Genomic DNA, 57671 nt, shown 5'->3' on the forward strand with positions numbered 1-57671 from the left:
AGTAGCTCAGTTGGTAGAGCATCCGGCTGTTAACCGGCAGGTCGCAGGTTCGAGTCCTGCCTTCGGAGCCATTTTTTCTATTTTAGGGGACATACTCAAGAGGCTGAAGAGGCGCCCCTGCTAAGGGTGTAGGTCGCGTAAGCGGCGCGAGGGTTCAAATCCCTCTGTCTCCGCCATCGGCCCGTTGGTCAAGTGGTTAAGACACCGCCCTTTCACGGCGGTAACACGGGTTCGAATCCCGTACGGGTCATACATAGGAAAACAGAAAACGCTAAGTACATATTACAATGTACTTAGCGTTTTTTTTGTATAAAAGGAGCTGGGCTTGTGAATGAACGTTTAAGAGTATTTGATCAAGATTATAAGGAAACGGGCATTGAACAACGTGATCTCATTCATGCAAAAGGTTATTGGCATGAAGTGTTTCATTGCTGGATTATTGAAAAAACAAATTCTGAGTGGCGCATTTATTTACAGCTTAGAAGCAAAAATAAAAAGGATTACCCAAATCAATTTGATATTACGGCAGCGGGTCATATACTGGCAACGGAGACGATTGAGGATGGTGTACGCGAATTAGAGGAAGAAGTAGGAATTAAAGTAATGTTTTCGCAATTAACGTCACTTGGAGTTATTCCGTACAGTATAGACAATGAAAAAATTAAGGATTATGAGTTTGCAAATGTATTTGTTTATGAGTTAACAGGAGGAATTGATCAGTTTACACTTCAACGCGAAGAACTCGATGGTATATACTCTGCTAACTTAAAACAATTTAAATTGCTTGCTACACGTAAAATAAAGAAAATCGAAGTATCGGGTTATAAATACGTAAAAGATTTACGTCATTATGAAGTGAAACAGATCGGACTAGAACAAATGTCTGCACTACCTGAAAGCTATTTGCTTGAGTTTATCCCGAGATTAGAAAAGATGTTAAATTGAAGCAGCCTGAAAACTTAGGTTAGCTTCTTTTTTATAGAAATAATTTAGAAAATATCTTTTGCTATTGACCTTCACGTTGCGTCAACCTTTATAGTACTAAATAGGAGGTGGTCACGTGCTAATTAACGAACTAGTCAAGCTATCGGGTGTGAGTGCACGCACACTACGTTATTATGATGAAATAGGTTTGCTGAGACCTTCTGCAGTTGGGGGAAATGGCTACCGGCAATATAGCCAAGAGGATATTGACCGGTTACAGCAAATACTATTTTACCGGGAGCTTGATTTTAAATTAGAGGAAATAAAAAAATTGCTCGATCATCCTGATTATGAAGTAAAAGAAGCACTAAAAAAACAATCCGAGCTTTTAAAAAAGAAAAGACAATTTATCGATGATCTCCTAATAACAATAGAACAAACAATACAAACGATGGAAGGGGAACTTATGATGACAAATGAACAAAAGTTTGACGTGTTTAAAAACAAATTGATTAAAGAAAATGAAAAGAGCTATGGCCACGAAATACGTGATAAATACGGTGAAGCTCAAGTGGAAGCGAGCAATAAAAAATTTAGGGAAATGACAGAAGAGCAATATAATGCGATGCAGCAATTAGAAAATCAACTGTTTGAACGATTAAAAGAAGCGATGGCGTCCGGAGATGTAACGTCAGACGTTGCTATGGAAGCAGCGGAGCTTCATAAACGCTGGCTAAGCTTCTCCTGGGCAAAGTATACCCCAGAAGCACATATAGGCCTAGCGCAAATTTATGTAAGCGATGAACGGTTTACTGCTTACTATGATGAGCGTGTCGATCCCGGTGCTACACAATTTTTGCATGATGTAATCGCTGTATATGCAGCGAACAAATAAGAAAAGATGTTTAGAAATCCTCATATAGGTAATATTTTATTATTAGAAAAAAGGGGGATTTTATATGGATATCAATCAATTACAACAATTGCGCAGCATCTTGGAAGAGGAGCTTGCAACCTTGCAGGAGCATGTTAATGAAGAACCGCCATTAGAGGATACAGAAATAACTGCAGTTGATAATCATCCAGCAGATGCAGCAACCGATTTAACGACAATTGTTACAGAAAAAACATTAAGCGAGTTGAAGGAAGACGAAATCGAAAGAATTCAAACGGCTCTAAACGCAATGGATGAGGGCACATACGGGGAATGTATCGTATGTGGAAAAGAGATTCCTTTTGAGCGTTTAGAAGCGATTCCGACAGCTTTAACATGTATAGATCATGTAGAAGAAGTGACGCAATAGTAAAAGAGGTATGTTGATTATTCAACATACCTCTACTAGTTTTAAATGAAATATGAAATTAATAGACCTACAGCCAACAAGAAACCGAAAATCGTGTTTGTTTGGGCTGTATATTTCATTGCCGGCATTACTTCAAGCGGTTTTTCTTTTGCCCGGAATAATTTAATCGCTTCAATCGGTTTCTTCACGCTTAATAATACAAGCAGTGCCCATGGTGTTAAATGGCCCAGAACTACAAGAACGAAGATCCAAATATACGAAACTATAAAGAAACCAGCAAGTACTGTTACAGCGTTATGTCGGCCAACTAAAATGGCCATCGTTTTACGTCCGCCTTCTGTATCTCCAACAATATCCCGAATATTATTAGAAAGCATAATGGCCCCAACTAAAATCATACTTGGTACAGAAATAATTACAGCATCAGCTGTTACATCTCCTGTTTGAATAAAGAAGGCTATTAGAACAATACCCATACCCATTACGGCCCCTGAAACCAGCTCCCCGAACGGTGAATAAGCAATCGGATACGGTCCTCCGGTATACAAATAGCCGATCAGCATACATACAAGACCGACAGCAACAAGCCACCAGGATGTCATGGCACATATGTAAACACCTAATAGCATCGCAATGCCGTAAAAGCTTAGCGCAATAGCCATAATTGTTTTTGGTGCTACACCATGTCGGACGATTGTGCCCCCAATACCGACTGAATTTTCATTATCCAGGCCTAGTTTATAATCATAATATTCATTGAACATATTAGTTGCTGCCTGTATTAGCATACTCGCAATAAGCATTGCGAAAAATAGTCCGAAATGAATTGTTTCATGATTTATTGAAAGTGCCATAGACGTACCTAATAATACCGGTACAAATGAAGCTGTTAATGTGTGGGGACGTGTTAAATGCCACCAAACTTTAAATCCCTTGTCCGCTTCAACGACTTTTGTCATAAAAAAACGCTCCTAACTAAATACAATTATCTAAACTATTGTAATGCAAATAAAACAAATTGAACAGAGTGAAGAGACAATACATGTAACGTTTGCTCGAAAAATGTTATGATAAGAAGGTATTATTTACTGCGCGAACGCAAAAAAAATGAGCAAATTATATAAAAATTCAGGCACGTATTAAAATAACGCTATACTTGCATCATACTTAGTGAATTTGCAACATGACGGAGGGAATTTTCATGCAACACAAGTGGTACAACGCCACTGAAATAGAAGTAGGCTCAAATTCAAAGCAAATTTTTTATATGGAAACAATCGAAGTAAGCCGATTATCCGCATTGGCATTTTTTGCCGCAGGCGAATCGAAGTATAAAGGGAAACGAAACTACTGGCAAAATCGTGAAAAAACCTTCACTTTGGTTGGTTTAGGACATGCCTATACAATCGAAAACTATGCTTCTGACGCTCGTTTCGATTTAGTGGAACGTGAATGGAAAAAACTGACGAGTCAAATCATACAGGAAGATCAGCATCTGCAGCCAATCCTTTTCGGCGGCTTTACTTTTGATCCGCAAAATGAAGTTTCGCCGGAATGGACAAATTTCCCGCAAAGCTATTTTACTGTCGCAACACATCAGTTAGTTATTCGCAATGACAAAGCTTATGTAACAATTAACTATATTACGGATAAGGAAAACAGCGCGAAAACTTTTGAAGCACTTCGTAAAGAACGTGATGAACTCATTCATGCAGCACAGGTGAAGGAAGTTAAAACTTATCCGAAACCGACGATGACAAGCTATATGGAACCGTATAAGCAGGAATATTTGAATTCCATCACTAAGGTGACAGGACTGATCAAAGCAAACGAAGCGCAAAAGGTTGTCATTGCAAGATCTTTAGCATTGCAATTTGAGGAAACGATTACATCTCCGCAAATTCTGTCACATGTCGTACATGAGCAGCCGGAGAGCTATTTGTTTGGCTTGGAGCATGGTGATTTACTGTTTTACGGCGCTTCACCGGAACGTTTAGTAAAAGTAGACAGCGGGCGTGCCTATTCTTCATGTGTAGCAGGCTCGATTAAGCGCGGTACAACAGCTGAAGCCGACGAGGAATTAGGAAAAACATTGCTGAGCGATCTGAAAAATCTGGGTGAGCATCATTATGTTGTTGAGATGATTACCGATACGTTTAACAAGAATTGTACAAAAGTAAAAGTCCCTCATGGACCGAAGCTATTAAAAATTCGTGATATTCAGCATTTATATACACCTGTTGAAGGACAGTTGAATGAAGATGCAACAATTTTGCAACTCGTAAAACATTTGCATCCAACACCAGCTTTAGGCGGTGTTCCGCGTGAACAGGCAATGGAAATAATCCGGACATATGAGCCGATGAATCGAGGGCTGTATGCGGCACCAATCGGCTGGCTGGATGCCGATGGTAATGGCGAGTTTGCAGTAGCAATTCGTTCGGCAGCATTAGTACAGGATAAAGCGTATTTATATGCAGGCGGAGGCATTGTCGAAGATTCGGAAGCACAATCGGAATATGAAGAGACACTCGTGAAATTCCGTCCAATGCTTCGAGCTTTAGGAGGCCAATTACATGAATGATCGTGAAGTATTATCCAACTATGTTTATACAATTGTGTCAGCGTTAGTAGCATCTGGTGTAGAGCAGGTTGTCGTAAGTCCCGGCTCCCGCTCTACACCGCTTGCCTATGCATTTGCCTCAACGAAGGAAATCGAAATGCATCGCCAAGTCGATGAACGGGCCGCAGCCTTTTATGCGCTTGGCTTAGCTAAATCGACGGCAAAACCAGTCGTACTCGTATGTACATCAGGAACAGCAGCGGCCAATTACTATCCTGCCATTGTCGAAGCAAAATATGCTCGAGTGCCGCTAATCGTTTTAACAGCAGACCGTCCGCATGAATTGCGTGAAGTAGGAGCACCTCAAACGATCAATCAAGTGCGGTTATACGGTGAAAATGTGAAATGGTCGGCAGAATTTCCGATTCCGGATGAGGCACCGCAAACGATTCCATTTATCGAACGCCATACAGTGCGTGCGGTAAATATTGCAACGACAGCACCGTTTGGACCAGTCCATTTAAATATACCGTTCCGTGAACCGTTAATCATTGATTTTGCGGAAAAATTGCCGGTTTCAAGCTATATTAAAAGCTATACAAATGAGCTTCAGCCTTCCAAGCAAGCGGTAACTGAACTGACAGAAATCATTGAACAAACAACGACTGGGATCCTGATCGTAGGAGAATTGCCGTTAGGAACGAACACGGAACATTTATGGGATTTTATTCGTGAAGTGAAATGGCCGGTAATGATTGAAAGCTTATCGAACTTGCGCACAGAAATTCCGGAAGATTGCCAAATATATGCGATTACTACATATGATGCATTGATGAAAAATGAGCGCTTCAAGCGAAATGTCCGACCACAAACGGTCATTCGATTCGGGGCACAGCCTGTTTCTAAATTTTTAATGCAGTTTATCGTACAGGCGAACCCGCAAAGCTATATTGTCATCGATGAAGATCCGATGTATAGAGATTCTACTCATATGTCGACACATTTCATTCATGCCTTACCTGGAGAATGGCTGTCGGATGTGAAATTAGGGCATTCTCAAGCAGAAATGGCATACGTTCAATTTTGGAAAATGGCGGATTTGCTAGCTGCTGATGTCATTGAAAAGTACAGTCAATTTGCCGATGACGAAGGGGCAATGGTACAGGCATTCCTTACAAGTATTGAAGAAAATTCCGACATTTATGTCAGCAGCAGTATGCCGATTCGTGATATTGATACGTTTTTACTTACTCAAAATCGCCCTGTTCAAATTTTCGCAAACCGCGGAGCAAATGGAATTGATGGGGTAACATCTACAGCACTTGGCTTCAGTAATGGTCGCAAAAACCGCAAAACGTATTTATTGATTGGCGATTTAGCATTTTTGCATGATGCTAATGCATTTGTTGCAAGCCGTTATCAGCAATGCGATTTAACGGTAATAGTCATGAATAATGACGGTGGCGGCATTTTCTCTTATTTACCGCAATCGAAGGTTGAGGAGCATTATGAAGATCTTTTTGGTACACCGACTGCATTGACATTCGAACAAATGGCCAAAATGTATGAGCTGGATTACGTAAAAGCAACATCATTGGAGCAATTTACGACTGCATTGGCTGCGGATAAAGAAACATCAATTAAACTAATCGAAGCATTTACAGATCGGGAAGAGAATGTGAAGCAGCACCGTCAGCTATGGGCACGGATTCAAGAGGTGATGGAACAATGGCTCGATTCACTGTAAAAGGGTTGGATGTGCATATTGAACAGTGGAATGAACAGGCAACTCAAACGATTGTATTTCTCCACGGTTTTACTGGGAGCACAAATACTTGGGAAAAGATTGTTTCGCAACTGCCGTCAGACATCCGGTGTATTGCTGTTGATTTAATCGGACACGGTAAAACAGCAGCACCGGGTACTGTTGAATTCTACTCGATGGCATTTCAAGTGGAACTGCTGAATGAACTGTTTCATCAACTACAGCTTGATACTTTCTCGCTGGTAGGGTATTCGATGGGAGGTCGTGTGGCACTGAGCTATGCGGTTCGTTATCCATCTGGAATCAAGCATCTGCTTTTGGAAAGTGCTTCTCCCGGTCTAATGGATGAACAGCAGCGTACTATACGAAAACAGGCGGATGGTACACTCGCGGAAAAGATACTTGAAAATGGGATTGAGTCATTCGTAAACAAGTGGGAAAATATTGCTCTGTTTGCTTCTCAAAAAAGTCTTCCTGCAGAAGTACAGCAGGAAATTCGATCCGAGCGAATACAGCAAAGGGAAATCGGTCTTGCAAACAGTCTGCGCGGTATGGGGACAGGTGTAATGCCGGAACTTTGGGGCAAGCTTGATACATTAACAATGCCTGTGACACTCCTAACCGGACAGCTTGACGGAAAATTCGTTCAATTAAACAATGAAATGCAAGAGCGTATCGAAAAAGCAAATCATCTTATAATTCCAGCAGTTGGCCACGCAATTCATGTGGAAAATCCGACAAAGTTTGCTACAATAGTAAAGGAAACGATTTCATAACCGAATTAGGAGGCAATATATATGACAAAGCAACGTCTATGGACATCTTTACATACTTACGAAGATATTAAGTATGAATACTATAACGGAATCGCAAAAATTACGATTAACCGTCCAGAAGTTCGCAACGCTTTCCGTCCAAAAACAACAGCGGAAATGATCGATGCTTTCACACGTGCCCGTGATGATGAGCGTGTTGGCGTAATTATTTTAACAGGTGAGGGCGAGCATGCATTCTGCTCAGGCGGCGACCAAAAAGTGCGCGGTCATGGCGGCTATGTAGGCGATGATGAAATTCCTCGCTTAAACGTTTTGGATTTACAAACGTTAATCCGTAAAATTCCTAAACCGGTTGTAGCGATGGTAGCAGGTTATGCAATCGGCGGCGGTCACGTACTGCACGTAGTTTGTGACTTAACAATCGCTGCAGAAAATGCACGTTTCGGTCAAACAGGACCTAAAGTGGGTTCGTTCGATGCTGGTTACGGTTCAGGTTACCTAGCACGTATCGTAGGACACAAAAAGGCTCGTGAAATCTGGTACCTATGCCGTCAGTACGATGCGCAGCAAGCACTTGAAATGGGCTTAGTAAACACAGTTGTACCATATGAGCAGTTAGAAGATGAAACAGTAAAATGGTGTGAAGAGATGCTGGAAATGTCTCCAACAGCATTACGTTTCTTAAAAGCTGCAATGAACGCAGACACTGACGGCTTAGCTGGTATCCAACAGCTTGCTGGTGATGCGACACTTCTTTACTACACAACTGATGAAGCAAAAGAAGGCCGCGATGCATTCAAAGAGAAACGTAAACCAGACTTCGGTCAATTCCCACGTTTCCCTTGATTTGTTCGTTATAATATTCAAAAGGGATGTCCGAAAACTTTGGACATCCCTTTTCTTTACGATAGGAGGAAAAATGGATGCAGCCAAACTGGATTAAGCAACGTGCCTATTTGACACCGAATCGGGTTGCACTGAGCTTTCATAACGAGCAATGGACGTTTAAAGAGCTTTATTTAAAGTCTGTCAGCTTAGCATATAAATTAAATACACTTCGGTTAACAAACGGAAAACGGGTAGCTATTTTAGCACCTTCTACACCGCCTTTAATCGAACTGCTTTATGCATGTATGCAGGCACAGTGTGAGATGGTGCTGCTAAATGGAAGACTTGCTAAGCAGGAGCTTGCGTATCAAGTTGAGGATGCAGAAGTAGAAGCGATATTAGTAGCCGATGAAGAGCTTGCCAAACTTCCTGATGATGCCCGGATCATTCCATTTTCCAAACTTTATGAGACAACTGAGTCGGAATATGAGATTGCAGCACAGTGGGAAGAGGACTTTGCACTGACAATCATGTATACATCCGGAACAACAGGGTTTCCGAAGGGCGTTTGCCAGACTGTTTCAAACCATAGTTCCAGCGCAATCAGCTCAGCATTGAACTTAGGCATTTCAGAGAAGGATACATGGCTTTGTACTGTTCCGATTTTTCATATAAGTGGTTTTTCGATTGTCGTCCGTTCATTGCTGTATGGGATGAAAATACGTTTATATGAAAAATTCGATGCCAAAGAGTGTGCTCAGGAAATTATGGAAGGTACCGTTACGAAAATGTCGGTCGTTTCGGTCATTCTTGAAAATATACTTTCCGAAATGGAGCAGGCGGGCCAAAAAGCACATCCGCATTTTACAACCGCTTTGGCAGGTGGCGGTCCAGTACCGGCCGATTATTTAAAGCGTGCGGAAAAACTGGATTTACATGTTGCCCAAACTTACGGGATGACTGAAACGTCTTCACAAACCGCGACATTGGCAAACGAGGATGCCATGACATATATCGGTTCTGCCGGCAAGCCTCTGTTTTTCAATGAAATTAAAATTGATGTAAAAGAAGGGGACTCCATAGGTGAAATTTTAATCCGCGGACCTCATGTAACACCCAAATATATCGGCCGCTTTAAAGACAAACCGACGACCATCAATGGCTGGCTTCATACAGGAGATGTCGGTTATTTAGATGAACAAGGATATCTGTATGTCGTCGATCGCCGCAGCGACTTAATTATTTCAGGTGGCGAAAATATTTATCCTGCTGAAATTGAAAACATTCTCCTCGGACATCCGAACGTAAAAGAGGCGGGCGTTTGTGGAATAGAGCATGACAAATGGGGACAAGTACCTGTAGCCTTTATTGTTGCAAAAAAACAGATAACAGAACAAGAAATCATCGACTTCTGCACACAGCACTTAGCAAATTATAAAGTACCGAAACAAGTTCATTTTGTTAGCCATTTACCTCGAAGCGGCTCAAATAAGCTTTTACGAAGAAAGTTGATGCAGCTGCTGGAAGAGTGAAGAGGAAATAAAAAAGGTCCAAGCATAATGATTGCTTGGACCTTTTGTGTTATTAATTGCTTAAAGCTTGTTTGAGGACTTCCATATTTTTACGCATTAATGTAAAGTAGTCTTCATTGTTTTGGATATCTTCTTTTGTTAAAACACTTAAATTATGCAATGTTAATGTTTCTGCATTTACTTCTTTTTGAATTATTTCCGTTAATTTTGAAGAAACATTCTGCTCGAAGAAAATATATTGGATTTCTTCTTTATTTGCTAAATCAACAATTGCCGTTAACTCCTTTTGTGAAGGTTCACTTTGTGAGTTAAGACCAGCTACAGGAACTTGATTGAAGCCGTAATGTCCCGCAATATAGCCGAATGCTGCATGCGATACAAAGAAAGTTTTCTTCGTCGTAGCTGCAGCCATCGCTTCAAAGTCTGAATGCAATGTTGCAAGTTCTGTTACTAATTGCTCGTAGTTTGAATTGAATATTGCTTCATGTTCCGGTAACGCCGCGACAAGTTCATCTTTAATCGTTAATGCCAACTGCTGTGAAATGACCGGTGATAACCAAACATGGGCATCATGTTCTTCGTGTGCATGCTCTTCTCCATGATCATGTTCATGGTCATCATGTTCCTCATGCTCAGCATGTGTATGTCCTGTTGAAATATGAAGCTGATCTTCCGTTACATTGGCAGCTGTAGGAACTAATTTTACATCTTCATTTGCCAAAGTTTTTTCCGCATTTTCAACAAAACCTTCTAATCCAAGACCGACATAGAAAAATAAATCCGCATCTGCTAACGCCATCATATCTTTTTGAGTCGGTTCAAATGAATGTTCATTTGCACCTGCTGGATAAATTGAAGAGACATCAACAAACTCTCCACCGATTTGTTCTGTGAAATATTGCAATGGATAAACGGTTGTATAAACCGAGAGTGAATCTTCATTTTTCTGCGGCTCACTTGTATCCTTTTTAGTTTCGTCTGCATTACAAGCAGCTAATAATAAAATTAATGTAAACATCGAAATGAATGAGAACCATTTTTTCATTATAAATAAGTCTCCTTAATAGTAATAATTACGATTTGTATTTTTTGAACATTTTCAATCATACAGGATTCAATAAAAAAAAACAATATAAAAAGCCTTCGAAAATTATTTTTTTTTCGAAGGCCATTTTTCAGGTACTGGATCGAATCCACCTGGATGAAGCGGCTGACATTTTAGTATTCGAATAACAGTCATGATCGATCCTTTAATTGCACCATGTTTTTGAATTGCTTCAATTCCATAGTGTGAGCAGGTTGGATGGAACCGGCAAGAAGGTGGCGTCATTGGCGAAATATATTTTTGATAAATCCGGATTAATCCGATAAATAGTTTTCTCATTGCTATTTTTGTTCTCCATTTTTATAAGTCCGAATTGGTTTGTCATCAACGGTTTGTTTTAATGATACGCTGTTTTTCCGAGCAAGTAAAATAATAGAGAATGCGAATATCCCCATAATCGTTACGATAATAATCAATACAATAGGTAAGCTCATCTTTTCCACCTCATTTCCTTCCATTTTACAGGAAAAAGTTGTGGTGAGTGTGAATAATGGTTGAACTAAATGTTTTAAGAAGTGCGAGAACGGATATAATACAAGCAATGATACATTTCTAAAAATAATAGAAATGGTAAGCTGATTTTATATCAGGATTAAAATTTCGCTAAGAAGTTTTAAATATAATTTATGAGGTGAAGGACAATGGCAAAGAAACAATTAAACACACAATTAAATGATTTAGTAGCAACATGGTCGGTAATGTACACAAAGTTACATAACTATCACTGGTATGTAAACGGACCATCATTCTTTACATTACACGTCAAATTTGAAGAGCTTTACAACGAAGTAACATTAAATTTAGATGAAATTGCAGAACGTATTTTAACGAAGGGCGGCAAGCCTGTTGCAACATTAAAGGAACATTTAGAGCTTTCTCTAATTGAAGAGGCTTCAGGAAAAGAAGAAACAGAGGAAATGGTTTCTAAATTAATTGAAGACTTCAAAACGATTATGGAAGCTTTAAATAAGGCAATGGAAACGGCTTCAGAAGAAGGCGATGATCGTACAGAGGATTTACTGAACGCTCAATTCCAAAGCCTAGAGAAACATACATGGATGTTAAATGCTTATTTAGGCAACTAATATCAGATAAACGACTCCAAATGCGGGGTCGTTTTTTCGTTCGTTGGAATACAGAATGGCTGCACGAAATACTTCCAATGTATAAACAAGTTTCTTGCAGACCACCTTAAATATGAGGTGAGAATAATGGAAAAAAATAATGTTTATGTATCCGTTGCCAATTTAACATGCAATTTGCAACCTGGATCATCCTATGAATTTGTATTGAAAATGGAGCCGTTAAAAGCGCGTGTATTTATGAAGCTGTTTAATCAGATGCAGCAGCTGGAGTCCTCAAATGCATTCCGTGCCCATATGCCGTTTATTCCATATCATTTGGACAGATTAAATCATGAGATCGACAACCGTCTGAAAAAAGTCTATGCCTTGATTCATGAATTCGGTGATGAGGAAGCGAAGAAATTTGTCGAGCAACTGCCGTACTTTACTCGCTAATTAGACGATTTGATTGAACGGGAGACATCTGTTCGCTACACTATATAGTAGGAGTTGAGCGAAAAGATGTTTACATTTATCGATGAAAACAATTTAAAAGTAGATTTAAGATTTGATGAAGGACCTTTCGAAGTTGAACCGAAGCATGTATTGGCACTCGTACAATATAAAGGGAAATGGTTATGCACGATTCATCATCGTCGTGGTGTCGAGTTTCCAGGCGGCAAGCAGGAGCCCGGAGAAACATTATACGAAGCGGCTATCCGTGAAGTTTACGAAGAAGCAAATGTGGTCATAGAAGATGTAAAATGGTTTGCCTACTATATTGTGCATGATGAGATTCCTTTTTGCAAAGCCGTCTTTACTGCTAAGGTAAAGGACATTGAACCTTTTACAGGAGACCATGAAACAGAAGGCATGCTATGGCTGACAGAAGAAGAGCTTTGGCAGCAGCCAAAATTAAGTTTCTATATGCGGGATGCAGGAATGAAAAAGATGTTGCAGGAAGTGAAAAATCATGAAAGACAATGGTAAGATTTTTACGATACGCAATTACCCATCACCAAATCCTCATATCCGATTAGATGAAATTACGTATTGGTCACAAGGACTGCGTGTTAAAGGATTATTGGCGCGTCCTAAAGCCCCTGGTACATATGAAGCTCTTTTATATTTGCGTGGGGGACTCCAATCAATCGGCATGGTCAGACCTGCACGTATTGCCCAATTTGCGATGCAAGGCTTCATTGTATTTGCTCCTTATTATCGGGGAAATCGCGGAGGAGAAGGTAAGGATGAATTTGCCGGTGATGACCGTTATGATGCGGTTAACGGCATAGTAGTACTGAAGCAATTTATTCAAGTGGACAAAGTGAATTTATATGGTTTTTCCCGCGGCGGGTTAATGGTATTGTGGACAGCGATTTTACGTGATGATATTAAATCGCTCGTAACTTGGGCAGGTGTATCGGATGCGACAGCAACATATTGGGACCGTATTGATATGCGGCGCGGCTTAAAAAGAATTGTTGGCGGTACTCCAAATAAAGTACCGGAAAACTATGATGACCGTACACCATTATTTGAAATTGAAAAAATTCAAACCCCTGTACTCATTATTCATGGTACAGAAGATCAGCATGTTGATATAGAGCATGCCTATAAACTGGAGCAGTACTTAAAAAAGGAAGGGAAATCTGTTGAGACATGGTACTCATCTGGATTAAAGCATCACTATCCTCCAAACGTAAACCGTGACACTGTGAAAAACTTGTGTGATTGGATGAAACGCCAATAAGATACACATAATAAAAAACAGCATTTTTCTTTTAGAGAAAAATGCTGTTTTTGGTTGATTAAACGTAGCTGACTAGTAAATTATACTAATGGGCCGCCTTTTTGAACGATTGCTTCGTCAACATTCTCAAATTTCTTGAAGTTGTTTTTAAACAGATCAGCCAGCTCAGAAGCCTTTTTGTCATATGCAGCTTTATCTGCCCATGCATCACGAGGATTTAATACGTTAGATGGTACACCTTCAACTGCTACTGGGATGTTTAATCCGAATACAGTATCTTGTGTAGTTTCAACGTTATTTAATTTACCATCGATTGCAGCACGAACCATTGCGCGTGTATAAGAAAGTTTCATACGGCTACCAACACCGTATTCGCCACCAGTCCAACCAGTGTTTACTAAGAATACCTGTGAACCGTGCTCATCAATTTTCTTACCTAATTGCTCTGCATAAACTGTTGCAGCAAGCGGTAGGAATGGAGAACCGAAGCATGTTGAGAATACTGGTTCTGGCTCTGTTACACCACGTTCCGTTCCGGCAAGTTTAGAAGTGAAACCGCTTAGGAAGTGATACATTGCCTGCTCTTTAGTCAATTTAGAGATAGGAGGTAATACACCAAATGCATCGGCTGTTAAGAAGACGATTGTATTTGGATGACCTGCAACTGATGGTAAGACAATATTGTCGATAAAGTCGATTGGATAAGCGACACGTGTGTTTTCTGTTAAAGAACCGTCTGCATAGTCACATTCACGTGATTCAGGGTCTACAGCAACGTTTTCCAATACTGAACCAAAGCGGATCGCATTGTATATTTCCGGCTCATTTTCAGCAGAAAGGTTGATTGTTTTTGCGTAGCAACCACCTTCAATGTTGAATACGCCATTGTCAGACCAGCCATGCTCATCATCACCGATTAATTTACGGTCTTTGTCAGCTGATAACGTTGTTTTTCCTGTACCAGATAAACCGAAGAATAATGCTACATCGCCTTCTTCACCAACGTTAGCAGAGCAGTGCATCGGGAAGATACCTTGTTCAGGTAACAAGTAGTTCATAATACCGAAGATTGACTTCTTCATTTCACCTGCGTACTCAGTTCCGCCGATTAAGATGATTTTCTTTTCGATAGATGTTATAATAAATGTTTCCGATCCAGTACCGTCTACTTCAGGATCTGCTTTGAAGTTTGGCGCAGATACAATTGTAAACTCGGCAGCGTGTTTAGCCAATTCTTCTGCTGTTGGGCGGATGAATAATTGATGACAGAATAGATTATGCCAAGCATATTCGTTAATTACTTTAATAGATAATTGAGACTCTTTGTCTGCACCAGCAAAACCGTTGAATACATATAACTCGTCACGTTCTTTTAAGTAATTTACAACTTTTACATAAAGTTTATCAAATACTTCTGCTGAGATCGGACGGTTTACTTTACCCCAATCGATTTTATTGTCGCAAATTTCTTCTTTTACTATATATTTATCTTTTGGAGAGCGGCCAGTATACTTGCCTGTTTCAGCACGTAATGCACCTTCAACAGTTAGCGTTGCTTCTCCGCGTGATGTCGCTTTTTCAATTAATTGTGGAACAGATAATTGAGTTTTGATGTTTTCCCCGTTTAAAAGTTCTTTCAGCTCGTTAGCAATTTCTACCGAATTCATCTATTAAATACCATCCTTTTTTATAGTATTCCCTTATAGAGGGGAGTTGATTCCTAATTCAAAAATAGTATAACACATTAAGTGAAATAATCTATACTAATTGCAAATTATTTTTTCGTAAATTTTAGCGGATCGAAAAAAGTCAAAATTTGTTGACAGTACTTGATTTTTTGCGTAAGATGTTTAATTGAACGGATACTCTTATCCCGAGCTGGTGGAGGGGCAGGCCCTATGAAACCCGGCAACCTGCGTATATTTTATACGTGTTGGTGCCAACCTGATGCAAGGGCAAAATTTCCCTTGAACGATAAGAGTGAAAGGTAACGAAACGTAATATCCTTTCCTCACGTGTGATGAACACGGCTATGAGAGAAAGGATTTTTTTTATTTTGTTTTGCAATTTCGTACTGAGCGAAAATTATATAGTTACAGCCTTTCAGACCCTCGTGTTAAAGCAAATATAGCTTGACGTTAAAAAGGCGGATACGCAGAAGCGTAATTGCAATATGACGGACATGGGTAATGAGTACCGTATCAATAAAAAACAATTGCCAAAGTGATTTAGGAGGAAATGACATGACAAATCGTCGACTGTTTACATCAGAAAGTGTAACGGAAGGACATCCGGACAAAATTTGTGATCAAATCTCGGATGCCATTTTAGACGCTATTTTAGCTGCAGATCCAAATGCACGTGTAGCTTGTGAAACTACGGTAACAACAGGCTTAGTATTAGTATCTGGTGAAATTACAACTTCTACTTATGTAGATATGAAAGGAATTATCCGCGATACAGTAGCAGAAATCGGCTATACACGCGGTAAGTACGGCTTTGATGCTGAAAATCTTGCAGTACTAGTAGCAGTGGGAGAACAATCACCAGACATTGCACAAGGTGTTGACCAGGCATTGGAAGCACGTGAAGGTTCAATGACTGAAGATGAACTTGAAGCAATCGGTGCAGGCGACCAAGGTTTAATGTTCGGTTATGCATGTAACGAAACACCTGAACTTATGCCGATGCCTATTTCTTTAGCTCACAAATTAGCGCGTCGTTTAACAGAAGTGCGTAAATCAGGGGAATTGGAATATTTACGTCCGGATGGTAAAACACAAGTAACAATCGAATATGATGAAAACAATGTACCGGTTCGTGTGGATACAATCGTTATTTCAACACAGCACGATGAAGAAGCAACATTGGAACAAATCCAAACAGACATTAAAGAACACGTTATTAAACCGGTAGTTCCTGCTCATTTATTGGATGAGGCTACAAAGTACTTCATCAACCCGACAGGCCGCTTCGTAATCGGCGGACCTAAAGGAGATGCAGGTCTTACTGGTCGTAAAATAATTGTTGATACTTACGGCGGTTATGCGCGTCATGGTGGCGGAGCATTCTCTGGTAAGGATGCAACGAAAGTTGACCGCTCTGCAGCATATGCAGCACGCTATGTTGCTAAAAACATTGTAGCAGCTGGCTTAGCTGACCGTGCTGAAGTGCAACTGGCATATGCAATCGGTGTTGCACAACCTGTTTCAATCGCAGTTGATACGTTCGGTACAGGAAAAGTAGCTGAATCACAAATCGTAAATTGGGTTCGTGAACTTTTTGATTTACGTCCTGCAGGCATTATTAAAATGCTTGATTTACGTCGCCCAATCTATAAGCAAACAGCAGCATACGGACATTTCGGTCGCACAGATTTAAATGTGCCATGGGAAAATACGGATAAAGCAGCTGAATTAAAAGCAAAAGCAGGAATTTAATAAATAAAGGAGCATCCAGTTAAATGGATAGCTCCTTTTTTATAATTTCCAGTTAACCATCTAATTAATAGGTAGAGATTTCGACAAACAGTGAAATTACTTCTGAAGCGATTTATAGTATTGTCCCTTCGCTACATATTCGGAAATAATCCGATCCATATCTGCACGATCTTCTGCAGTTACTTCACGTACGACTTTTGCTGGGCGACCCATTGCTAAACAATTAGGAGGTATCACTTTTCCCGGTGGAACAAGACTGCCGGCACCGACAAATGCTCCCTCGCCTATAACGGCCCCGTCCAATATGATGGAACCCATACCAACTAAAGCGCGTTTTTTAATTGTACAGCTATGTAATATAACTTGATGACCAACTGTTACTTCATCTTCAATAATGAGAGGATAAGCGGGACTTTGGTGAAGGCAGCTCAAATCCTGGATGCTGACACGGTCGCCAATTATTGTTTTGTTCACATCGCCTCGGATTACTGTGTTAAACCAAATTGAAGTTTCGGCTCCTATAGTCACATCACCGGTGATTGTGGCATAGTCGGCAATAAATGCGGAAGGGTGGATCGTCGGTATTTTATCCTTGTAAGGGTAAATCATTTTCATTTCCTCATTTCTTCTATAAAATTGTAGATAAATCTATAGATATCGTAACAAAACGTGAAGATTTTTCAATTAACATTTCTTTTAGATTGGAATGTATTATAATTAAACAAACAAATAGTAATATAATGATGCCGAGATTAAAGAAGGCACAATATCGTAATTTTTTGATACTCGTTAAAACTCGGACTTAATTTTAAATGTCACATGTTTATGACATAAAAATAATTTATATGTAAGGAGTTTGGCCATGTGGAAATGGGAAACAGATCAACAACCAAAAGCCGTAGTCGTTATTCTTCATAGCGCATATGAACATCATCGGTGGTACGCATGGTTAATCGAAAAGTTCCGCAGTTCCCACTTTCACGTTGTAATGGGAGATTTGCCGGGACATGGAGAGCAAGGAAAGTATACAAAGTATCATGATGAGGATTTTAAAGAATATTACAAGTATACAAAAGTGTTATTGAAAGTGGCACTGGAATATAATTTACCGCTTTTTATCGTCGGAAATGGGCTAGGGGCTGCGATAGCTACGTATGTGCTCCAGAACAATAAAATAGAATGTGCGGGTGTCGTTTTAACATCCCCTTGGTTTAATTTAAAGCTGGCACCGGGAAAATTGTCGAATGCTTTATCAAGCTTCAGCGCCATTACATCGAATGTTAAGCTTAAACATGAGTTGGAGACTCATCATCTTACCAGGAATACAGATGTGTTAATGGAGTTAAAAGAACAATTACCGCTGACGAGTATGGTGACGGTAAAATGGTATCGTGACTGGCAGCAGATGACGCGTACTATCCGTAATCCTGAATTGAAGTTTCCGGATATCCCGGTTTTATTAATGACGGGTGAAAATGATAAAGTAACAGATATCGGTACATCAAAAAAGTGGATTACCGAGCATACACTTTCCGAGTTTCATTATAAACAATGGAAAGGTTGTCTTCATAGTCTGTATTTTGAATTGGAACGGGAAGATGTCTTTCAGTTTACAATAGACTATATTAATAATGTTTTAAGAGATTTAGGATATATTATTGAGTAAAGATAAACCTAACAAAATCATACTTTGTTAGGTTTATTTTTTTTTCATTAAAAAAATATATCGAAATTTTCGAATATTTGTAATATACTAAATTTCAAATTAATACATTATTTCAACAAGGGGGGTATAGTATGGGTTTTTTGAATGATTTTGTAGGATGGGCTAACAATATTTTATGGGGTCCTGTCATGATTTATGGTATTTTAATCGTTGGTCTGTTTTTCTCCATCCTTACAAAGTTCGCGCAAGTCCGGTTAATTAAAGATATGTTCATACTAATGTTCAAAGGAGAGAAGTCTGACGCTGGTGTATCTTCTTTCCAGGCAATGTCGATTGCTTTGTCGGGTCGTGTCGGTACGGGTAATATCGTCGGTACGGCTTCAGCAATTGCTTTTGGTGGTCCTGGAGCGGTGTTCTGGATGTGGGTTACAGCATTTATCGGCGCATCAACTGCGTACATGGAATCGACGCTTGCGCAGATTTATAAAGAGAAGAAAGATGGGCAATATCGTGGGGGTCCAGCGTTCTACATTGAAAAAACAACAGGGATTCGTGCATTAGGTATAATTTTTGCAATTGCGATGATTGCGTCTGTTGCTTTTTTAATGCCTGGTGTTCAGGCGAATGCCATTGCAGGTGCGGTTGATAATGCTTTCGGTATCGAACCATGGATTACTGGTTTAGTTACAATTCTTTTATTAGCTGTCATTATTTTTGGCGGTGTTAAACGTATTGCGAACACAGCGCAAATTTTAGTCCCGTTCATGGCATTAGCGTATTTATTAGTTGCCGGCATTATTATTATTATGAATATTACAGCAGTGCCTGAAGTGTTAGGATTAATTTTCCGCAGTGCATTTGCGGCGGATGCGGTATTTGGCGGAATGATTGGTAGCGCTATTTTCTGGGGTGTAAAACGCGCAATCTACTCAAATGAAGCAGGTCAGGGTACTGGTGCACATCCAGCAGCTGCTGCAGAAGTATCACATCCGGCAAAGCAAGGTTTAGTGCAAGCAGCATCAATTTATATTGATACATTACTAGTATGTTCTGCGACAGCATTAATGATTTTATTCATGGGTACATACAATGTCCATGAGGGTAGTCAAGATGGAGCTCTAATCGAAGCCAAAATGGATGAGACAATTACGTATTCAGGCTTTACACAAGCAGCTGTTAATGATGCGTTCCCAACTTTAAACAACTTTGGTTCAGGTTTTGTAGCGGTTGCACTTTTCTTCTTTGCCTTTACAACATTAATGGCATATTACTACATTGCTGAAACGAATGTTTCATATATGTTTAATGGCAGTGCAAGACGAATAGGGATATTTTTAATGAAGTTCGTATTACTTGCATCCGCATTTTACGGAACAGTTAAAACATCCGATTTAGCATGGGCATTCGGTGATGTCGGGTTAGGATTAACGGTTTGGATTAACGTAATTCTATTATTATTCATTATGAAGCCAGCCCTCATAGCATTAAAGGATTATGAGCAACAGAAAAAAGAAGGAAAAGACCCGGTATTCGATCCGAAAAAGCTTGGTATTAAAGGCGCGGATTTCTGGGAGACATATAAGAAAGATTAGAAGATTAAAAGGAGCAGCTAATTAAAAAGCTGCTCCTTTTTTCATTGAATAATACTGCTTTAATGCCTCGAACTGTTCAGAAGTAAAGTCTTTTTGTCCGCGAATATATTTTTCGTATAAATTGTAGTAGCAAATTGTTAAATACTCATCATTATGATGCCGGCTGTATGGCGGGTAGTTTTCGGGATTATGAAGGTCGGCAAAATAACGATTCATTTTATCAATCGTACGAATCGTAATGCCACGGGCGCGCATTTCCTCCAGAACAATTTGTGTATAAATATATAAATCCTCTTTCGGATATTCGTAAATATAATTAATTAATACATGTTTGTCTTCCTTTACGAAAATGCTGTTCAACTCACGCCACTGGGCAAGAAGCTGACTTTTCGGAATAAAAGGGATTAACTCGGTATGCCATAAACGCATCATTTCACCTCATTAAAGATATGAAAAAGAGCTAAGAAAACTTAGCCCTCTATCGGAAATTCTTTTACTTTTTCTAATGCAATGATAAACGGGGGATCATTTTTCTGATTCATAAATTCATAGCGCAGAACATGTACATGTTTTTGCGGTAGGTCACTAACATAGCGAATCACTTCGTCGCGCTCATCTTTTCCGCCTTCATGGCCGTGATAAACGACTAAAACAATCATTCCACCGACTTTTAACAGCTTTAATAAACTTTCAATCGCTTGGATCGTAGTGTTCGGCTTTGTTACAATTTCATGGTTGCTGCCTGGCAGATAACCAAGATTAAAAATTGCGGCTGATACAGGTTTGTGAATATAGTTTGCTACATTTTCATGCCCGTCTTTTAAAACGATTGCCCGATGCTCAAGTGCATTATCGAGCAGACGGTGCAATGTTGCATCAACCGCTTCCTTTTGTACGTCAAACGCATACACATAGCCGTCATCTCCAACGAGGTTTGCTAAAAAAAGCGTGTCATGTCCATTTCCTGCTGTTGCATCGACTGCAATATCACCCTCGGAAACTGACATTTCCAATAAAGTTTGGGCATATTGAAGAACACGTTCTAATTTCATTTTGTCACTTCCGCCTTATAAAACTTCCCTTGGTAAGAACCGCGACGTTCCAGCTCCGCATCAATTCCGTTCAGAACTTCCCATTTGTTTACAGACCACATCGGACCGATCATTAAATCGATTGGACCATCACCAGTAATACGATGGACGATCATTTCAGGTGGAATAATTTCAAGCTGATCTGCCACGAGTTGGATATAAGCATCCTTTTCCATAAACTCCAGCATGCCTTTTTCGTATTGCTTCACAAGTGGTGTTCCTTTTAAAAGATGCAGCAGATGGATTTTAATTCCTTGTACATCAAGCTTCGCCACTTCACGGGCTGTTTCCATCATCATATCGTAATCCTCTAAAGGCAATCCGTTAATAATATGTGTCACGACACGAATACCATGCTTGCGCAATTTATTAACACCTTCTACATATGTTGCGTAATCATGTGCGCGGTTAATTAAATTGGCTGTTTTTTCATGAACAGTTTGAAGTCCAAGCTCTACCCATAAATACGTACGTTCATTTAACTCTGCCAAATATTCTACAACATCATCTGGCAAACAGTCAGGGCGCGTTGCAATAGAAAGTCCCATTACTCCTTCACAGGCAAGTGCTGCTTCGAACTTTTCCTTTAATACTTCAAGTGGAGCATGCGTATTTGTATACGCTTGGAAGTAGGCCATAGTTAAGCCGTCTTTCCATTTGTTCTCCATTTTTGCTTTAATCTTTTCGAACTGTACCGGAATCGGATCGACTTTACTGCCCGCAAAATCTCCTGAACCTGCTGCCGAACAGAATGTACAACCGCCAAAAGCGACCGTGCCGTCACGGTTTGGGCAATCAAACCCAGCATCCAAAGCAACCTTGTAAACTTTTTTTCCGAATTCATTTCGTAAATAGCGATTCCATGTATAATAACGTTTCCCGTCTGACGGGAAAGGGAAATTTGTTTCAGTCATTCCTTGTTCACTCCTCTAACGTATTATTCTAACACGGACAGAACATCGTGTCCTAATAGAAATCTTTTTCTTGTACAAATTCCTGTTAAAGAATAAACTAGTAAATTGAGCAAATATTGAAGGAGGAAGTTGATTGCCGAAACAAGTATGGTTTTTAATTATTGGCACATTTGTAAATACGGTCGGAAATTCATTTTTATGGCCTTTAAATAGTATTTATATTCATGATCATTTAGGGAAATCTTTAACTACAGCTGGAATTGTCCTTATGCTAAATTCATTGGCAGGTGTGTTCGGCAATCTAGTAGGTGGTTATTTATTTGATAGATTAGGTGGCTATAAGGCAATTTTAATTGGGGTTGTATTTAATTTAATCTCAATCACTCTGTTGACGATTTGGCATGACTGGCCGCAGTACATTGTGTTTTTAACGATGATGGGCTTCAGTGGAGGAATTGTGTACCCTGCGATTTATGCGATAGCAGGGAGTGCCTGGCCAGAAGGAGGACGACGTGCGTTTAACTCAATCTTTTTGGCAAACAACGTAGGGGTCGCGATTGGCCCGGCATTGGCAGGGATTGTTGCTGATATTAAGTTTGACTATGTATTTAGTGCGAATCTATTTTTCTATGCTATATTTTTTGTGCTTGTCATCACGACATATAAGCGTTTTGATATGAAGGGACTGACAACCAAACCGTTCTCAGGAAATGAGACAAAAAGAAGAAATAGGGGACCGATTGTTGCGCTCAGTATATTAAGTATATCTTTAATCGTCTGCTGGTTAAGCTACTCTCAATGGAGCGCGACTATTTCTTCTTATACACAAGGGTTAGGAATGAGCCTGTCCGAATACAGTTTATTATGGACAATCAACGGCTTCATGATCGTTGCAGTTCAACCGATTATCCGACCGCTTGTCACACGTTGGGAAAACAAAATAAAACATCAGCTGGTGCTTGGTCTCATACTGATGTCGCTATCTTATATTGTCGTTTATTTTGCCCATGACTTTAAGATGTTTGCTGCAGCGATGGTCATTTTGACGTTTGGGGAAGTGTTCTTTACACCGGTCATTCCGATGATTGCCAATAAATTAGCGCCTCATGGACAAGAAGGCTTCTATCAAGGGCTCGTCAATAGTGCATCTACAATTGGACGGATGATTGGGCCTGTGTTTGGCGGTCTTATGGTAGATTTATATGGCATGCAAATTTTGATGCTTATATTATCACTGCTCATTGTCATCGCTATTATTCCATGTCTGGTCTTCGATCGTACGCTAAGAAAAGAACAAACATAAAACAGTTACTTGTACTTTTGTGTTGAATTCGTTAAAATGAATGAAATAATAATATTGACTGTGATGAGGAATAGTAAATGGACGCACTTTATAGAGAGCTGGCGGCAGGTGGAAGCCGGTAAGTGTCAAATTGAACTCGCCTCGGAGTTTGCTTTAGTGAAGTAATAGTAGCTAATGGCCGTGTATTCGCGTTAAGAAATGAAGCTGAGTGCTGCGTCACTAATTTGGGTGGTACCGCGGGAGTAAAAATACCTCTCGTCCCTTCTTATCATAAGATGGGACGGGATTTTTTTATTTTTTAAATATTCTGTCAAATCATTGATGATGCGCCTAAAATACATAAACCACAGCAAGAATATATTTAAAGGAGGAATTATTGTGAGTTTTAATCATCAGCAAATTGAAAAAAAGTGGCAAACGTTTTGGGATGTCAATAAAACATTCAAAACTGAAAATGAAATGGATAAGCCAAAGTTTTATGCATTGGATATGTTCCCGTATCCATCAGGTGCGGGTCTGCACGTAGGACACCCTGAAGGCTATACTGCGACAGATATTTTATCTCGTTTTAAACGTATGCAAGGCTATAATGTTCTTCATCCAATGGGTTGGGATGCATTCGGTTTACCTGCAGAGCAATATGCACTTGATACAGGAAATGACCCGGCTGAATTTACGGCGAAAAACATCGCGACATTTAAACGTCAAATTAACGAGCTAGGTTTCTCTTATGACTGGGATCGTGAAATTAATACAACCGACCCGTCATACTACAAATGGACGCAATGGATTTTCACTAAGTTAGTGGAAATGGATTTAGCGTATGTAGATGAAGTGGCAGTAAACTGGTGTGAAGCATTAGGTACAGTACTTGCAAACGAAGAAGTAATCGACGGAGTTTCTGAGCGTGGCGGTCACCCGGTAGTACGTCGTCCGATGCGACAATGGGTACTGCGTATTACTAAATATGCAGACCGTTTAGTCGATGATTTAGTTGATGTTGACTGGCCTGAATCAATTAAAGAAATGCAGCGTAACTGGATCGGCCGTTCTGAAGGCGCACAAGTGAAATTCACAGTTGCCAACACAGACAAAAACTTCGAAGTATTCACAACACGTCCGGATACATTATTTGGCGCGACATACTGTGTATTAGCTCCAGAGCATAAATTAGTAGCTGAAATTACTACTGCAGAGCAAAAAGAAGCGGTAGAAGCTTACTTGGAAAAAGTATCATTAAAGTCTGATCTGGAACGTACAGACTTAGCAAAAGAAAAAACAGGTGTATTCACAGGCGCTTATGCAGTGAACCCGATTAACGGCAAACAAGTGCCGATCTGGATTGCGGATTATGTATTGGCAACATACGGTACCGGTGCAATCATGGCTGTTCCTGCACACGATGAACGTGACTATGAATTCGCGAAAGAGTTCGATTTAGAAATTATTCCGGTTCTTGAAGGCGGAGACATCGAAAATGAAGCATTCACTGGTGATGGTGCTCACATTAATTCGGACTTCCTAAACGGATTAAATAAAGCGGATGGCATTGCGAAAGCAATTGAATGGTTAGTGGATAATGGTGTAGGCGAAAAGAAAATCACTTACCGTCTACGTGACTGGTTATTCAGCCGTCAACGTTATTGGGGTGAACCAATTCCAGTAATTCACTGGGAAGATGGCACTATGACTACGATTCCTGTAGAAGAGCTGCCATTGGAATTACCGAAAACAACAAACATCCGTCCTTCAGGTACAGGTGAATCACCACTTGCCAATATTGAAGAATGGGTGAATGTAGTTGATCCAGTAACAGGCAAAAAAGGACGCCGTGAAACGAATACAATGCCGCAATGGGCTGGTTCATCATGGTACTTCCTGCGCTATATCGATCCGAAAAATGATCAGGCGCTTGCAGATCCAGAACTATTAAAACACTGGCTTCCAGTCGATATTTATATCGGTGGTGCAGAGCACGCGGTACTTCACTTACTATACGCACGCTTCTGGCATAAAGTGCTTTATGATTTAGGACTTGTTCATACAAAGGAACCGTTCCAAAAGTTATTTAACCAAGGGATGATTCTAGGTGAAGGTAATGAAAAAATGTCTAAATCAAAAGGCAATGTAGTAAACCCGGATGACATTATCGCTTCACACGGTGCAGATACATTACGTCTATACGAAATGTTCATGGGTCCACTGGAAGCTTCTGTCGCATGGAGTACGAACGGTCTTGATGGGGCACGTCGTTTCCTAGATCGTATTTGGCGTCTATTCGTAACAGATGAAGGGAAGCTAGCTGCAAAAATTCAGGATTCTTCTGATACAACATTGGAAAAAGTGTATCACCAGACTGTGAAAAAAGTGACGGAAGACTATGAAGGCATTCGCTTCAACACAGCGATTTCACAAATGATGGTCTTCATTAATGATTGCTACAAAGCGGAAGTAATTCCTACAGAATATGCAAAAGGCTTCGTGAAGCTTTTATCACCAATCGCACCGCATATTGCTGAAGAGCTTTGGTCGATTTTAGGACATGAAGATACAATTACGTATGCAACATGGCCAACATTCGATGAGTCGAAACTAGTAGACGATGAAATCGAAGTTGTTGTTCAAGTTTTAGGTAAAGTACGTGCAAAAGTAACGGTTGCAAAAGATATTGCTAAAGAAGAGTTAGAAAAAGTTGCTTTAGCAGACAGCAAAGTACAAGAATTTATCGAAGGAAAAACAGTTGTGAAAGTAATTGTCATCCCAGGTAAATTAGTCAATATCGTTGTTAAATAATAAGTGCAATATCCAAAAGCCATTTTTCTCATAGAGGAAAATGGCTTTTTGTTATGTTTCAATTCAAAATTCTAAAAGAAATTTCCAGAAAGTGAAACAATTTCTTGGAAATGTGCGACTATAAAGAAAACAGTGAAAGGAGGGGGACTGTGTCGGCGCATTTAGAAGAAGTAATGATGGCATATGGCGAATATTGTATGCGTGTTGCCTATTTATATGTGAAGGACTGGGCAGCTGCGGAAGAAATTGTGCAGGACACGTTTTTAGCTTATTACAGGCAGCAGGAACGATTCGAAGGCCGTTCTTCTTTAAAAACATATTTAGTGAAGATAACGATACATAAAAGTCATGATTATTTAAGAAGCTGGAAACACAAAATGACCCATATTTTACCTAAAAAGCTTGTCGCTCCTTCCATTGAACAAAAGAAAATTTATGAAGAACAGCAATCGGAGCTAGTCGAAGCTTTGTTGCAGCTTTCGATTAAATATCGTGAAGTACTTATTCTACATTATTACGATGATTATAAAATCAGGGAAATTGCAGAACTTTTAAAGGTAAGTGAAAACACTGTAAAAACGAGACTTGTTCGTGGTCGAGAAAAACTGAAGCCGCTGTTAGTGAACTTTGAATGGGAGGTGCAGCAATATGACGAAATGGAAGGATGAAATTGACCGCTATATCGGGGAAGAACAAAAATTCACACCTGAAATGAGAGCCAAAATATTGCATAAAGCATCAAAACGTTCGAATAACTGGCGGTATAGGCTGACTGCAATTTCGTTTTGTATCATTGTGTTCGTCCTTTTTTTAATAGGACCAACTCAAGTTGAACCTCCTGTCCAAACAGCAACACCTTTGGAAAGGCTTATTGAAGAATCAACGGTGAAAGAATTTTTTATAAGTTCCAAATATAGTGAACCGGAACAATTTTTTGCGCGGGATTCAAGTCGTTATATGGGTGTGCATGCATTTAAGAAAGATGAAGATGCCCTCGATATGAACAGGCTTTTACATGATATAAAGCTGGTTGAACGTCCTTATAATAATGGTTTTGAAAAAGATGTACTTATAGTGATGTCTAATGGTGAGCATCTAAAGCTGAAATTTTATAAGAGTGGCGGATGGTTCGCAGTTCAAGATGTTCGAACAAAGCTATTTTATAAACTTGAAGATACGTCAGCGGTCAATTACTCAAAATGGGATCAAAAAGTAGAGGAAGCTGGGTTCAGTTTTGGGGAATTGGCCATGATTGGAGGAATAATTATAATACTTTCCTACATTTTAAAGTTTGCACTAAAATTGCCGAAGTCCAAGCAAAAACAACAAAAAACAGTTAGCTGGAAAGGTTCTTTAGTCTATTTAGCAGTCTTTTTTTCAATGCACTACTATAATAATTATTTGCAGGAACATGAATATGTAGTTTATCAAGATCTTCAATTTATAGTATATGCGCTTGGAATGATTGTTGTTTTGCCATTAATGGAAGATAAGGATAAGCCTAAAAACGAGCAAATTTATGACTGGGTGATGAAAGCAACATTCTTACTATTCTTATGGATTCTATTCTTTTTCGGGTAAGGAGGGCAATGGATGAAAAAACTATTATTAATTGCGTTATTATTCTTACTTAGTGGCTGTACCGCAGATATGACCGCTAAGGAACATTATCCTGTGGAGAAAGATTATCCTTTTGATGAACAGCTCGTACAATCAGTACCGAATGATGTTACTCTAAAAATTTATCCAAGGAGCAATGAATTTCAAATTTCTTTTGTGACGACATATGAACAGGCTGCATTTTTAGCAAGAAATGAGCCGTATTTAATATATGAAACAGTAGAAGGAAACTTTGTATTACCTAAAGCGGATTTAAAAATTGGAGAACGAATTGAAATAGATGATAACGTGTATTATGGCATGAGCATAAAAGTGATCGGTACACAGGTTGAATGGGAAGGAGTGCCACAGTCATTTACACATCTTCGCTTTCTGTTAGAGGATAAACAGTTGATGACATTGAATATTGGAAGAATCGCTTTTGATGGGGAAGCTAGACGTGTTCGGGTGGAAAGTACAACGAATGAGAAACTAAGGAAAATAGCACAAATCTTGCATGAAAAGCAAAAATAACTATGTTGCGTAACCGATTTCTATGTATACTAGAATAGTAAATGGTCACATTTAATGAATTGAAGAAAGAAGTGTAACAACATGGCACAAGCATCACATTCAGTACAAATCCCAGTTAGTCAGGAAAAAGTATGGGCTTTCGTAAGTAAAATTGAAAAATGGGCTGTATTAGTTCCAGCTTACAAAGAGCATAAAGAACTGGATGCCCAAACATCACATTGGACATTCGAAGGAAACTTTAAAGGCTTAAAGAAAAAAGTTGAAATCGAAATTAAAATTATCGAAATGAATGAGCCTTCTAAAATCAACTTTGAAATTACAGGGCTATCAGATAATATTAAAGGCGGCGGGGAATTTACAGCTGAGCCTAAAGATGGCGGTACATATATGACAGGTACTGTAGAAGTAACTGCTGGCGGTCTTTCAGGCGCAGTATTGAATCCGGCAATTAAAGTATTATTGCCGAAAGTAACGACGCGTTTAACAGAAAAAATCGCTCGTCATATTCAAGCATAGGACGAACAACAACTCACTGGAAAAAATTTTCCCCAGTGGGTTTTTTATTTTGTTAGAAGGGGGTATAGCTTTTATGGAAAGACCCCCTTCTAAAGCTTTTACTCCAGAAATGATAGTTTCCAGCAAATCCATGATAAATATCATATGGAAAGTATGACAAGTTCTTCTATAACAACTAAATACATTTTTTTATAATTGAATAATGAAAGAGGTGGCTTTATGACACAAATCATGATGGAACAAAGTGGATATAGTACAAAGGAAGAATTTTGGAACGGGCTGACGCACGGAGTTGCCGCATTGCTGACGATTCCCGCAACATTGCTGTTAGTAAACAAAGCCCAGCAACAAGGCACAACATTAGAGCTTGTTAGCTATATTATTTTTGGTATTTCAATGTTTTGCCTGTATTTTGCTTCAACGATGTATCATTCATGGCCGAAACATAAAACATTTCTGAAAAAGCTCGATCATAGCTCAATATTTTTACTGATTGCAGGAACATATACACCGATCGTATTAGTCGCAATTGGCGGCAAATTGGGTTGGACAATTTTTGCGGTTCAATGGATTTTAGCCACAATCGGTATTGTGCTGAAACAATTTTTTGTTTACCGTTTTAAATTACTGTCGCTGTTTGTTTATATCGGGATGGGCTGGCTTATTATTTTTGTAGCCAAGCCGTTATTCGCACATATAGGAATCGCAGGCTTTGCCACATTATTAATCGGAGGACTATCCTATACAGTCGGCACTTACTTTTACAAAAATGACCGCATTCCATACAACCATGCAATTTGGCACTTATTTGTTATGGGCGGCAGTGTCGCGATGTTCTTCGCAATTTACTTATATGTATAAACAAAAGAGTCAATCCCTTATTGGGGATTGACTCTTTTTCTATATGCTCGCTGTAAACTTTTCGATTAAATCCTGCAAATAATCGTCGTATTGTTCTTCGTTGCGTTTTTTCATCTCTTCCAAAATCTGATTTAAAAATGTTTTGTTGTCCATGAACTGATCCGGCAACGTTTCATATAGTAGCTGATGATGGTAATTTTCCTGATCCAAATAAAGCTCAAAATAATAGCCGAGCTTTTCGTCCTCATTGAACATATGCATCATGCAATCTACTTCATAGCATTGCATAATAAAATCATGTTTAAAGCCAGCCTGAACGGTAAATGCAATATGTCCGCCTTCACCATCTAATTTAAATGGATCCATATCTGAAATCATTTGATTTTTATGCATGAGCCAGTACAGTTCATTTGCCTGACGGTTTGTCGTAAAGCTTGTAATTCCTTTCGGCGCATTTTCAATGAAGAAATGCTTTGCCAGTTTTGCTTGCACGGCCTCTTCAATTGATGAGGAAGAAGCGATTTTGTCGAGCTGCTGACAGACGATTTGCAATAGTGATGGACTTTTTTGCAAATGTTCAACAATCTTTTTTAATTGCATCGGGCAAACATTTGGGATATTGACTAAATCGACAGCCAAAGTCATACCGACACCTTGTTTATTTAAGCCGAGTATCAAATATAATGGAACACTTTTCGCATAGGAGTTATTTTTTTCGACATAGCAAAAAACACGAATGGAAAAGGTAAATTCATCTTTATTACGATTGCTTATTTTAGTGCAAGATAAATGAGTTTGCATTAGCTCATCTGATGCTAAATAAAGCATAGTCTGGTTTTTTTGAGAATTATTCATCGTGCCGTATCCTCCTGAGTGTACATACCTCTTATGATACTAGGGAATGATGAGCAGTTCTAGTATTTTTACGATTAAAATCAGAAACGTTACTGTTGACCCGCACTCATACCCGCAATTCGTCCTGTTACGAGCGCGGAAGTAATATTATAACCCCCCGTATAACCGTGAATATCCAAAATCTCACCACAGAAGTAGAGTCCCTGTTTTTTCTTGGAGGCCATTGTTTTTGGTTCTATTTCTTTTACCGAAACACCGCCCCCTGTAACAAATGCCTTTTCAATCGGTTGGGTACCGTGAACGTCCATCGTAAATGCGACAAGCTCACGTGCAAAGTTGCGAATCTTCTCCTGAGATAATTCTATGCCTGTTAACTGTGCGTCAATACCTGCACGCTCCATTAAAAATAAGAGCCATCGTTCTGGAACAAGTGATTTCCATAAGTTTTTCACAGCTTTTTTCGGTTCTGCCTTAATTGTTTTATTTAACATTTGGAAGCAAGTTTCTTCGTTATATTCCGGTAATGATTGAATACGGACTTGTACTGGTGCACTGCCTGATTTCAGCTGCTCTTTTACGATAAACTGGCTGCAGCGTAAAATGGCAGGTCCGCTTAAACCAAAGTGAGTAAACAGCATATCCATCTGATGTGTTACAAGAACTTTTCCTTTTTTGTTCAAAACAGAGACAGCGGCATCGCGTAAAGCCAGCCCTTGTAGCTCACGTGATTGTATGAATGGTTCCTTTGATGTTACTGGAACTTCTGTCGGATAAAGCGTAGTAACCGTGTGACCTGCCCGTTCTGCCCACGGGTAACCGTCTCCAGTTGAGCCTGTTTGAGGAACAGCTTTACCACCGACTGCTACAACAACTGCGTTTGTACGGATTTCTTCGCCGCTTTCCAAACGTACACCATATATTTTTTCTTCATCCATGAGCAATTTATTGACTGCCGTGTGTAAACGGACTTCCACTTTTAATCGTTTCATTTCATTGACAAGTGCATCTACGACATCCTGTGCGCGGTTGGATACAGGGAACATACGCCCGTGATCCTCTTCTTTTAATGCCACACCTAGTCCTTCGAAAAATGCAATAATATCTTCATTATTATAAACGGTAAAGGGGCTATATAAAAAGCGTCCATTGCCGGGAATATGTTTAATGATTTCTTCCGCTGATAGTCGGTTTGTTACGTTACAACGTCCACCGCCCGATATGGCCAATTTCTTTCCTACTTTTGAGCCTTTCTCAAGGAGGAGCACTTTTTTGTTTTGCTCGGCTGCGGCGATTGCTGCCATCAATCCTGATGGACCGCCTCCTATTACAATTACATCATACATAGATAATTTCTCACTTTCTTTTGCAATAATTTTTTCGTTCAACGGATTTTTCTCTTACTTATTATACACGAAGTGAAGAAACTATTTGAGTAAATGGTCTTTCACATGTAAACTTGTAAAAGGAAATGTACGGGAACTTTTTAATGAGAGTACCGTCACAAGAAGGAATTTAAATAATGTAAATAAATAACTTGCTTTACGATTCGTATTGTAAGCAAATTGTTATACTGAGAGAATTTCATATAGAACGGTAGGTTATTTCATGTCTTCATTAATGAAAGGAACAGCCATATTAACAATTGGGTTGTTTCTATCAAAGCTTTTAGGGTTAATTTATATTTTCCCGTTTTACGCCATTGTAGGTGAAGATAATATTGCTTTATACAATTACGCCTACATTCCTTATAACATTATGTTAAGTGTTGCCATTGCCGGACTGCCGATTGCAGTATCAAAATTCGTATCGAAATATAATGCGCTCGGGGATTTTGATGCCGGCCGCAGACTAGTAAAAACAGGTGCTTTACTGATGACGCTTACAGGAATTGTAGCGTTTATTATAATGAATCTGCTTGCAACACCACTTGCAAATATAGTGATTGGCAGTGAAGAACAGACATTTACTGTGGAGCAGGTTGCGAACGTTATCCAGTGGGTGAGCTATGCATTAATTGTTGTGCCGTTTATGAGTTTAGTACGTGGTTACTTGCAAGGGTACGGGCACTATTTGCCGACATCTGTTTCTCAGTTAGTTGAGCAGATTGTGCGCATCGTCTTTTTACTAGGTGGGGCGTTCATCGTTGTCAAAGTTATGGACGGTGATGAGATAACAGCAATTAATTTCTCGGTATTTGCCGCTTTTATTGGAGCGATTGGCGGACTTTTGACATTGTTTTATTTTTGGAAAAAGCTGCGTCCGGAGATTAAATCTGTTCAGGTTGTAGCACCGAGAGAACAGAGACTACCTTATTCGGATATGTACAAAGAGATTTTTAAATATTCGATTCCCGTTGTTTTCGTCGGATTGGGGAGTTCCTTATTCCAACTTGTCGATTTGCTGACATTTAACCGTGCGATGCATGCAAGTGGAATACCGGCGGAAATTTATGAGCTGTATTTTACAATGCTCAATTTGTTAACACAAAAAATCGTTATGATTCCTGTTGTTTTGGCGACAGGCTTTTCGATGGCAATCATTCCGACAGTGACGAAATTTTATACGGAAGGTAATTTGCGGCAAGTACATAGTTCGATGGATAAAACGTATCAAGTGCTGCTGTTTATTACTGTACCGGCAGCGATCGGAATTTCGATTTTAGCGGAAGATTTATACCATTTTTTCTATTCCTACAGCGAAATGGGTACACAAGTATTAAGCCACTACGCACCGCTTGCCATTTTCTTTGCATTATTTACTGTAACGGCCGCGATGTTACAAGGGGTCAATTACCAAAAATGGGTCATCTTCAGTTTACTTGTCGGCCTGCTTACAAAAACGATACTAAATATACCGCTTATTCACCTTATGTCGGTTGATGGTGCTATTTTAGCGACAGCGATCGGCTATGGAGCGACAATCGCAATTAATATTTTTGTCATTAAAAAAGTGACAAATTACAATGCGACTGTTGTTTTACGACGTATTCTATTAATTATTATTTTGACAATTGTAATGGCTTTAGCGGTATGGATTACACATATTATTTTAACAGCGATTGCACCGGCTGATACGAAAATATTGGCACTTCTATATGCAATTATTTGTGCAGGGGTCGGAGCTGTTTTTTACGGAGCGATTTCTTATAGACTAGGGTTAGCCCAATTATTATTAGGTGAAAAATTCACAAAAATTGCTCGTAAATTAAGATTAGTAAAATAAAAATGTGGACGTCTCCACAAAAAGGCGTCCCCTTTTTTAAATGGAGGACTTTATGCGTTTAGATAAATTACTGGCTAATATGGGCTACGGCTCAAGAAAAGAAGTTAAACTATTATTAAAGCAAAAAGCTGTAACAGTGGACGGTGTTACAGTGAAAGACTCAGCAATGCATGTGAATCCTGAAAAACAAAATGTTTCGGTATTTGGCGAGCGTGTGGAATATGTGGAGTTTATTTATTTAATGATGAATAAACCACCGGGTGTCATATCAGCTACCGAAGACCGCTACGATCAAACGGTCATTGATTTACTGGATCCGGAGTATCAGCACTTTGAGCCATTCCCTGTCGGACGTTTGGATAAAGATACGGAAGGGCTGCTGCTAATTACCAATGACGGCAATTTAGCACATAATCTGCTTTCTCCTAAAAAGCATGTCCCAAAATGGTATTACGCCAAAATTGACGGGGTAGTAACGGAAGCCGATATCGAAGCCTTCGCACAAGGTGTAACATTGGAAGATGGTTATCATACAAAGCCTGGAGAATTAAAAATATTAGCGTCTGGCGAGCAATCGGAAATTGAGCTGATGATCCAAGAAGGGAAATTCCATCAAGTGAAGCGCATGTTTGAGGCGGTAGGCAAGAAGGTTACGTATTTAAAGCGTCTTTCAATGGGAACATTGAAGCTTGATGAAGAGTTGGCATTAGGTGAATACCGCGAACTGACAGAACAGGAGCTTGAGCTGTTAGCGACAAAATAATAAACAAAGGAAAAGCGAATGCCCCGACGAAAAGGCATTCGCTTCTTTTAGTTCTTGTGTCAAGAACTAAGTGAACGCTTGCTGACTCAGCAATGTTCATAATATTTCATGTGTAACTGATCGACACCTTACGTTATGTTGGGACAATTAGTCCTTTCTCACAAAATAAGAATCAGCCGCTTTCAAAATTCTAAGATGTCATTTTTACTTTTTTCTTCGTCGTTGTCCATTTACCCCGACTTGGACTCATTACCAAGTCATTGAAGGCTAACACATTCAAATCTCTTTGAATGGTGCGAGGAGTGATGTTAAACTCTTCGACTAAATCCTGTGTAGTCACTTCTCCTTTATTGAGGATAAACATATACACGTCTTTAATACGATTAAGCATTCTATCAGTAGTTGGCTTCATTTCTAAAAACCACTCCTTCGATCTTAAATTCTCATGGCATAAGACTAGCGGACGACAAAATATGTGCGGAGTGCACTTAGGCTTTAGTAGTTTGCCTTAGACATCCCCTTTTCTGAAAGTTTGGTCAGAATAGATGTTCTGACACATACATTATAGCGGAAAACCAAACAGATTTCCAGAAATGAGAGACGAAAAACACTATTTTTACAGAAAATTCATATATTTAATATTCCTAGAAATATAGGATGTTACGAATTTGTCAAATGATTATTGTAATTTTAACAAGAAGGAGTACAATAACAATATTATAAAAATGAGGTGTATTAATGGATTGGTTACAACTGGCTCAGGCAAGAAAAGAAGAGCTTATTCAAGAATTGCAGCAATTGATTCAAATAGAAAGTGTAAAAGATGAAAATAATTTTTCTGATATAATGCCTTTCGGTGCTGGTCCGAAAGCAGCATTGGAATTTATGCTTCAAAAAGGTATAGAGCAAGGGATGACTACAAAAAATGTGGATCATATGGCCGGCCATATTGAAATGGGGCAAGGTGAAGAACTTGTTGGTGTGCTTTGCCATGTAGATGTTGTGCCTGCCGGAGATGTTGCAAGCTGGACATATCCTCCGTTTGAAGGGCAAGTGGCAGATGGAAAATTATTTGGTCGTGGTGCGATTGATGACAAAGGTCCAACAATGGCAGCTTGGCTTGCGATGAAACTGATCCACGATGCGAAAATCCCTTTGAAAAAACGTGTACGAATGATTATCGGTACAGATGAAGAAAGCGGATTCCAATGTGTAACGCGCTACTTCGAAAAAGAGGAAATGCCGACAATTGGTTTTGCACCTGATGCAGATTTCCCGCTAATCAATGCTGAAAAAGGTATTGCTCATTTAACGTTCTCCAGTAAAGAAAAACGATCGGGCGATGAGCAATTACTGTCATTCTATGCAGGTAGCAGAACAAATATGGTGCCGGATGAAGCAACCGCTACTTTAAAATATGCCGGAAAAAGCACAAATGAGAATTTTCTGAAATATTTAAAAGAAAATGGCGTTGAAGGCACTTTCACTAAAAATGATAATGGGATTATAATTGTTGTGAAAGGTAAATCAGCTCATGCAATGGAACCGGAAAAGGGACGAAATGCAGCAGTTTATTTAGCAAAGTTTTTACAGAATGTTGTAGAGACAAAACAAAGTAAGTCGTTTGTCGATTTTATAGTCCGTGTTTTTGACAACGATCATTCTGGAACAGCATTGGATTTCCAATTTGAAGATACGATGTCGGGCCCGACAACATTAAACCCTGGAATCGTAACTTTTGATGAGCGCGGTGCGTCAATTGAAGTGAGTATGCGCTATTCGGTAACGTATCCATTTGAAGAAAAAATAACGAAAGTACAGGCATTACTTCAACATGAAACATTTACATTAGATGTAGTGAACAATTCAGCCCCGCATTATGTGAGCGAGGAAGATCAATTGATTCAAACATTGCTGCAAGTATATCGCAAATACAGCAATGACTACTCGAAGCCACTTTCAACTGGCGGAGGGACTTATGCTCGCGTTATGAAAAAAGGGGTCGCATTCGGAATGCTGTTCCCAGGCGAACTAGATGTTGCCCATCAGGCCGATGAATTTGTTGATATTGATAACTTGATAAAAGCGACTGCGATTTATGCAGAAGCAATAGTAAATTTAGCAACTAACTAATAAAAAGGTGGTATTTGAGATGAGCTTTAGTTTATGGAATGATCAAATTGTAAAAAATGAAGAAGTATTGGTGGACAAGGAAGACCGAGGCTATCAATTTGGCGACGGTGTGTATGAAGTAGTAAAAGTGTATAATGGGGAACTATTTACAGCGACTGAGCATATTGACCGTTTTTATGACAGTGCTGAAAAAATCCGCATTACGATTCCTTATACAAAAGATAAATTACACCAATTACTGCATCAACTTGTAGAGGAGAACAACATTGACACAGGTCATGTTTACTTCCAAATTACACGTGGTGCCGGCCCTCGTAACCACATTTTCCCTGGTGATGATGTGAAACCGGTATTGACTGGGAATGCGAAAGAAAATCCACGTCCATTAGAAAACTTTGAAAAGGGTGTAAAGGCTACATTTGTGGAAGATATTCGCTGGTTGCGTTGTGATATTAAGTCACTGAACTTGCTTGGTGCAGTTCTTGCGAAACAGGAAGCATATGAAAAAGGATGCTATGAAGCGATTCTACACCGTGATGAGATTGTTACAGAAGGTTCATCTTCAAACATCTACGGGATTAAAGAAGGTGTACTATATACACACCCAGCCAACAATCTCATTTTAAATGGGATTACTCGTCAAGTAATTATTAAATGTGCAGCAGAAATCGGTCTTACTGTTAACGAACAGGCAATGACGAAAGAGCAGCTGCTTGCTATGGATGAAGTAATCGTTTCTTCAACAACATCAGAAGTAACTCCGGTTATTGAAATTGACGGCACAGTTATCGGCAACGGGACACCGGGCGAATGGACACGTAAATTACAATCACAATTTGAAACAAAAATTCCAAAAGGCATTAAAGCATAATTTAGTACGCCGTATTATATTAATAAGCAAAAAATTTATTGCGAACAAGTTAATTGGAATGGAAGGGGAGGCGAGTGTTAGTGCTGTCGGCTTCACCTTTCGCACTGTGAAAACATCAGCTGACGGCTAACGCCTTTCGCTACAAACTGCGTTTCCTGCGGGAACAGCAAAATTCATTTTATGACGAAAGCGAAGCGACAGGAGCACCGAGTGAGAGCACAAGAAACAAAAGCTAAGAACGCCGCGTCCTGTGGCAACGCTTTTGTGACCAACATCGTGTTGGCCTCGTGACCGCGGAAAGCGTCCGACCCGGAATGGAAATCAACCCCGATATTATGGGGAAATTATAAATCCTTAATTTAAAAATAGCGCCTTGCTTAACGGCAATGCGCTATTTTTTTTTGCGGATAACCTGTAAAATATAACGTAATGAAGATTAGGAAAGAACTTAGGGAGTAGATAAAATGGCTCAGTTAATAAAACTTCAAGATTATATTTCACGTTACGAAATTGACTTGGCACGCTATCCAACACAGTTTATTCGCTTAAAGCAAAATCAGTGGGAGCGGATAAAGTATCAATGGCAGACGGGTGAAGCAATAGAACGTTGGGAACATATTGAGGAAGAAGTAAAGGAAGAGAAGAAAAAATCACTGTTTCAAAAACTTTTCCCTTTTAAAAAAGAACTAGAAGTAACCGAAGAAGAACAAGAAGATATCGAAAAAGTAACCATCTCCAACGATTGGGCAGTAGAAGAAAATCCATATCAGGAAGACGATACGACGCTGATTTTTGAACCGAATCTCGTCTATACACCAAAAACATTGGAAGAACTTAAGAAAATGTTCATTGATCAGTTTTTTCATTTTCAAATGAAATGGGCAAGCTCCACATTACGTGAAAAATCATATGTAGATCCAAAATTTATGCGTGATACATTATTGCGTTCCATGCTCCAAACATTGCCGGACAATTACTTAGTATTCTATTATCCGATTTTACGTGTGAAAAAAGCGCCGATAGAATTGGATATTATTATAATGACACCGACAGAATGTCTATGTATTACGGTTTTGGAGCAGGAAAGTCAGGCGGTATATATTGCAAATAGCGAACGCTTCTGGTTAAAGAAGGTCGGAAAAAATGAAAAAAAAGTGTTAAGCCCTTTAATTCAATTAAACCGGATGGAAAAAGTTATTGAGCAGATTTTTCAGCAGAATCATATTGAACTGCCGATTCGTAAAGTGTTGTTAACAAGAAATGGCTATATTGATTATCCCGGTACAATGTATGGCGTTTCATTTGTGGATAAACGGAAATTCCCTGAATGGATGGGACAATTAGCACATTCTGTTTCACCGATGAAGCATATGCAAATACGTGGAGCACAAGCCATTTTAAACACAGTTCAAACAACATCTTTTCATCGGGAAATCTGGAATACGGAAAATAAGGAAGATTAAATAATGGAAGTGCATTTTATTATTAATCCTTTTGCAGGTAATGGGCAAGGGGTTAAGCGTTGGCATCAGTTTGAACAGCAGTTGGCGATACCGTATCAAATCCATTGGACAAAATACGCAGGCCATTCGCTGCTGATGGCAAAGCAAATTGCCGGGCGAGCAACAAAGGAAAATCCGGTCTGTCTAATTGCTATTGGCGGGGATGGGACAATTCACGAAGTGCTGAATGGCGCAGTACATTTTGATAATGTCTATTTAGGGGTAATTTCGGCAGGCTCTGGCAATGATTTTGGCAGGGGGTATCAAGCATTCGAAACGAGCAAACAATTAGAGCAATTTGTAAAGAGAGTAAATAGTACTTCACATGATTGCGGGGTAGTGAAACAAGGTGGGACAACCAAATACTTTATTAATAATTTTGGTGTGGGGTTTGATGCATTAGTGGCGAATACCGCGAACAAGTCAACACTGAAAAGGTCGCTTAATAAATGGAAACTTGGGAAGCTGAGCTATCCTTATTACGTCATTCACGCACTTTTTACTTATAAACCGTTTAAGCTTACGATATTCCATGCAGGGAAAAAGAAACAATACCAAAATGTATGGTTTGTAACTGCGAGCAATCAGCCTTATTTTGGAGGGGGAATGAAGATATCTCCAGAATCGAATACATCCGATGGCCAGTTCGAAGTGACAGTCGTTTCCAATTTATCGAAATGGAAATTATTATTCCTTTTTGGAACAGTCTTTTTAGGGAAGCATACACTTTTGAAGGAAGTCGAACAGTTTGCAGCAACGGAAGCACAGTTGATTTTTGAGGAACCGGTCAGGGCACATGCAGACGGGGAAACCCAAAAATTAGCACCCGGTCAAAATAAAATTGAAATAACCGTTCAGAAAAAAGCATGGAATTTAGCAAAATAAAAGCAAACGAAGCTATTTTCCGTTATAATATGAGGCAGCTATACAATAGAAAAGAGGATAAGTAAGTGAGATTAAAGCATAAACCATGGGCAGCGGAATATATTCAACAACATCCTGATGTAATTATTCCAAACCCGGAAGATTATAAAGGCAAGTGGAATGAAGCATTCGGCAACGACAACCCGATTCATATCGAAGTTGGTACAGGTAAAGGGCAATTCGTTTTAGGGATGGCACTGCAAAATCCGGATATTAATTATATCGGTATTGAATTATTTGATAGTGTTATCGTCTGTGCCCTTGAAAAAATCGAAGAAGCAAACAAACCATCGAATTTGCGTTTATTAAAAGTTGATGGCGCGAAGCTGGAAGAGTTTTTCGAAAAAGGGGATGTGGACCGTGTCTATCTGAACTTCTCGGATCCATGGCCTAAAGTGCGACATGCAAAGCGTCGCCTTACACATGAAGGTTTCCTGAAAATTTATGAGAACATTTTAGTTGATAACGGTGAAATCCATTTTAAAACGGATAACCGTGGTCTTTTTGAATATTCACTCGTAAGTATGAACGAGTATGGTATGGCATTAAACTATGTATCGCTAGACTTACATGCGAATATGCCGGAAGATAATATTATGACAGAATACGAGGAGAAATTCTCAAAGCTCGGTCAACCAATATATCGACTAGAATGCCAATACAAGACGAAATAATAACGATTTAGGGGGATGGAGAAATGGATCGATTGGAATTTCACAACATGACACTAACATGGTTACATGGGGGTGTCACAGCACTTGATGGCGGGGCTATGTTTGGGGTAGTGCCAAAAGCACTGTGGTCTCGTAAATATCCGGTAAATGAATTGAACCAGATTGAATTAGCATGTGAACCAATTTTAATTCAGTACGAGGGGAAAAATTACTTAATCGATTCTGGTGTAGGTGCAGGTAAGTTAAATGAAAAGCAGCTGCGCAATTTCGGTGTTTCAGAAGAATCAACAATTGAAAATAGCCTGGCTGAAGCTGGATTACAGCCAAGTGATATTGATGCAATTTTGATGACACATCTACATTTTGATCATGCTGGCGGTTTAACGAAGTGGGAAGGGGACAAGCTTGTTCCGGTTTTCCCTAATGCAGTTATTCACACGACACAGATTGAATGGGATGAGATGCGCAATCCGAATATCCGTTCGAAAAATACGTATTGGAAAGAAAACTGGGAGCCTGTACAGCATTTAGTCTCAACATATGAAGGGGAGCTGGAAGTGGCTCCAGGCTTAAAAATGATCCATACGGGCGGCCATAGTGAAGGACATGCAATTATTCGCCTTGAACAGAACGGTGAAGTGGCGTTACATATGGCGGATATTATGCCGACACATGCCCATCAAAATCCGCTTTGGGTATTGGCGTATGATGATTACCCGATGACAAGCGTATTTGCGAAAGAAAAGTTGATAAAAGAAGCGCTTTCAAATGGCTACCGTTTTATCTTCTACCATGATGCGTATTACCGCATGATTCAGTGGGATGCAACAGGCAAGGAAGTAACAGATAGCCTGGAACGTTCGAAACCGGCATTAATTAAGTAAACACGAAAGCACCTGCATATTTATGATGCAGGTGCTTTTATTATCGGTTGCGTACTTTTAGCATATAAAAAAATACGATGACTAAAATTATGTCATCGCATCATTTACATTATATTTGTTTAATATCTACAATGGCACCGGAACGGGCATCTGCTGCGAACTCGTAGTTTTCTAGCTCGCCGTTGATTGTACGTGAAATACCTCCACGGTAAACCGGAGTTTCTGTAAATCCATTACTGAAGTTTTCAGTTTTCATGTAAATCCAAGAACCATCAATTGGAGCATGTTTTTTAAATTCTTCTTTAATGTTGGCTAAAATATGATCTGGATTCGCAAATGGTGCGACACGATTGCTCATTTCTTTAACAATGACAGCAGCTGCCATCCCTGTTACAACCCCTATTGTAAAGTCTTTTAAATTCATTTCAAAATACCTCCTCAAAATAGTGACTACATTTACTTTATCATATTCTGAAAATAGAGTAAAAATAATAGAAGGTTCGAAAGTCGAAATATTGCTTGCAATTTGTGGTATAATGAAGGCAAATCTACATTTAGAGGTGTTGCAGAATGAATCAAGATACACTTGCTCTTTTTAAAACATTAACAGAATTGCCTGGTGCACCAGGGAATGAGCGAGCGGTCCGCAATTTTATGCGTTCGGAATTAGCGAAATATTCTGATGAAGTTATTCAGGATAATTTAGGCGGCGTATTCGGTGTGCGTAAAGCAAAAGATGAACAAGCACCAAAAATTTTAGTCGCTGGCCATATGGATGAAGTAGCATTTATGGTTACTTCCATTACTGAAAACGGCATGGTCCGTTTCCAAACACTTGGCGGATGGTGGAACCAGGTGATGCTGGCACAACGCGTTACGGTCTATACGAAAGATCGTGAAATTCCGGGTGTTATAGCATCTATTCCACCACACTTATTAACAGATGCGGAACGTTCAAAACCGATGGACATTAAAAATATGCTGATCGATATCGGAGCAGATTCAAAAGAAGATGCGATGAATTTAGGTGTACGACCAGGGCAATCCATTATTCCGGTATGTCCATTCACACCGATGGCAAATCCAAAAAAAATTATGGCAAAAGCTTGGGATAATCGCTATGGCTGTGGTTTAGCAATCGAACTTTTAAAAGAGATTCACGGTCAAGAAGTGAAGAGCCATATTTATTCTGGAGCGAATGTTATGGAAGAGGTCGGTTTACGCGGTGCAGCGGTTTCATCAAATATGATTAAACCTGATCTGTTTTTTGCATTGGATGCATCACCGGCGAATGATACATCTGGCGATAAAAATGAATTCGGTCAACTAGGCAAAGGAACATTACTCCGAATTTTAGACCGTTCAATGGTTACACACCGTGGTATGCGTGAATTCGTACTGGATACAGCAGAATCAAACAATATTCCATACCAGTATTTCGTCTCTCAAGGTGGTACAGATGCAGGACGTGTACACACCCAAAATGACGGGATACCATCAGCAGTAATAGGGGTTTGCTCACGTTATATTCACACATCTGCTTCGATTATTCATGTGGATGATTATGCAGCCGCTAAAGAACTTTTAATAAAATTAATTCAAACTGCCGACCGTTCTACAATCGAATCTATTCGCGCAAACGTATAAAAAAATTCAATATTATATTATAATACAAGGATGCGGACTTATCGCATTCTTGTTTTTTAGTTGCGGATAATAGGTTTAACGTGACTTACATAGTAAATGGTAAACCATTTTATATAGGTATAGACCGTTTAAAAAAGAACAGCTTGGAGATGAAATGATGAAAGTAGCAGTCGGATCGAAAAATATGGCGAAATTAGGTGCAGTTGAAGCAATTGTCAAACAGTATTTCCCTGAAGCCACAATCGAAAATATGGATGTACCTTCTGATGTATCGATTCAGCCTTTCTCAAATGAAGAAACGAGACAAGGTGCGATCAACCGTGCACGTCATACAATGATGCTTACAAATGCGGATATAACATTTGGACTTGAAGGTGGCGTCGATGAAATCGAAGGAACAATGTATTGCTGTAACTGGGGAGCGGCTATTTTAAAGGATGGTACGGTCATTGCTAGCTCAGGGGCTCAATTTGCCTTACCGGAAGAAATTGCACAGGAGCTTCGTATGGGCAAGGAACTTGGACCGGTGATGGACGTCTATACAAATAGCGAAAATATTCGTCATCATCAAGGAGCAGTTGGTATTTTCTCAAATAATTTAATCGACAGAAAAGAAATGTTTGAACATATTGTTAAGTTATTAGTCGGTCAAATCTTGTTTAAAATAAATAAAGAGCAAAAGGGCCGGATGTAGAGCACATTCGTTGCATTACGGCTCGGAAAATTATTATGATACTGATTGAACGTTTGAAAGAGAGGGAAAACAATGGGTCGTAAATGGATACATGCGTTTTTGATTACTTCACTTGTTGTTATATTATCAGCATGCAGTCAAACAGTCGAAGAACAGGCACAAGCAGGGATGGAAAATGCTGAAACAATGTTTAGCAGCAAACCGAACGAAGCAAACAAAACGATTGGACATATAGAGCTATACTTACCAAAAGGATATAGTATTGAAAAAGGAATTGATGAATTGAATTATACGATTCTGAATGGTAAAGATTCCTATATATTATTCGTCAATCAAAATGAACCGGGAGACAGTCAGTTACAGTATGAGTTGCTAAAGCAGGAAAACCAAAATGAAATTGTTGAAGAGAAAACTTTCGAATCGGAGGGCCAATTCGGATTTTCTGCTGTCACAAAATTTCCTGAAGAGAAATATGAACTGATCGTTAATTTAGGCGGTGTTAAGCTGTCGACTATTTCCGAGGACAAGAAAATTGACGATAAAATCCAGGAAATGATGGAAATTGTGAAAACAGTGAAAGTGGTTAACTAGTTGAGGCGTTGAGTAAAGAAATCACATAGCTTTTTTGTTACAATAGATGAAGTAAATGGAACGGTTCACATTTGTGAGCCGTTTTTGATTAGAAAAAGGAGTGGTTGAATGGAATCGAAACAGTTAGTAGCTGAACTGAAGGCTAAGTTAGGTGAGGCGAACTTTACATTCACATTCGATGAAAAGCATGATAAATTACGTCTTGAACATAAAAAAATCAGACGAGGGATGGATATCTCTTTACCCGAAATTTTAACGAAGTATGAAAAGAAAAAAAAGCAGGCAATTGATGAAGTGATTTATACAGTTGAGCAAACATTTTTAGCGATGCAACGGGAAGAAGAACAGGGCTTTGCCGGGCTTGCTTCTGTTTATCCGATCATCCGCTCAACATCCTTCCCTAAAAAGTCGAATGATGGCCATGCATTTGTCATGACAGATCATACAGCGGAAACACGTATTTATTATGCGCTCGATTTAGGTACAACTTATCGTTTAATCGATGAATCAATGTTGCCGAAATTAAATGTAACAGAGGAGCATATACGCGAAGCAGCCCGTTTTTCTGTAAAAAAATTGCCTACTTCTGTTAAACGTGATGAAGTTTCGGGCAATGTCTATTACTTTTTAAATCAAAATGACGGTTATGATGCAAGTCGTATTTTAAACGAAAGCTTATTAAAGGAAATGGAAGCTCAAATTGAAGGCGAAATGACGGTATCCGTCCCGCATCAGGATGTATTAATTATTGGTGATATTCGGAATGAAGTAGGGTATGATGTATTAGCGCAGATGACGATGCATTTCTTTACAGTTGGCGCAGTTCCTGTTACGAGCTTGTCATTTGTATACGAAAACGGTCATTTAGAACCAATATTTATTTTAGCGAAAAACAAAGTAAAAAAGGAGCAAGAAGAAAAATGAAAGTAGCTTACAACAAAGCACATGTAGGAGATGTCCTATTAGTTCAATTATCAATGGAGACAATCGTAAAAACAGCGATGGATCGCGCTGGCGATGTAGCCATTTTAAAAGAAGAGACAACTGGTGAAGTGAAAGCATTTAACCTTTTTAATGCTAGCAAGTACGTAGAACTGGATGTTGCAGGGAATGTGGAAGTCACACCGGAACTTGTAGAGAAGTTAGAAGCGGCTTTAAAAGCAAACAGCGCAGAAATTTCTCTAGATGTAGACTTCTCGCCAAAATTTGTAGTTGGCTATGTTGAATCAAAAGAAAAGCATCCAAATGCAGATAAACTAAGTGTTTGTAAAGTAAACGTTGGGGATGAAACATTACAGATCGTATGTGGAGCACCGAATGTTGACGCAGGCCAAAAAGTAGTTGTAGCCAAAGTGGGCGCTGTTATGCCTTCTGGTTTATTGATCAAAGAAGGAAACTTACGTGGTGAAGATTCATTCGGTATGCTTTGCTCTGCACGTGAACTAGCAATTCCAGGCGCACCTGAAGTAAAAGGTATTTTAGTACTGGACGATTCTGCAGAAGTAGGAAGCCCATTCGAGGTTCCAACTCGTTAATATGTACGATAAGTTAGTATGTTGAGCTGAGTCTCTCATACTAACTTTTTTTTATCCTTAAAAATATCAGCGACAAAGCGCATTTACCCGGCAAATATGATATGCTTTTGAGGTGTATATAATTTATACACAGCAATTTAAATAAGAATAAAGACCGTTACAAATAGTGGAATTTGTACGGCAATGTTTTTAAGGAAAGAAGTGGTATTTATGAGTTGGATTAAAAATAAATTTAATAAACTATTTAAAATGGATCCAGATGAAGAATATGATGAGTATGAAGAATCTCCAAAATCGGATGAAATAGATCAAACAAAACAATCACAAGCACAGCAAAATTATTATGAAGAACCTGATGCGCCAAAAAAAACATTCCGATTTCCTCTAATAGAAGATGATTATGAGGAAGCAGCTAAACAGGATAATGAGCAGCGACAAACGACACGCTTTTATGATGATGATAAGGAAAAACTGACATTACCAAATTATTTGCAAAAGCATACAGCCAAGGAAGTATATGATGTCGAAGTATCCGGTATACGAGATTTACTGGAACGCCGCCGTAAAGGGAAAGGCCACACCAATGTAGTGCATACAAGAGATCCTGTTCGCCGTTTACCGAATTTAAAAGAAGAACGGGAAGCGATACGTCACAATAAGCCTGTACGCGCAGAAAGAACTGAAAATAAACAAATTTTAAAACCGATCGAAATCAGGAAACGTTTCATTCCTACAGATGTTCCGTCGCCTGTACACGGTTTTAAAAAACCGTCATCAATTGAAGAATTAATCGAAAAGCAGCAGGATGAAAAGCTTAAAAAAGAAGAGCACGAACATCAATCAATAATTGAAACAGAACATAATGAAACGGCGGAACAGCCGACTGAACCGGTTGTTTTACAACCAGATGAGGAAGAACAACAAGCTATACCAATTAATGAACAAGAAATACACGAGCCTGATTCAGAAGCAGAGATTGCACAAACCGAAATACTTGAACCAGAAATTGTGCATGAAGAAAAATTGAATTTATTCGAAAACGACGAATCAGCTTTAGAAGAAAAGCAACCGGTGGAAGAAGAGGTACTAGACCAACGGACAGAAGCAGTTATTGAAATAGAAGATGAAGAGGAAGCGGAAGAAGCTGTAAAAGAAGAATCTTCCGTTGCAGAAACAATCAGTGATGTACAAGTAAAGCATGTAACGATTGAAAATTCGACGATACACATCGGTCAATTAAATGTGGAGCAAATGCCACCATCTGACGAAGCCATAGTAATTGAAGAGAAGAAGGAAGAATTGGATCCAGTACAGCCAATCAGTACGAGAAGCCGTGTTCCTTTTAATGTGGTAATGCTGAAGTCAGACAAGCAAAAACTGATGACGAAGCAATTTGTCGAACAGCAGCTTAGCATGCAAAGTAAAAAAATTAAAGTAGACGAAGAAGAGCAAGAAAACATTATTAATTCGGTTGTAGAGACTATAGAAGTTCATACTGAACTAGAAAATATAGTGCAACATGAAAAGAATGATGAAGTAGAAACTGTTGAACAAGAAACTCTGTTATCTCAGAATGAAGTACGACAAGTACAGGAAAATGCTGAAGTCATTACTTTTAACGAGCAAGTTGTGAAGCATGAACCGACTAATCAGTCTGAAGAGGAGACAGTAAGGACAACGACTTCTACATCTATTGGATTGTTGGAACGTGAATCCGATGTACCAGCAAAAGTAGAAGAGCTATTAGAAGTCGCCGCAACTACGGAAGCTGTAGTGGAAGAAGTTCCAGAAACGTTGAACGTTCAAGAAGTACCGGAAATCCAAGAGGTGACAGAACTTCCATCAGTAAAAGAGGAGGAAGAGCCAATTGTTGAAAAATCGGCGGACGTAAAAGCGGATTCTACTCAAGAAGTGATAGCAGAGGCAGCTGAGACCGTAATAGAAGCACCTCCAGTTAAAAGAATACCTTATGTAAAGCCACCTCTTGAATATTTAGTACCACCGGAGGAAATGGTGGAAGACCGCGACTGGATGGATGAACAGGGCGAAAATTTAGTGGAAGCACTATCGCATTTCCAAGTTCAGGCGCAAATTGAATCGATTGTCCAAGGACCAGCCGTTACACAATTTGAAATTACAGTAGGGCACGGGACGAAAGTAAGCAAAGTCCGCAATTTAACGGATGATATTAAATTGGCATTAGCTGCAAAAGATATTCGAATTGATGCGCCAATTCCGGGAAAACGTTCAATCGGTATTGAGATTCCAAACCGGATTTCCCGTTCGGTTCGCCTTTCAGAAGTGACAGAATCCGCATCGTTTAAAGACTCGGATTCGCCATTGGAGGCAGCACTTGGTTTGGACTTAACAGGGAAGCCTGTCACAATCGACTTACGGAAAATGCCGCATGGTCTGATCGCCGGTGCTACAGGATCGGGAAAATCGGTATGTATTAACTCGATTTTAGTCAGCCTGCTGTATAAAGCAAATCCAAATGAATTAAAGCTGATGCTGATTGATCCGAAAATGGTAGAGCTTGCGCCATTTAATCATATTCCGCATTTAGTCAGCCCTGTTATTACAGATGTTAAAGCAGCGACTGCAGCATTAAAATGGGCAGTAGAGGAAATGGAAAGACGATATGAGTTATTTATGCACAGCGGTGCACGTAAAATAGAAGCATATAATAAAATGTGTGATGCGAATGGTATGTATGCACAGAAGCTTCCATACTTATTAATTGTCATCGATGAGTTGGCGGATTTAATGATGATGTCCCCACAAGATGTAGAAGACAGTATTGTACGAATTACGCAAAAGGCCCGTGCTGCAGGAATACACTTAATTGTTGCTACACAGCGCCCATCTGTAGATGTAATAACTGGTCTGATAAAGTCCAATATTCCAACACGTATCGCATTTTCAGTATCATCACAAATCGACTCTCGCACAATTTTGGATTCACAGGGCGCAGAACGATTGCTGGGACGCGGAGATATGCTATATTTAGGAAATGGAATGTCGGCTCCAACACGTATTCAAGGTACATTTGTAACCGATGATGAAATCGAAGAAATTATCGAGTATGTACGTGAACAAGGCGAGCCACAATATATCTTTAAACAGGAAGAATTATTAAAACGCTCAGAAACAATAGAGGAACAAGACGAGTTGTTTGAGGAGGTATGCCGATTTGTCTATGAACAAGGCTCAGCATCGACATCACTTTTACAACGACGTTATCATATTGGCTATAATCGAGCAGCTAGATTAATCGATATGTTAGAGCGGCATGGTTATGTTTCAGAACCAAAAGGAAGCAAACCAAGAGATGTATATATTACAGAGGAAGAGCTGTTTGAGCAATTCGGAGGCTAAAGCACCAGCAAATTGAACAATTAAAAAAATTAGAATTGTCGTTCAATTATCGTAACGTGTATTTAGTGCTATAATGTAGGCATACTTTGAAACAATAAATGGATAATTCAATGGGGTCTTCGTATCCTAGGAGGGTTTTATAAATAATGACACGCTATCATTTTACCGGTATTAAAGGTTCAGGCATGAGTTCCCTGGCACAAATTCTATTTGATGCAGGAGAGCAAGTTCAAGGTTCAGACTATGAAACATACTATTTTACGGAGCAACCATTACGTGACCGAGGAATAGAAATTTTAAATTTCGATGAAAACAATATTAAAGAAGGTTTAACAGTTATTGCAGGGAATGCATTTAATGATGATCATCCAGAATTAGTGCGTGCACGCGAGTTAGGTGTTGAGGTCATTCGCTACCATAAGTTTTTAGGCGAATACAGCAATCGCTATACTTCTATTGCCATTACAGGTGCACATGGTAAAACGTCTACGACTGGTTTAATGAGCCATGTTGTAGGCGGTTATATGCCGACATCGTATTTAATCGGTGACGGTACTGGTTCAGGTAAAAAAGATGCTTCATATTTTGTTATGGAAGCATGTGAATACCGTCGCCACTTTTTAGCGTATCATCCGGATTATGCAATCATGACGAATATCGATTTTGATCATCCGGATTATTTTACGAGCATTGACGATGTATACGATGCTTTCCAACAGCTGGCTTTACAAGTGAATAAAGCAATCATTGCTTGCGGAGATGATGAACAGCTTCAGAAAATTCAAGCAAATGTACCAGTTGTCTACTATGGTTTTGATCCTGCCAATGATTTTTCTGCACGTAATATCGTAAAAACATCGGAAGGTACGGAATTTGATGTTTATGTGCGTAATGAGTTTTACAGTAAATTCTTTATTCCGCTATTCGGTGACCATACGATTTTAAACTCGTTGGCGGTAATTTCACTGTGTCATTATGAAGGAGTTCCAGCAAAGCTGATCCAAGAACGTCTTAATACTTATGGCGGGGTAAAACGTCGCTTTACTGAAACAAAAGTTGGCAATGCGGTTTTAGTGGATGATTATGCACACCATCCGACAGAAATTGCGGCAACTTTGCAATCGGCACGACAAAAATATCCTGATCGTGAAGTTGTAGCGGTATTCCAGCCGCATACCTTTACTCGAACTAAAGCATTTTTACAAAACTTTGCGGATAGTTTGAGCGGAGCCGACGCAACCTACTTATGTGATATTTTTGGTTCAGCACGCGAAAAACAAGGAGAGCTTTCGATTCAAGATTTAGCAGATTTAATCGATGGCTGTGAGGTTTTAACAATCGAAACAGTTAATCAACTTAAAAAACATGAAAATGCCGTATTCCTGTTTATGGGAGCGGGAGATGTTCATAAATATCAAGATGCCTTTGAAGCAATTTTGAATTAAATGAAAAACAGCTTAACCTATAAGTAAAAGGATAAGCTGTTTTTCCATACATAAAGTGAAACTTAACTTAGGAGTTTTTTCATCCCCTACTGATTAGAAAAAGAACACAAGCTGAAACCGTCATGTCCTGTAACGACTAACATCGTGTTGGTCCGAACCAATCGGGTTTTCCATTAATACGGATAAATGTAGAACTTCTATTCATAAAAAGGGTTTTATTCATCAACAGATTGGGGAATATGAAAGCATGGACAAAATGGCTATTCGTCTTGAGTGAATAAATAATAAATTAACAGTATTCACGTAAGAAAAGCTTGTATTTCGTGAAGGTTATGCGGAAAAATGCTTTTCTAGGAAAAGGATTGTCGCAATTTTTGTCGAATGTAATAAGTGGAACTAGATAGAGGAGGTTATATTTGATGGAAGTATTACTTTATATTGCGGCATTAGTGGCTGCAATCGGATTTTTAGTCCTTTGTGTAAGTATTGGTATGACATTGTTTTCTGTTAAGAATACATTAAATTCTATTGCGGGAACAGTTGCCGGCATTGAAGGACAAATGGAAGGCATTACACGTGAGACGACAAGCCTGCTTACAAAAACAAATGCATTGGCAGATGATATTTCAGATAAATCGGAGAAGTTAAATTCAGTAATGCATGCTGTAAAAGGTGTTGGGGATTCTGTGAATAATTTGAATTCATCAGTTCAACGTATTACAACATCGATTTCAACGGAAGTGCATAAAAACGAAGATAAGATTGCGCAAGTTGTTCAATGGAGTAATGTAGCGATGGGGATTGCAGACCAATGGCGTCAGCGCAAGCCGATTAATGAAGAGGATATTGTTTATACGAGTACTAGAACAAATGAAACACCACCAAATTTAGGCCAGAAGTCAAAGTTTGGTTTCTTAAAACGCAAGTAAAAGGGAAAATGATATTCAATAACAAGGGGGAGTTTTTAAAATGGAAGAAAAACGCGTAAACTATGATTATAACCGATTAAATGATTCGATTTATGATGATGAAAAAATTCACGTTAAGGATTTTGTTATCGGCGCATTGGTAGGCGGTATCGTTGGTGTAGCGACAGCTTTATTACTCACACCGAAGACAGGCAGTGAAATGCGTAATGATGTTGCGGTACAAGCTGTCACATTAAAGGACAAGAGTATCGAGCTTTCTGGCACTGCAAAGGAGAAGACGGCACAGCTTTCGACTCAATTAAAAGAACAATCTTCTTCAATTGTTGAAAAAGTAAAAGCGAAAACAGCGAAACAACCACCAGTTCTAGATGATGGAACAGCTTCATCAGAAGGTGAGGAACCATTGCCATTAGATAAAATGGTAGATGAAGAAGTACTAGCTGCTGAATCTCCAGATCCGGATAGCGTAAATACAGACCCGGATATCGCACCAAACTCAACACGCCATACAGATGTACAATAAGAAAAACGGCTCCCAAAATGTATTGGGAGCCGTTTTTTTACTATTCAACAACCGGTTGATCGGTTAGCTGAATTTCAAGTTGGTCGCCACCGAATATCTCAGCATCAAATGAAGATGGCTGCCCATTACGTAAAATCGTAAACGACCCTTTAAATGAAGCAGGAAGCTGCCAGCTCGAAAATCGAAAGACATCCTGATAAATCCATTTGTTTGTATCTTTTTCAATAATATTAATTGTAGCCCCATTCGGCACTATTGCTTCACATTGGACAACTTGACCGTTTACAGAAAACTCGCGGGCTACTTTAACAAGTTCGACTTGTTCATGCTGGAACGTTACAATCGCCTTTTCTTCCAATAACAAATTCAAATGTGCTGCAATTTGTTCAGCTGTCGGTAAATGACGCTGTTCAAATGTAATGATATCTCCATTTTGAACAGGGTAATGCAGTTTTCCCGGTTTTCCGTTAATGTTAAGCTGTGATGAATAATCAGGGAACGAAACAGGTTTCCCATCGATTTGAACGAAATATGATTGGAACTGCTGCATATGCACAGATTGCTTCAATGATTTTAATACATCTTCAACCGTTTCGATTGTTTCGACAACGATTACGTCTCGATCCTGTAAAGGTGTATCCAATTTTACGATTTGACCGTTTACAAATACTGCCGGTTCTACATTGTATTGTATTTCTTGAATTGTCACAGTTTTTACGGAAGCATGGTCAATAATTTCCCCTATAGTAACAGATGCGCCTGTCCCATCTTTTCCGGGAATCAACTCTATTTGATCTCCATTTTTAATGAGAGATTTAATCGAGGCATTTTCACCATTCAAAATGATTTGTGCCGGCTGTCCATGCTCACCTGGCACGAAAACATTTTGACCGTTTACTGTAATCGACAAACCGTGTCCGGGTTTGCCGTATAATTGTTTTGCTCTGACATTCGCAGCCAAAAATGCATCACCGACTGTCATTTCCTTCAATTCAAATAGTCGTACAATTTGTTCATTTACTTTTATTGACATGTAATGGATCGGTGATTTTTGTGCAGCAATCGCAATTCCAATCGGTGTCACAAGCTCAGGTGTTGCGGCAATATGTTGTGCGCGTGTTAAATTCTGAATGGCATTCACATCACGTACCGCTACACGGTTAGACGGCAAATTTAATGTTTTGCCGATTTCTTCCGGCAAGTAGGGTGTTAAACTCCCGCCGCCAACTAACATGACCGCTTTTGGAGGCGTGTTATTATTTAAACGTAGTATTTCCTCGCCAATGGACTTTGCCAAATTTTCAATTGCAGGGTATATTGCCTTGATTACTTCTTCACGTGGAAAATATTCGTCAAATCCTAAAATATCCTGAATAAGAATTTCCTCGCTCGTATGCAATTGGCGCTTTGCCATTTCAGCAATCGGAAAATCCAGTAAATAATGGTCACTTAAACTTTCGGTAATTTCATCACCAGCAGTAGGAACCATTCCGTAAGCTACAACTGTACTTTTGTCTGTAATGGCAATATCCGAAGTTCCGGCACCAATATCTACAAGTGCCACATTCAAGCGGCGCATTGAAGGAGGAATTAGTACATTGATTGCGGCAATCGGTTCTAATGTGAGGGCTTCCATTTCCAAATTGGCTCGTTTTAATGCCGCAAGCAATGATTCCACGACAACACGCGGCAGGAAAGTGGCAATGACTTCAACGGATGCTTCATCACCTTGCTGATCGAGAAGGCTCCCAATTTCTTCTCCATCCAAACGGAAATATAAAACGGAATAGCCGACACAATAATAATGGTTATTTTTTGTATCTTCTTTATGAAGCAATAATTGTTGCTGAGCCTGTTGAACGGCCTGCAGTTCCAGGCGGTTAATATCCTCTTCCGTAAAAATCGGTCGGTTTTTAATGGAAATGGAAACACTGGCCTGTTCGGTTTTTAATGCACGCCCGGCTGCTGCTACACTCACTTTCTCCAAAGGACCGTGAGTTTCTTCCAATTCAGTCTTGATTTCCTGTATAAGCTCCGCTACATACAGGACGTTATGTATTTGGCCATCAACCATTGCACGCTCTTTATGTTCTTTTACTAAAATATCGGCGACATGGTATGTATCTGCATGTTGTTCTAAAATTATGCCCACAACGGAGCGTGTTCCGATATCAAGTGCGAACAATTTGTTTGCCATATGAAAACGCTTCCTTTCTATTATTATCACAATATACTTTAACGAGTTGAAGCGCTAAATTAAAAATGCGTGACATTCTACAATAGTTTGATTATAATAAGATTATTACTTAAAAATGTATCATACTTTTTATTTATCTGAAAGTGCCGGATACGCAAAGAAGAGGGGTAAAGGAATATGAATCAACAAGATTTAGAAAGCTTACGTAGCCAGATTGACAGCTTGAACTTAGAAATTTTACGTTTAATAAATGAACGTGCATCAGTAGTAGAAGAAATTGGCAAGATTAAAGAAAAGCAAGGTGTCAATCGCTATGATCCACTTCGCGAGCGTCATATGCTTGACTTAATTAAAGAAAACAATAACGGTCCGTTAAATCAAATGACGGTTGATTATATTTTTAAACAAATCTTCAAAACAGCGCTTAAACAATTGGAAGCAGAAAAGAAAAAGGAATTACTCGTTTCACGTAAAGAAAAGTCAGAAGATACTGTCATTAATGTAAATGGTGAATTAATCGGTACAGGTGCTCCTTCTTTCGTATTTGGACCATGTGCGGTTGAGTCATATGAACAAGTGGCTGCAGTAGCTGCAACAATCCAGGAAAAAGGATTAAAATTAATCCGCGGTGGTGCATACAAACCACGTACATCTCCGTATGACTTCCAAGGATTAGGTCTGGACGGGCTAAAGATCTTAAAAGATGTTTCTAAAGAATACGGTTTAGGTGTCATCACTGAAATCGTAACACCTGCTGATTTAGACCATGCATTGGATTATATTGATGTTATTCAAATCGGTGCCCGTAATATGCAAAACTTTGAACTATTAAAAGCGGCTGGATCAACGAATAAGCCTGTCTTATTAAAACGCGGTTTAGCAGCGACAATCGATGAGTTCATCCATGCAGCTGAATACATCATGTCAAAAGGTAATGAAAACATTATTTTATGTGAACGCGGTATTCGCACATACGAAAAAGCAACTCGTAACACATTGGATATTTCGGCAGTTCCGATTTTAAAACAAGAAACACATTTACCGGTAATGGTAGACGTGACGCACTCTACAGGTCGTCGTGATTTATTATTGCCATGTTCAAAAGCGGCAATCGCTATCGGAGCAGACGGTGTAATGGCAGAAGTGCATCCAGATCCATCAATCGCACTATCGGATCAGCAACAGCAAATGGATATCCCGACATTCAATGCTTACTACGACGAACTTTTAAAATTCATGAAACAATACGAAGTATCAAAATAATTTATTAATAAGCCTATGTTGAGTAATTTCAACATGGGCTTTATATATTTCTGCGTATTTTAATTTGACGGAAAGTTGTATAATAAATTACAATTTTTTCTAAATGCGTTTTAAAAGGGAGGGATGGCATTGCGCAAAAAATTGCGTTAATCACAGAGGAAGCACAAGGAATCGGTTTTGAAATTGCTAAAGAGTTTCAAACAATGTGATGACAGGACAGGAGCTTGTATTGGATGGAGGATACACCATTCAAAAAAATAGCGAATTTAAACAGGTGTTATCGTATTGATAGCACATTTTTTGAATATTTTAAGACAATTGATGAAAAAACCAGGTATTCACTAGGTTTTAGATTGAAAATAGAAATGAAAATATTATATGATGAAGCTATACATAACAATTAGTTCAACTAGTCGTTTATAAAAACTTGTATCACTATGATAAAAAGGGGGAGAAACTTTTGACTGTCACAATTTATGATGTTGCACGTGAGGCGAATGTATCAATGGCAACCGTATCTCGCGTAGTAAATGGAAATCAAAATGTTAAGCCTGCGACAAGAAAAAAAGTGTTGGAAGTGATTGAGCGTCTCGAATATCGTCCAAATGCCGTTGCACGTGGCTTAGCAAGTAAAAAAACAACATCAGTAGGAGTCATCATCCCTGATATTTCGAATAATTTAAATGCTGAGCTTGCACGAGGCATTGAAGATATTGCGACAATGTACCGCTATAATATTATTTTAGCAAATTCAGATCAAAATGAAGAAAAAGAGTTGTCTTTACTTGATACGATGCTAGGAAAGCAAGTTGACGGTATTGTGATGATGAGTGAAGAGGTAACTGAAAATATTCAACGCGCAGTGGAAGCTTGTCCAGTACCGATTGTATTGGCAGGTTCTATCAGTTCCACTGAAAAAGTAGCTTCTGTAAACATTGACTATTATAATGCGGCATTTGAAGCTGTAGGAACACTTATTGATAATGGACATACAAGAATTGCATTTGTCTCAGGTCCATTGCAGTATACAGTGAATGGTCAGCATAAACTTGCGGCCTATAAAGATGCCCTCAAAAAAGCAAACATTGAAATAGATGATGCTTTAATTGTTGCAGGAGATGGCTCATATGATGACGGCTTGGAAAGCTGGTCGAATTTAAGTGAACTTCAGCAACCACCTACAGCCATTTTTGTCGGGAATGACGAGCTTGCAATTGGACTAGTGCATGGCATTCAAGATAGCGGAAAAAGTGTACCGAATGATGTTGAAATTATCAGCTTCGAAAATTCAAAACTAGCGCGCATGGTACGACCAAGACTTACAAGTGTCGTATTGCCTTTATACGATATTGGAGCAGTTGCAATGCGCTTATTAACGAAGTATATGAACAAAGAGGAAGTTGAACAGCAACATGTCATCTTACCTCACCGCATAGAAAAGCGTGGTTCGAGTAAATAACAAAAGCGCCTGTCAACAGCTGACAGGCGCTTTGTTTTATTATCTCTTTATAATTTTGTCCGAACTTTATAGCAAACGTTACGAACGGTTTTTTTCAGTACGAATAATATGTAGTGCTTTTTCAAGCATTCGTGCATTTTTTTCCTCAATTTCGGCTTTACGCGGAATAGGATCATATAAAGGATGTGGATCATTCCAAGTCGGGATTAGCGGAACAGGCGATTCCAATTGCCATTTATCAAGCCAATGCTTCGGTAAC

Annotated in this window: 56 protein-coding genes, 2 tRNA genes, 1 riboswitch and 1 other annotated feature (1 of these 60 running past the window's edge); of the genes, 43 read left to right on the forward strand and 15 right to left on the reverse strand. The window is 39.2% G+C overall.

Annotated features, from left to right (window positions below):
* Window positions 1–85: 85 nt before the first annotated feature.
* The 5 genes from ABS917_RS04290 (at window position 86) to ABS917_RS04310 (ending at window position 2228) form a co-directional block, all read left to right on the forward strand.
* Window positions 86–176: transfer RNA gene (locus tag ABS917_RS04290), tRNA-Ser, on the forward strand.
* A 2-nt stretch (window positions 177–178) separates the two neighbouring features.
* A tRNA-Glu gene (locus tag ABS917_RS04295) sits at window positions 179–250 on the forward strand.
* A 77-nt stretch (window positions 251–327) separates the two neighbouring features.
* Window positions 328–945: an NUDIX hydrolase gene (locus tag ABS917_RS04300; protein WP_350477838.1), complete on the forward strand. Its 618-nt coding sequence runs from the start codon at window positions 328–330 to the stop codon at window positions 943–945.
* Window positions 946–1060: 115 nt separating this feature from the next.
* Window positions 1061–1819, forward strand: coding sequence for a MerR family transcriptional regulator (locus ABS917_RS04305; protein WP_350477839.1), 759 nt, complete (start codon window positions 1061–1063; stop codon window positions 1817–1819).
* Window positions 1820–1883: 64 nt separating this feature from the next.
* On the forward strand, window positions 1884–2228 hold the full coding sequence (locus ABS917_RS04310; RefSeq protein WP_350477840.1) for a TraR/DksA C4-type zinc finger protein: 345 nt from the start codon (window positions 1884–1886) through the stop codon (window positions 2226–2228).
* A 41-nt stretch (window positions 2229–2269) separates the two neighbouring features.
* Here the strand turns inward: ABS917_RS04310 and ABS917_RS04315 are convergent, their stop codons facing one another.
* On the reverse strand, window positions 2270–3187 hold the full coding sequence (locus tag ABS917_RS04315) for a 1,4-dihydroxy-2-naphthoate polyprenyltransferase (RefSeq protein WP_350477841.1): 918 nt from the start codon (window positions 3185–3187) through the stop codon (window positions 2270–2272).
* Between the two features lie 242 nt (window positions 3188–3429).
* On the opposite strand from ABS917_RS04315, the gene ABS917_RS04320 reads away from it, so the two are divergent.
* The 5 genes from ABS917_RS04320 to ABS917_RS04340 all read left to right on the forward strand — a co-directional run bounded on the left by ABS917_RS04320 (window position 3430) and on the right by ABS917_RS04340 (window position 9692).
* Complete coding sequence (locus ABS917_RS04320; RefSeq protein ID WP_350477842.1) at window positions 3430–4812, forward strand: isochorismate synthase; 1383 nt, start codon at window positions 3430–3432, stop codon at window positions 4810–4812.
* Window positions 4805–6538, forward strand: coding sequence for a 2-succinyl-5-enolpyruvyl-6-hydroxy-3-cyclohexene-1-carboxylic-acid synthase (menD, locus tag ABS917_RS04325; RefSeq protein ID WP_350477843.1), 1734 nt, complete (start codon window positions 4805–4807; stop codon window positions 6536–6538). The genes ABS917_RS04320 and menD overlap by 8 nt, the downstream gene beginning before the upstream one ends.
* Window positions 6520–7332 (forward strand): 2-succinyl-6-hydroxy-2,4-cyclohexadiene-1-carboxylate synthase, encoded by an 813-nt coding sequence (menH, locus tag ABS917_RS04330; RefSeq protein ID WP_350477844.1) that lies wholly within the window; start codon window positions 6520–6522, stop codon window positions 7330–7332. The genes menD and menH overlap by 19 nt, the downstream gene beginning before the upstream one ends.
* A 21-nt stretch (window positions 7333–7353) precedes the next feature.
* Window positions 7354–8178 (forward strand): 1,4-dihydroxy-2-naphthoyl-CoA synthase, encoded by an 825-nt coding sequence (menB, locus tag ABS917_RS04335; RefSeq protein ID WP_340716047.1) that lies wholly within the window; start codon window positions 7354–7356, stop codon window positions 8176–8178.
* 77 nt (window positions 8179–8255) lie between these two features.
* Window positions 8256–9692: an o-succinylbenzoate--CoA ligase gene (locus ABS917_RS04340; RefSeq protein ID WP_350477845.1), complete on the forward strand. Its 1437-nt coding sequence runs from the start codon at window positions 8256–8258 to the stop codon at window positions 9690–9692.
* Between the two features lie 52 nt (window positions 9693–9744).
* Here the strand turns inward: ABS917_RS04340 and ABS917_RS04345 are convergent, their stop codons facing one another.
* From ABS917_RS04345 to ABS917_RS04355, 3 genes are all read right to left on the reverse strand, one after another.
* On the reverse strand, window positions 9745–10737 hold the full coding sequence (locus tag ABS917_RS04345) for a metal ABC transporter solute-binding protein, Zn/Mn family (RefSeq protein ID WP_350477846.1): 993 nt from the start codon (window positions 10735–10737) through the stop codon (window positions 9745–9747).
* Between the two features lie 105 nt (window positions 10738–10842).
* Window positions 10843–11076, reverse strand: coding sequence for a membrane protein insertion efficiency factor YidD (gene yidD, locus ABS917_RS04350; RefSeq protein WP_350477847.1), 234 nt, complete (start codon window positions 11074–11076; stop codon window positions 10843–10845).
* Window positions 11077–11078: 2 nt separating this feature from the next.
* Complete coding sequence (locus tag ABS917_RS04355; protein WP_340716043.1) at window positions 11079–11231, reverse strand: hypothetical protein; 153 nt, start codon at window positions 11229–11231, stop codon at window positions 11079–11081.
* 207 nt (window positions 11232–11438) lie between these two features.
* On the opposite strand from ABS917_RS04355, the gene ABS917_RS04360 reads away from it, so the two are divergent.
* The 4 genes from ABS917_RS04360 (at window position 11439) to ABS917_RS04375 (ending at window position 13614) form a co-directional block, all read left to right on the forward strand.
* Window positions 11439–11882, forward strand: a complete 444-nt coding sequence (locus tag ABS917_RS04360; RefSeq protein ID WP_350477848.1) for a Dps family protein — start codon at window positions 11439–11441, stop codon at window positions 11880–11882.
* A 126-nt stretch (window positions 11883–12008) separates the two neighbouring features.
* The gene (locus ABS917_RS04365; RefSeq protein ID WP_350477849.1) at window positions 12009–12317 is read left to right on the forward strand and encodes a transposase; all 309 of its coding nucleotides are present in this window, start codon (window positions 12009–12011) and stop codon (window positions 12315–12317) included.
* A 66-nt stretch (window positions 12318–12383) separates the two neighbouring features.
* On the forward strand, window positions 12384–12851 hold the full coding sequence (locus ABS917_RS04370) for an NUDIX hydrolase (protein WP_251686424.1): 468 nt from the start codon (window positions 12384–12386) through the stop codon (window positions 12849–12851).
* Window positions 12835–13614, forward strand: coding sequence for an alpha/beta hydrolase family protein (locus ABS917_RS04375; RefSeq protein WP_350477850.1), 780 nt, complete (start codon window positions 12835–12837; stop codon window positions 13612–13614). The genes ABS917_RS04370 and ABS917_RS04375 overlap by 17 nt, the downstream gene beginning before the upstream one ends.
* Window positions 13615–13694: 80 nt before the next feature.
* Here the strand turns inward: ABS917_RS04375 and pckA are convergent, their stop codons facing one another.
* Window positions 13695–15281 carry a phosphoenolpyruvate carboxykinase (ATP) gene (gene pckA / locus ABS917_RS04380; protein WP_350477851.1) on the reverse strand — a complete coding sequence of 529 codons (1587 nt, stop codon included), beginning with the start codon at window positions 15279–15281 and terminating at the stop codon, window positions 13695–13697.
* Between the two features lie 198 nt (window positions 15282–15479).
* Window positions 15480–15595: riboswitch (SAM riboswitch) on the forward strand.
* Between the two features lie 262 nt (window positions 15596–15857).
* Here pckA and metK point away from each other — a divergent pair.
* A complete protein-coding gene (metK, locus tag ABS917_RS04385; protein ID WP_350477852.1) occupies window positions 15858–17054 on the forward strand; it encodes a methionine adenosyltransferase in 1197 nt (398 codons plus the stop codon).
* A gap of 96 nt (window positions 17055–17150) precedes the next feature.
* Here metK and ABS917_RS04390 read toward each other — a convergent pair whose 3' ends face one another.
* The gene (locus ABS917_RS04390; RefSeq protein ID WP_350477853.1) at window positions 17151–17663 is read right to left on the reverse strand and encodes a gamma carbonic anhydrase; all 513 of its coding nucleotides are present in this window, start codon (window positions 17661–17663) and stop codon (window positions 17151–17153) included.
* A 253-nt stretch (window positions 17664–17916) separates the two neighbouring features.
* On the opposite strand from ABS917_RS04390, the gene ABS917_RS04395 reads away from it, so the two are divergent.
* Both ABS917_RS04395 and ABS917_RS04400 read left to right on the forward strand, forming a co-directional pair.
* Window positions 17917–18720, forward strand: a complete 804-nt coding sequence (locus ABS917_RS04395; RefSeq protein ID WP_350477854.1) for an alpha/beta hydrolase — start codon at window positions 17917–17919, stop codon at window positions 18718–18720.
* A gap of 131 nt (window positions 18721–18851) precedes the next feature.
* A complete protein-coding gene (locus ABS917_RS04400; RefSeq protein WP_350477855.1) occupies window positions 18852–20312 on the forward strand; it encodes an alanine/glycine:cation symporter family protein in 1461 nt (486 codons plus the stop codon).
* Between the two features lie 21 nt (window positions 20313–20333).
* Here ABS917_RS04400 and ABS917_RS04405 read toward each other — a convergent pair whose 3' ends face one another.
* Genes ABS917_RS04405 through mnmL form a run of 3 tightly spaced genes read right to left on the reverse strand, consistent with a single transcriptional unit; the run spans window position 20334 to window position 22317 of the window.
* Window positions 20334–20741 carry a pyrimidine dimer DNA glycosylase/endonuclease V gene (locus tag ABS917_RS04405; RefSeq protein ID WP_350477856.1) on the reverse strand — a complete coding sequence of 136 codons (408 nt, stop codon included), beginning with the start codon at window positions 20739–20741 and terminating at the stop codon, window positions 20334–20336.
* Between the two features lie 41 nt (window positions 20742–20782).
* Window positions 20783–21364 (reverse strand): tRNA 5-(aminomethyl)-2-thiouridylate-methyltransferase MnmM, encoded by a 582-nt coding sequence (mnmM, locus tag ABS917_RS04410; protein ID WP_350477857.1) that lies wholly within the window; start codon window positions 21362–21364, stop codon window positions 20783–20785.
* Window positions 21361–22317, reverse strand: a complete 957-nt coding sequence (mnmL, locus tag ABS917_RS04415; protein WP_350477858.1) for a tRNA modification radical SAM protein MnmL/YtqA — start codon at window positions 22315–22317, stop codon at window positions 21361–21363. Before mnmL ends, mnmM begins: the two co-directional genes overlap by 4 nt.
* Window positions 22318–22450: 133 nt before the next feature.
* Between mnmL and ABS917_RS04420 the strand changes: the two genes are divergently transcribed.
* The 7 genes from ABS917_RS04420 (at window position 22451) to trhA (ending at window position 29923) form a co-directional block, all read left to right on the forward strand.
* Entirely contained in the window at window positions 22451–23620 is a 1170-nt protein-coding gene (locus ABS917_RS04420; RefSeq protein WP_350477859.1) for an MDR family MFS transporter, read from the forward strand.
* A 51-nt stretch (window positions 23621–23671) separates the two neighbouring features.
* Window positions 23672–23886 (forward strand) — a binding site (T-box leader).
* Between the two features lie 112 nt (window positions 23887–23998).
* The gene (gene leuS / locus ABS917_RS04425) at window positions 23999–26413 is read left to right on the forward strand and encodes a leucine--tRNA ligase (protein WP_350477860.1); all 2415 of its coding nucleotides are present in this window, start codon (window positions 23999–24001) and stop codon (window positions 26411–26413) included.
* Between the two features lie 149 nt (window positions 26414–26562).
* Window positions 26563–27081, forward strand: a complete 519-nt coding sequence (locus ABS917_RS04430) for a sigma-70 family RNA polymerase sigma factor (RefSeq protein WP_350477861.1) — start codon at window positions 26563–26565, stop codon at window positions 27079–27081.
* Entirely contained in the window at window positions 27062–27994 is a 933-nt protein-coding gene (locus ABS917_RS04435) for a hypothetical protein (RefSeq protein WP_350477862.1), read from the forward strand. Before ABS917_RS04430 ends, ABS917_RS04435 begins: the two co-directional genes overlap by 20 nt.
* Before the next feature lie 12 nt (window positions 27995–28006).
* Window positions 28007–28546 carry a hypothetical protein gene (locus ABS917_RS04440; protein WP_350477863.1) on the forward strand — a complete coding sequence of 180 codons (540 nt, stop codon included), beginning with the start codon at window positions 28007–28009 and terminating at the stop codon, window positions 28544–28546.
* 81 nt (window positions 28547–28627) lie between these two features.
* Complete coding sequence (locus ABS917_RS04445) at window positions 28628–29062, forward strand: SRPBCC family protein (protein ID WP_350477864.1); 435 nt, start codon at window positions 28628–28630, stop codon at window positions 29060–29062.
* Between the two features lie 219 nt (window positions 29063–29281).
* Window positions 29282–29923 carry a PAQR family membrane homeostasis protein TrhA gene (trhA, locus tag ABS917_RS04450; protein WP_350477865.1) on the forward strand — a complete coding sequence of 214 codons (642 nt, stop codon included), beginning with the start codon at window positions 29282–29284 and terminating at the stop codon, window positions 29921–29923.
* Between the two features lie 39 nt (window positions 29924–29962).
* Here trhA and ABS917_RS04455 read toward each other — a convergent pair whose 3' ends face one another.
* Both ABS917_RS04455 and ABS917_RS04460 read right to left on the reverse strand, forming a co-directional pair.
* On the reverse strand, window positions 29963–30778 hold the full coding sequence (locus ABS917_RS04455) for a cysteine methyltransferase (RefSeq protein WP_350477866.1): 816 nt from the start codon (window positions 30776–30778) through the stop codon (window positions 29963–29965).
* A gap of 89 nt (window positions 30779–30867) precedes the next feature.
* Entirely contained in the window at window positions 30868–32121 is a 1254-nt protein-coding gene (locus tag ABS917_RS04460) for a BaiN/RdsA family NAD(P)/FAD-dependent oxidoreductase (RefSeq protein WP_350478065.1), read from the reverse strand.
* 262 nt (window positions 32122–32383) lie between these two features.
* Between ABS917_RS04460 and ABS917_RS04465 the strand changes: the two genes are divergently transcribed.
* Window positions 32384–34000, forward strand: coding sequence for a putative polysaccharide biosynthesis protein (locus ABS917_RS04465; RefSeq protein WP_350477867.1), 1617 nt, complete (start codon window positions 32384–32386; stop codon window positions 33998–34000).
* A gap of 52 nt (window positions 34001–34052) precedes the next feature.
* Window positions 34053–34763, forward strand: a complete 711-nt coding sequence (locus tag ABS917_RS04470) for a pseudouridine synthase (protein ID WP_350477868.1) — start codon at window positions 34053–34055, stop codon at window positions 34761–34763.
* Between the two features lie 190 nt (window positions 34764–34953).
* On the opposite strand, the gene ABS917_RS04475 is transcribed toward ABS917_RS04470, so the two are convergent.
* Window positions 34954–35175 carry a DeoR family transcriptional regulator gene (locus ABS917_RS04475; protein WP_008408196.1) on the reverse strand — a complete coding sequence of 74 codons (222 nt, stop codon included), beginning with the start codon at window positions 35173–35175 and terminating at the stop codon, window positions 34954–34956.
* A 326-nt stretch (window positions 35176–35501) separates the two neighbouring features.
* Here ABS917_RS04475 and pepV point away from each other — a divergent pair, with 326 nt between their 5' ends.
* From pepV to ABS917_RS04505, 6 genes are all read left to right on the forward strand, one after another.
* A complete protein-coding gene (pepV, locus tag ABS917_RS04480; RefSeq protein ID WP_350477869.1) occupies window positions 35502–36896 on the forward strand; it encodes a dipeptidase PepV in 1395 nt (464 codons plus the stop codon).
* Window positions 36897–36915: 19 nt separating this feature from the next.
* Window positions 36916–37767 (forward strand): D-amino-acid transaminase, encoded by an 852-nt coding sequence (gene dat / locus ABS917_RS04485; protein WP_350477870.1) that lies wholly within the window; start codon window positions 36916–36918, stop codon window positions 37765–37767.
* A gap of 464 nt (window positions 37768–38231) precedes the next feature.
* Window positions 38232–39230 carry a nuclease-related domain-containing protein gene (locus tag ABS917_RS04490; RefSeq protein ID WP_350477871.1) on the forward strand — a complete coding sequence of 333 codons (999 nt, stop codon included), beginning with the start codon at window positions 38232–38234 and terminating at the stop codon, window positions 39228–39230.
* Between the two features lie 3 nt (window positions 39231–39233).
* Window positions 39234–40154: a diacylglycerol/lipid kinase family protein gene (locus tag ABS917_RS04495; protein WP_350477872.1), complete on the forward strand. Its 921-nt coding sequence runs from the start codon at window positions 39234–39236 to the stop codon at window positions 40152–40154.
* 65 nt (window positions 40155–40219) lie between these two features.
* A complete protein-coding gene (gene trmB / locus ABS917_RS04500; RefSeq protein WP_350477873.1) occupies window positions 40220–40867 on the forward strand; it encodes a tRNA (guanosine(46)-N7)-methyltransferase TrmB in 648 nt (215 codons plus the stop codon).
* Between the two features lie 23 nt (window positions 40868–40890).
* Window positions 40891–41751, forward strand: coding sequence for a YtnP family quorum-quenching lactonase (locus ABS917_RS04505; RefSeq protein ID WP_350477874.1), 861 nt, complete (start codon window positions 40891–40893; stop codon window positions 41749–41751).
* Between the two features lie 109 nt (window positions 41752–41860).
* Here ABS917_RS04505 and ABS917_RS04510 read toward each other — a convergent pair whose 3' ends face one another.
* Window positions 41861–42175, reverse strand: a complete 315-nt coding sequence (locus ABS917_RS04510) for a hypothetical protein (protein WP_350477875.1) — start codon at window positions 42173–42175, stop codon at window positions 41861–41863.
* A gap of 146 nt (window positions 42176–42321) precedes the next feature.
* On the opposite strand from ABS917_RS04510, the gene ABS917_RS04515 reads away from it, so the two are divergent.
* From ABS917_RS04515 to ABS917_RS04555, 9 genes are all read left to right on the forward strand, one after another.
* Window positions 42322–43398: a M42 family metallopeptidase gene (locus tag ABS917_RS04515; RefSeq protein WP_350477876.1), complete on the forward strand. Its 1077-nt coding sequence runs from the start codon at window positions 42322–42324 to the stop codon at window positions 43396–43398.
* A 157-nt stretch (window positions 43399–43555) separates the two neighbouring features.
* Window positions 43556–44092 carry a DUF84 family protein gene (locus tag ABS917_RS04520; protein ID WP_350477877.1) on the forward strand — a complete coding sequence of 179 codons (537 nt, stop codon included), beginning with the start codon at window positions 43556–43558 and terminating at the stop codon, window positions 44090–44092.
* A 72-nt stretch (window positions 44093–44164) separates the two neighbouring features.
* Window positions 44165–44683 carry a hypothetical protein gene (locus ABS917_RS04525; protein WP_350477878.1) on the forward strand — a complete coding sequence of 173 codons (519 nt, stop codon included), beginning with the start codon at window positions 44165–44167 and terminating at the stop codon, window positions 44681–44683.
* A 108-nt stretch (window positions 44684–44791) separates the two neighbouring features.
* Window positions 44792–45607 (forward strand): DUF1444 domain-containing protein, encoded by an 816-nt coding sequence (locus ABS917_RS04530; RefSeq protein ID WP_350477879.1) that lies wholly within the window; start codon window positions 44792–44794, stop codon window positions 45605–45607.
* Complete coding sequence (gene ytpR, locus ABS917_RS04535) at window positions 45604–46218, forward strand: YtpR family tRNA-binding protein (RefSeq protein ID WP_350477880.1); 615 nt, start codon at window positions 45604–45606, stop codon at window positions 46216–46218. The genes ABS917_RS04530 and ytpR overlap by 4 nt, the downstream gene beginning before the upstream one ends.
* A 210-nt stretch (window positions 46219–46428) precedes the next feature.
* Complete coding sequence (locus tag ABS917_RS04540; RefSeq protein ID WP_350477881.1) at window positions 46429–49596, forward strand: DNA translocase FtsK; 3168 nt, start codon at window positions 46429–46431, stop codon at window positions 49594–49596.
* 146 nt (window positions 49597–49742) lie between these two features.
* Window positions 49743–51041 (forward strand): UDP-N-acetylmuramate--L-alanine ligase, encoded by a 1299-nt coding sequence (gene murC, locus ABS917_RS04545; RefSeq protein ID WP_350477882.1) that lies wholly within the window; start codon window positions 49743–49745, stop codon window positions 51039–51041.
* A 419-nt stretch (window positions 51042–51460) separates the two neighbouring features.
* On the forward strand, window positions 51461–51970 hold the full coding sequence (locus ABS917_RS04550; protein ID WP_350477883.1) for a DUF948 domain-containing protein: 510 nt from the start codon (window positions 51461–51463) through the stop codon (window positions 51968–51970).
* Window positions 51971–52010: 40 nt separating this feature from the next.
* The gene (locus tag ABS917_RS04555; RefSeq protein WP_350477884.1) at window positions 52011–52493 is read left to right on the forward strand and encodes a YtxH domain-containing protein; all 483 of its coding nucleotides are present in this window, start codon (window positions 52011–52013) and stop codon (window positions 52491–52493) included.
* A 40-nt stretch (window positions 52494–52533) separates the two neighbouring features.
* Here the strand turns inward: ABS917_RS04555 and pilM are convergent, their stop codons facing one another.
* Window positions 52534–54690 carry a pilus assembly protein PilM gene (gene pilM / locus ABS917_RS04560; protein WP_350477885.1) on the reverse strand — a complete coding sequence of 719 codons (2157 nt, stop codon included), beginning with the start codon at window positions 54688–54690 and terminating at the stop codon, window positions 52534–52536.
* A 177-nt stretch (window positions 54691–54867) separates the two neighbouring features.
* Here pilM and ABS917_RS04565 point away from each other — a divergent pair, with 177 nt between their 5' ends.
* Both ABS917_RS04565 and ccpA read left to right on the forward strand, forming a co-directional pair.
* Entirely contained in the window at window positions 54868–55953 is a 1086-nt protein-coding gene (locus tag ABS917_RS04565; protein WP_350477886.1) for a bifunctional 3-deoxy-7-phosphoheptulonate synthase/chorismate mutase, read from the forward strand.
* Window positions 55954–56413: 460 nt separating this feature from the next.
* Window positions 56414–57412, forward strand: coding sequence for a catabolite control protein A (gene ccpA / locus ABS917_RS04570; protein ID WP_350477887.1), 999 nt, complete (start codon window positions 56414–56416; stop codon window positions 57410–57412).
* A gap of 78 nt (window positions 57413–57490) precedes the next feature.
* Here ccpA and ABS917_RS04575 read toward each other — a convergent pair whose 3' ends face one another.
* On the reverse strand, window positions 57491–57671 hold the final stretch of the coding sequence (locus ABS917_RS04575; RefSeq protein ID WP_350477888.1) for an acetoin utilization protein AcuC. 983 nt of this gene lie beyond the right edge of the window; the window shows 181 of its 1164 coding nt (coding positions 984–1164); its start codon lies off the right edge, out of view — the gene reads right to left on this strand; the stop codon is at window positions 57491–57493.

This window comes from Solibacillus sp. (genome assembly GCF_040273735.1).
In the GTDB taxonomy this organism is placed as follows: domain Bacteria; phylum Bacillota; class Bacilli; order Bacillales_A; family Planococcaceae; genus Solibacillus.

What these genes read in the sequence shown, in the direction of transcription:
- ABS917_RS04310 (WP_350477840.1), top strand. Translation starts at nt 1,884, where the DNA reads ATGGATATCAATCAATTACAACAATTGCGCAGCATCTTGGAAGAGGAG.
- ABS917_RS04315 (WP_350477841.1), bottom strand. Translation starts at nt 3,187, where the DNA reads ATGACAAAAGTCGTTGAAGCGGACAAGGGATTTAAAGTTTGGTGGCAT.
- ABS917_RS04320 (WP_350477842.1), top strand. Translation starts at nt 3,430, where the DNA reads ATGCAACACAAGTGGTACAACGCCACTGAAATAGAAGTAGGCTCAAAT.
- menD (WP_350477843.1), top strand. Translation starts at nt 4,805, where the DNA reads ATGAATGATCGTGAAGTATTATCCAACTATGTTTATACAATTGTGTCA.
- menH (WP_350477844.1), top strand. Translation starts at nt 6,520, where the DNA reads ATGGCTCGATTCACTGTAAAAGGGTTGGATGTGCATATTGAACAGTGG.
- menB (WP_340716047.1), top strand. Translation starts at nt 7,354, where the DNA reads ATGACAAAGCAACGTCTATGGACATCTTTACATACTTACGAAGATATT.
- ABS917_RS04340 (WP_350477845.1), top strand. Translation starts at nt 8,256, where the DNA reads ATGCAGCCAAACTGGATTAAGCAACGTGCCTATTTGACACCGAATCGG.
- ABS917_RS04345 (WP_350477846.1), bottom strand. Translation starts at nt 10,737, where the DNA reads ATGAAAAAATGGTTCTCATTCATTTCGATGTTTACATTAATTTTATTA.
- yidD (WP_350477847.1), bottom strand. Translation starts at nt 11,076, where the DNA reads ATGAGAAAACTATTTATCGGATTAATCCGGATTTATCAAAAATATATT.
- ABS917_RS04355 (WP_340716043.1), bottom strand. Translation starts at nt 11,231, where the DNA reads ATGAGCTTACCTATTGTATTGATTATTATCGTAACGATTATGGGGATA.
- ABS917_RS04360 (WP_350477848.1), top strand. Translation starts at nt 11,439, where the DNA reads ATGGCAAAGAAACAATTAAACACACAATTAAATGATTTAGTAGCAACA.
- ABS917_RS04365 (WP_350477849.1), top strand. Translation starts at nt 12,009, where the DNA reads ATGGAAAAAAATAATGTTTATGTATCCGTTGCCAATTTAACATGCAAT.
- ABS917_RS04370 (WP_251686424.1), top strand. Translation starts at nt 12,384, where the DNA reads ATGTTTACATTTATCGATGAAAACAATTTAAAAGTAGATTTAAGATTT.
- ABS917_RS04375 (WP_350477850.1), top strand. Translation starts at nt 12,835, where the DNA reads ATGAAAGACAATGGTAAGATTTTTACGATACGCAATTACCCATCACCA.
- pckA (WP_350477851.1), bottom strand. Translation starts at nt 15,281, where the DNA reads ATGAATTCGGTAGAAATTGCTAACGAGCTGAAAGAACTTTTAAACGGG.
- metK (WP_350477852.1), top strand. Translation starts at nt 15,858, where the DNA reads ATGACAAATCGTCGACTGTTTACATCAGAAAGTGTAACGGAAGGACAT.
- ABS917_RS04390 (WP_350477853.1), bottom strand. Translation starts at nt 17,663, where the DNA reads ATGATTTACCCTTACAAGGATAAAATACCGACGATCCACCCTTCCGCA.
- ABS917_RS04395 (WP_350477854.1), top strand. Translation starts at nt 17,917, where the DNA reads ATGTGGAAATGGGAAACAGATCAACAACCAAAAGCCGTAGTCGTTATT.
- ABS917_RS04400 (WP_350477855.1), top strand. Translation starts at nt 18,852, where the DNA reads ATGGGTTTTTTGAATGATTTTGTAGGATGGGCTAACAATATTTTATGG.
- ABS917_RS04405 (WP_350477856.1), bottom strand. Translation starts at nt 20,741, where the DNA reads ATGCGTTTATGGCATACCGAGTTAATCCCTTTTATTCCGAAAAGTCAG.
- mnmM (WP_350477857.1), bottom strand. Translation starts at nt 21,364, where the DNA reads ATGAAATTAGAACGTGTTCTTCAATATGCCCAAACTTTATTGGAAATG.
- mnmL (WP_350477858.1), bottom strand. Translation starts at nt 22,317, where the DNA reads ATGACTGAAACAAATTTCCCTTTCCCGTCAGACGGGAAACGTTATTAT.
- ABS917_RS04435 (WP_350477862.1), top strand. Translation starts at nt 27,062, where the DNA reads ATGACGAAATGGAAGGATGAAATTGACCGCTATATCGGGGAAGAACAA.
- ABS917_RS04440 (WP_350477863.1), top strand. Translation starts at nt 28,007, where the DNA reads ATGAAAAAACTATTATTAATTGCGTTATTATTCTTACTTAGTGGCTGT.
- ABS917_RS04445 (WP_350477864.1), top strand. Translation starts at nt 28,628, where the DNA reads ATGGCACAAGCATCACATTCAGTACAAATCCCAGTTAGTCAGGAAAAA.
- trhA (WP_350477865.1), top strand. Translation starts at nt 29,282, where the DNA reads ATGACACAAATCATGATGGAACAAAGTGGATATAGTACAAAGGAAGAA.
- ABS917_RS04455 (WP_350477866.1), bottom strand. Translation starts at nt 30,778, where the DNA reads ATGAATAATTCTCAAAAAAACCAGACTATGCTTTATTTAGCATCAGAT.
- ABS917_RS04460 (WP_350478065.1), bottom strand. Translation starts at nt 32,121, where the DNA reads ATGTATGATGTAATTGTAATAGGAGGCGGTCCATCAGGATTGATGGCA.
- ABS917_RS04465 (WP_350477867.1), top strand. Translation starts at nt 32,384, where the DNA reads ATGTCTTCATTAATGAAAGGAACAGCCATATTAACAATTGGGTTGTTT.
- ABS917_RS04470 (WP_350477868.1), top strand. Translation starts at nt 34,053, where the DNA reads ATGCGTTTAGATAAATTACTGGCTAATATGGGCTACGGCTCAAGAAAA.
- ABS917_RS04475 (WP_008408196.1), bottom strand. Translation starts at nt 35,175, where the DNA reads ATGAAGCCAACTACTGATAGAATGCTTAATCGTATTAAAGACGTGTAT.
- pepV (WP_350477869.1), top strand. Translation starts at nt 35,502, where the DNA reads ATGGATTGGTTACAACTGGCTCAGGCAAGAAAAGAAGAGCTTATTCAA.
- dat (WP_350477870.1), top strand. Translation starts at nt 36,916, where the DNA reads ATGAGCTTTAGTTTATGGAATGATCAAATTGTAAAAAATGAAGAAGTA.
- ABS917_RS04490 (WP_350477871.1), top strand. Translation starts at nt 38,232, where the DNA reads ATGGCTCAGTTAATAAAACTTCAAGATTATATTTCACGTTACGAAATT.
- ABS917_RS04495 (WP_350477872.1), top strand. Translation starts at nt 39,234, where the DNA reads ATGGAAGTGCATTTTATTATTAATCCTTTTGCAGGTAATGGGCAAGGG.
- ABS917_RS04505 (WP_350477874.1), top strand. Translation starts at nt 40,891, where the DNA reads ATGGATCGATTGGAATTTCACAACATGACACTAACATGGTTACATGGG.
- ABS917_RS04510 (WP_350477875.1), bottom strand. Translation starts at nt 42,175, where the DNA reads ATGAATTTAAAAGACTTTACAATAGGGGTTGTAACAGGGATGGCAGCT.
- ABS917_RS04515 (WP_350477876.1), top strand. Translation starts at nt 42,322, where the DNA reads ATGAATCAAGATACACTTGCTCTTTTTAAAACATTAACAGAATTGCCT.
- ABS917_RS04520 (WP_350477877.1), top strand. Translation starts at nt 43,556, where the DNA reads ATGAAAGTAGCAGTCGGATCGAAAAATATGGCGAAATTAGGTGCAGTT.
- ABS917_RS04525 (WP_350477878.1), top strand. Translation starts at nt 44,165, where the DNA reads ATGGGTCGTAAATGGATACATGCGTTTTTGATTACTTCACTTGTTGTT.
- ABS917_RS04530 (WP_350477879.1), top strand. Translation starts at nt 44,792, where the DNA reads ATGGAATCGAAACAGTTAGTAGCTGAACTGAAGGCTAAGTTAGGTGAG.
- ytpR (WP_350477880.1), top strand. Translation starts at nt 45,604, where the DNA reads ATGAAAGTAGCTTACAACAAAGCACATGTAGGAGATGTCCTATTAGTT.
- ABS917_RS04540 (WP_350477881.1), top strand. Translation starts at nt 46,429, where the DNA reads ATGAGTTGGATTAAAAATAAATTTAATAAACTATTTAAAATGGATCCA.
- murC (WP_350477882.1), top strand. Translation starts at nt 49,743, where the DNA reads ATGACACGCTATCATTTTACCGGTATTAAAGGTTCAGGCATGAGTTCC.
- ABS917_RS04550 (WP_350477883.1), top strand. Translation starts at nt 51,461, where the DNA reads ATGGAAGTATTACTTTATATTGCGGCATTAGTGGCTGCAATCGGATTT.
- ABS917_RS04555 (WP_350477884.1), top strand. Translation starts at nt 52,011, where the DNA reads ATGGAAGAAAAACGCGTAAACTATGATTATAACCGATTAAATGATTCG.
- pilM (WP_350477885.1), bottom strand. Translation starts at nt 54,690, where the DNA reads ATGGCAAACAAATTGTTCGCACTTGATATCGGAACACGCTCCGTTGTG.
- ABS917_RS04565 (WP_350477886.1), top strand. Translation starts at nt 54,868, where the DNA reads ATGAATCAACAAGATTTAGAAAGCTTACGTAGCCAGATTGACAGCTTG.